Annotated in this window: 58 protein-coding genes (2 of these 58 cut by a window edge); 30 read left to right on the plus strand and 28 right to left on the minus strand. The window is 71.5% G+C overall.

What is annotated here, in order from left to right; translation table 11 throughout:
• The 3 genes in view from ACM26Y_RS00775 to ACM26Y_RS00785 are tightly spaced (at most 44 nt apart) and all read left to right on the plus strand, a layout consistent with a single transcriptional unit that may run on beyond the window.
• A protein-coding gene (locus ACM26Y_RS00775) for a TetR/AcrR family transcriptional regulator (RefSeq protein ID WP_416063754.1) crosses the window boundary here: on the plus strand, window positions 1-318 show its 3' portion. It extends 309 nt beyond the left edge of the window; 318 of the gene's 627 nt are visible here — the last part of the coding sequence; its start codon lies off the left edge, out of view; the stop codon is at window positions 316-318.
• Window positions 319-344: 26 nt separating this feature from the next.
• A complete protein-coding gene (locus tag ACM26Y_RS00780) occupies window positions 345-3,533 on the plus strand; it encodes a carboxyl transferase domain-containing protein (protein WP_416062399.1) in 3,189 nt (1,062 codons plus the stop codon).
• A 44-nt stretch (window positions 3,534-3,577) separates the two neighbouring features.
• Window positions 3,578-4,216, plus strand: a complete 639-nt coding sequence (locus ACM26Y_RS00785; RefSeq protein ID WP_003939375.1) for a UdgX family uracil-DNA binding protein — start codon at window positions 3,578-3,580, stop codon at window positions 4,214-4,216.
• Between the two features lie 55 nt (window positions 4,217-4,271).
• Here ACM26Y_RS00785 and ACM26Y_RS00790 read toward each other — a convergent pair whose 3' ends face one another.
• The 3 genes from ACM26Y_RS00790 to ACM26Y_RS00800 are packed head-to-tail and all read right to left on the minus strand — an operon-like array spanning window position 4,272 to window position 7,418.
• Entirely contained in the window at window positions 4,272-5,639 is a 1,368-nt protein-coding gene (locus ACM26Y_RS00790; RefSeq protein ID WP_416062400.1) for an MFS transporter, read from the minus strand.
• Complete coding sequence (locus ACM26Y_RS00795) at window positions 5,636-6,559, minus strand: NAD-dependent epimerase/dehydratase family protein (RefSeq protein WP_003939377.1); 924 nt, start codon at window positions 6,557-6,559, stop codon at window positions 5,636-5,638. Before ACM26Y_RS00795 ends, ACM26Y_RS00790 begins: the two co-directional genes overlap by 4 nt.
• 46 nt (window positions 6,560-6,605) lie before the next feature.
• The gene (locus tag ACM26Y_RS00800; protein WP_416062401.1) at window positions 6,606-7,418 is read right to left on the minus strand and encodes an SDR family NAD(P)-dependent oxidoreductase; all 813 of its coding nucleotides are present in this window, start codon (window positions 7,416-7,418) and stop codon (window positions 6,606-6,608) included.
• Between the two features lie 143 nt (window positions 7,419-7,561).
• Between ACM26Y_RS00800 and ACM26Y_RS00805 the strand changes: the two genes are divergently transcribed.
• Window positions 7,562-8,323 carry an IclR family transcriptional regulator gene (locus tag ACM26Y_RS00805; protein WP_416062402.1) on the plus strand — a complete coding sequence of 254 codons (762 nt, stop codon included), beginning with the start codon at window positions 7,562-7,564 and terminating at the stop codon, window positions 8,321-8,323.
• A 365-nt stretch (window positions 8,324-8,688) separates the two neighbouring features.
• Here the strand turns inward: ACM26Y_RS00805 and ACM26Y_RS00810 are convergent, their stop codons facing one another.
• Complete coding sequence (locus ACM26Y_RS00810) at window positions 8,689-10,386, minus strand: alpha/beta hydrolase (RefSeq protein ID WP_416062403.1); 1,698 nt, start codon at window positions 10,384-10,386, stop codon at window positions 8,689-8,691.
• Entirely contained in the window at window positions 10,380-10,520 is a 141-nt protein-coding gene (locus ACM26Y_RS00815; protein WP_416062404.1) for a hypothetical protein, read from the minus strand. Before ACM26Y_RS00815 ends, ACM26Y_RS00810 begins: the two co-directional genes overlap by 7 nt.
• Window positions 10,521-10,813: 293 nt before the next feature.
• On the opposite strand from ACM26Y_RS00815, the gene ACM26Y_RS00820 reads away from it, so the two are divergent.
• A complete protein-coding gene (locus ACM26Y_RS00820; protein WP_416062405.1) occupies window positions 10,814-11,551 on the plus strand; it encodes a DUF998 domain-containing protein in 738 nt (245 codons plus the stop codon).
• Here the strand turns inward: ACM26Y_RS00820 and ACM26Y_RS00825 are convergent.
• The 5 genes from ACM26Y_RS00825 to ACM26Y_RS00845 all read right to left on the minus strand — a co-directional run bounded on the left by ACM26Y_RS00825 (window position 11,504) and on the right by ACM26Y_RS00845 (window position 15,131).
• Window positions 11,504-12,232, minus strand: a complete 729-nt coding sequence (locus ACM26Y_RS00825; protein ID WP_416062406.1) for an ABC transporter substrate-binding protein — start codon at window positions 12,230-12,232, stop codon at window positions 11,504-11,506. The genes ACM26Y_RS00820 and ACM26Y_RS00825 overlap by 48 nt on opposite strands.
• Before the next feature lie 156 nt (window positions 12,233-12,388).
• Window positions 12,389-13,336, minus strand: a complete 948-nt coding sequence (locus ACM26Y_RS00830; RefSeq protein ID WP_289379172.1) for a CopD family protein — start codon at window positions 13,334-13,336, stop codon at window positions 12,389-12,391.
• A gap of 16 nt (window positions 13,337-13,352) precedes the next feature.
• A complete protein-coding gene (locus ACM26Y_RS00835; RefSeq protein WP_289379173.1) occupies window positions 13,353-13,928 on the minus strand; it encodes a copper resistance protein CopC in 576 nt (191 codons plus the stop codon).
• Window positions 13,929-13,959: 31 nt separating this feature from the next.
• Window positions 13,960-14,445, minus strand: coding sequence for a hypothetical protein (locus ACM26Y_RS00840; RefSeq protein ID WP_416062407.1), 486 nt, complete (start codon window positions 14,443-14,445; stop codon window positions 13,960-13,962).
• 11 nt (window positions 14,446-14,456) lie between these two features.
• Complete coding sequence (locus tag ACM26Y_RS00845) at window positions 14,457-15,131, minus strand: DUF6474 family protein (protein WP_289379175.1); 675 nt, start codon at window positions 15,129-15,131, stop codon at window positions 14,457-14,459.
• Window positions 15,132-15,237: 106 nt separating this feature from the next.
• Here ACM26Y_RS00845 and ACM26Y_RS00850 point away from each other — a divergent pair, with 106 nt between their 5' ends.
• Window positions 15,238-16,830, plus strand: a complete 1,593-nt coding sequence (locus tag ACM26Y_RS00850; RefSeq protein ID WP_416062408.1) for a TM0106 family RecB-like putative nuclease — start codon at window positions 15,238-15,240, stop codon at window positions 16,828-16,830.
• Window positions 16,831-16,855: 25 nt separating this feature from the next.
• Here ACM26Y_RS00850 and ACM26Y_RS00855 read toward each other — a convergent pair whose 3' ends face one another.
• The 7 genes from ACM26Y_RS00855 to ACM26Y_RS00885 form a co-directional block, all read right to left on the minus strand.
• Entirely contained in the window at window positions 16,856-17,671 is an 816-nt protein-coding gene (locus tag ACM26Y_RS00855) for an alpha/beta hydrolase (protein WP_416063755.1), read from the minus strand.
• Between the two features lie 65 nt (window positions 17,672-17,736).
• Window positions 17,737-18,504, minus strand: coding sequence for an SDR family NAD(P)-dependent oxidoreductase (locus ACM26Y_RS00860; RefSeq protein ID WP_003939392.1), 768 nt, complete (start codon window positions 18,502-18,504; stop codon window positions 17,737-17,739).
• A gap of 182 nt (window positions 18,505-18,686) precedes the next feature.
• A complete protein-coding gene (locus ACM26Y_RS00865) occupies window positions 18,687-19,907 on the minus strand; it encodes an MFS transporter (protein ID WP_416062409.1) in 1,221 nt (406 codons plus the stop codon).
• Complete coding sequence (locus ACM26Y_RS00870; protein ID WP_416063756.1) at window positions 19,904-20,323, minus strand: MarR family winged helix-turn-helix transcriptional regulator; 420 nt, start codon at window positions 20,321-20,323, stop codon at window positions 19,904-19,906. The genes ACM26Y_RS00865 and ACM26Y_RS00870 overlap by 4 nt, the downstream gene beginning before the upstream one ends.
• Window positions 20,324-20,447: 124 nt before the next feature.
• Window positions 20,448-21,152: a TMEM165/GDT1 family protein gene (locus ACM26Y_RS00875; protein ID WP_371384166.1), complete on the minus strand. Its 705-nt coding sequence runs from the start codon at window positions 21,150-21,152 to the stop codon at window positions 20,448-20,450.
• A 254-nt stretch (window positions 21,153-21,406) separates the two neighbouring features.
• Complete coding sequence (locus ACM26Y_RS00880; RefSeq protein ID WP_003939396.1) at window positions 21,407-21,934, minus strand: hypothetical protein; 528 nt, start codon at window positions 21,932-21,934, stop codon at window positions 21,407-21,409.
• A gap of 179 nt (window positions 21,935-22,113) precedes the next feature.
• Window positions 22,114-22,737 (minus strand): superoxide dismutase, encoded by a 624-nt coding sequence (locus tag ACM26Y_RS00885; RefSeq protein WP_003939397.1) that lies wholly within the window; start codon window positions 22,735-22,737, stop codon window positions 22,114-22,116.
• A gap of 275 nt (window positions 22,738-23,012) precedes the next feature.
• Between ACM26Y_RS00885 and ACM26Y_RS00890 the strand changes: the two genes are divergently transcribed.
• The 3 genes from ACM26Y_RS00890 (at window position 23,013) to ACM26Y_RS00900 (ending at window position 25,532) form a co-directional block, all read left to right on the plus strand.
• Window positions 23,013-24,116 carry an acyltransferase family protein gene (locus ACM26Y_RS00890; RefSeq protein ID WP_054372570.1) on the plus strand — a complete coding sequence of 368 codons (1,104 nt, stop codon included), beginning with the start codon at window positions 23,013-23,015 and terminating at the stop codon, window positions 24,114-24,116.
• Between the two features lie 9 nt (window positions 24,117-24,125).
• Entirely contained in the window at window positions 24,126-24,794 is a 669-nt protein-coding gene (msrA, locus tag ACM26Y_RS00895) for a peptide-methionine (S)-S-oxide reductase MsrA (RefSeq protein ID WP_003939399.1), read from the plus strand.
• 141 nt (window positions 24,795-24,935) lie between these two features.
• The gene (locus ACM26Y_RS00900) at window positions 24,936-25,532 is read left to right on the plus strand and encodes a hypothetical protein (RefSeq protein WP_416062410.1); all 597 of its coding nucleotides are present in this window, start codon (window positions 24,936-24,938) and stop codon (window positions 25,530-25,532) included.
• 13 nt (window positions 25,533-25,545) lie between these two features.
• On the opposite strand, the gene ACM26Y_RS00905 is transcribed toward ACM26Y_RS00900, so the two are convergent.
• Window positions 25,546-26,472, minus strand: coding sequence for an LLM class F420-dependent oxidoreductase (locus tag ACM26Y_RS00905; RefSeq protein WP_003939401.1), 927 nt, complete (start codon window positions 26,470-26,472; stop codon window positions 25,546-25,548).
• Between the two features lie 469 nt (window positions 26,473-26,941).
• On the opposite strand from ACM26Y_RS00905, the gene ACM26Y_RS00910 reads away from it, so the two are divergent.
• From ACM26Y_RS00910 to ACM26Y_RS00925, 4 genes are read left to right on the plus strand one after another with little or no spacing between them, the layout of a single operon-like run.
• Window positions 26,942-27,283 carry a rhodanese-like domain-containing protein gene (locus tag ACM26Y_RS00910; protein WP_081005179.1) on the plus strand — a complete coding sequence of 114 codons (342 nt, stop codon included), beginning with the start codon at window positions 26,942-26,944 and terminating at the stop codon, window positions 27,281-27,283.
• Window positions 27,283-28,269, plus strand: coding sequence for a DUF4328 domain-containing protein (locus ACM26Y_RS00915; protein ID WP_416062411.1), 987 nt, complete (start codon window positions 27,283-27,285; stop codon window positions 28,267-28,269). The genes ACM26Y_RS00910 and ACM26Y_RS00915 overlap by 1 nt, the downstream gene beginning before the upstream one ends.
• Window positions 28,266-29,039, plus strand: a complete 774-nt coding sequence (locus tag ACM26Y_RS00920; RefSeq protein WP_416062412.1) for a glycerophosphodiester phosphodiesterase — start codon at window positions 28,266-28,268, stop codon at window positions 29,037-29,039. Before ACM26Y_RS00915 ends, ACM26Y_RS00920 begins: the two co-directional genes overlap by 4 nt.
• A 9-nt stretch (window positions 29,040-29,048) precedes the next feature.
• Window positions 29,049-29,963: a DUF5926 family protein gene (locus ACM26Y_RS00925; protein WP_416062413.1), complete on the plus strand. Its 915-nt coding sequence runs from the start codon at window positions 29,049-29,051 to the stop codon at window positions 29,961-29,963.
• 115 nt (window positions 29,964-30,078) lie between these two features.
• Here the strand turns inward: ACM26Y_RS00925 and ACM26Y_RS00930 are convergent, their stop codons facing one another.
• Both ACM26Y_RS00930 and ACM26Y_RS00935 read right to left on the minus strand, forming a co-directional pair.
• Entirely contained in the window at window positions 30,079-31,371 is a 1,293-nt protein-coding gene (locus ACM26Y_RS00930) for an LCP family protein (RefSeq protein WP_235157835.1), read from the minus strand.
• A 79-nt stretch (window positions 31,372-31,450) separates the two neighbouring features.
• Window positions 31,451-32,254, minus strand: coding sequence for a CPBP family intramembrane glutamic endopeptidase (locus ACM26Y_RS00935; RefSeq protein WP_003939407.1), 804 nt, complete (start codon window positions 32,252-32,254; stop codon window positions 31,451-31,453).
• 249 nt (window positions 32,255-32,503) lie between these two features.
• On the opposite strand from ACM26Y_RS00935, the gene ACM26Y_RS00940 reads away from it, so the two are divergent.
• On the plus strand, window positions 32,504-32,773 hold the full coding sequence (locus tag ACM26Y_RS00940) for a GlsB/YeaQ/YmgE family stress response membrane protein (RefSeq protein ID WP_003939408.1): 270 nt from the start codon (window positions 32,504-32,506) through the stop codon (window positions 32,771-32,773).
• 91 nt (window positions 32,774-32,864) lie between these two features.
• Here ACM26Y_RS00940 and ACM26Y_RS00945 read toward each other — a convergent pair whose 3' ends face one another.
• Entirely contained in the window at window positions 32,865-35,906 is a 3,042-nt protein-coding gene (locus tag ACM26Y_RS00945; protein ID WP_416062414.1) for a kelch repeat-containing protein, read from the minus strand.
• Window positions 35,907-35,971: 65 nt separating this feature from the next.
• Window positions 35,972-36,736: a DUF2470 domain-containing protein gene (locus tag ACM26Y_RS00950; RefSeq protein WP_416062415.1), complete on the minus strand. Its 765-nt coding sequence runs from the start codon at window positions 36,734-36,736 to the stop codon at window positions 35,972-35,974.
• A gap of 82 nt (window positions 36,737-36,818) precedes the next feature.
• Here ACM26Y_RS00950 and ACM26Y_RS00955 point away from each other — a divergent pair, with 82 nt between their 5' ends.
• The 4 genes from ACM26Y_RS00955 to ACM26Y_RS00970 all read left to right on the plus strand — a co-directional run bounded on the left by ACM26Y_RS00955 (window position 36,819) and on the right by ACM26Y_RS00970 (window position 39,916).
• Window positions 36,819-37,520, plus strand: a complete 702-nt coding sequence (locus ACM26Y_RS00955) for a hypothetical protein (protein WP_416062416.1) — start codon at window positions 36,819-36,821, stop codon at window positions 37,518-37,520.
• A 55-nt stretch (window positions 37,521-37,575) separates the two neighbouring features.
• Complete coding sequence (gene pheA / locus ACM26Y_RS00960) at window positions 37,576-38,490, plus strand: prephenate dehydratase (protein ID WP_416062417.1); 915 nt, start codon at window positions 37,576-37,578, stop codon at window positions 38,488-38,490.
• The gene (locus ACM26Y_RS00965; RefSeq protein WP_416062418.1) at window positions 38,487-39,149 is read left to right on the plus strand and encodes a histidine phosphatase family protein; all 663 of its coding nucleotides are present in this window, start codon (window positions 38,487-38,489) and stop codon (window positions 39,147-39,149) included. The genes pheA and ACM26Y_RS00965 overlap by 4 nt, the downstream gene beginning before the upstream one ends.
• A 119-nt stretch (window positions 39,150-39,268) precedes the next feature.
• Window positions 39,269-39,916 carry a TetR/AcrR family transcriptional regulator gene (locus ACM26Y_RS00970; protein ID WP_054373410.1) on the plus strand — a complete coding sequence of 216 codons (648 nt, stop codon included), beginning with the start codon at window positions 39,269-39,271 and terminating at the stop codon, window positions 39,914-39,916.
• Between the two features lie 9 nt (window positions 39,917-39,925).
• On the opposite strand, the gene ACM26Y_RS00975 is transcribed toward ACM26Y_RS00970, so the two are convergent.
• Together ACM26Y_RS00975 and ACM26Y_RS00980 are read right to left on the minus strand one after the other, a co-directional pair.
• Entirely contained in the window at window positions 39,926-40,708 is a 783-nt protein-coding gene (locus ACM26Y_RS00975) for an enoyl-CoA hydratase (protein WP_289381935.1), read from the minus strand.
• A gap of 32 nt (window positions 40,709-40,740) precedes the next feature.
• Entirely contained in the window at window positions 40,741-41,709 is a 969-nt protein-coding gene (locus ACM26Y_RS00980) for an NADPH:quinone oxidoreductase family protein (RefSeq protein WP_416062419.1), read from the minus strand.
• A 188-nt stretch (window positions 41,710-41,897) separates the two neighbouring features.
• Here ACM26Y_RS00980 and ACM26Y_RS00985 point away from each other — a divergent pair, with 188 nt between their 5' ends.
• The 11 genes from ACM26Y_RS00985 to ACM26Y_RS01035 all read left to right on the plus strand — a co-directional run bounded on the left by ACM26Y_RS00985 (window position 41,898) and on the right by ACM26Y_RS01035 (window position 51,598).
• Window positions 41,898-42,698, plus strand: a complete 801-nt coding sequence (locus ACM26Y_RS00985) for a crotonase/enoyl-CoA hydratase family protein (RefSeq protein WP_003939417.1) — start codon at window positions 41,898-41,900, stop codon at window positions 42,696-42,698.
• Window positions 42,699-42,798: 100 nt separating this feature from the next.
• The gene (locus ACM26Y_RS00990; protein WP_416062420.1) at window positions 42,799-43,992 is read left to right on the plus strand and encodes a thiolase family protein; all 1,194 of its coding nucleotides are present in this window, start codon (window positions 42,799-42,801) and stop codon (window positions 43,990-43,992) included.
• Between the two features lie 32 nt (window positions 43,993-44,024).
• Window positions 44,025-44,786, plus strand: a complete 762-nt coding sequence (locus ACM26Y_RS00995) for a 3-hydroxyacyl-CoA dehydrogenase (RefSeq protein WP_003939419.1) — start codon at window positions 44,025-44,027, stop codon at window positions 44,784-44,786.
• Window positions 44,787-44,823: 37 nt separating this feature from the next.
• On the plus strand, window positions 44,824-45,462 hold the full coding sequence (locus tag ACM26Y_RS01000; RefSeq protein ID WP_416062421.1) for a TetR/AcrR family transcriptional regulator: 639 nt from the start codon (window positions 44,824-44,826) through the stop codon (window positions 45,460-45,462).
• A gap of 46 nt (window positions 45,463-45,508) precedes the next feature.
• On the plus strand, window positions 45,509-46,666 hold the full coding sequence (locus ACM26Y_RS01005; RefSeq protein WP_416062422.1) for an acyl-CoA dehydrogenase family protein: 1,158 nt from the start codon (window positions 45,509-45,511) through the stop codon (window positions 46,664-46,666).
• Window positions 46,667-46,694: 28 nt separating this feature from the next.
• Complete coding sequence (locus tag ACM26Y_RS01010) at window positions 46,695-47,453, plus strand: SDR family NAD(P)-dependent oxidoreductase (protein ID WP_416062423.1); 759 nt, start codon at window positions 46,695-46,697, stop codon at window positions 47,451-47,453.
• A 46-nt stretch (window positions 47,454-47,499) separates the two neighbouring features.
• Window positions 47,500-47,787 carry a putative quinol monooxygenase gene (locus tag ACM26Y_RS01015; RefSeq protein WP_371384152.1) on the plus strand — a complete coding sequence of 96 codons (288 nt, stop codon included), beginning with the start codon at window positions 47,500-47,502 and terminating at the stop codon, window positions 47,785-47,787.
• A gap of 147 nt (window positions 47,788-47,934) precedes the next feature.
• A complete protein-coding gene (locus ACM26Y_RS01020; protein WP_003939424.1) occupies window positions 47,935-48,093 on the plus strand; it encodes a hypothetical protein in 159 nt (52 codons plus the stop codon).
• Between the two features lie 77 nt (window positions 48,094-48,170).
• Window positions 48,171-49,229 carry an ATP-grasp domain-containing protein gene (locus ACM26Y_RS01025; RefSeq protein ID WP_416062424.1) on the plus strand — a complete coding sequence of 353 codons (1,059 nt, stop codon included), beginning with the start codon at window positions 48,171-48,173 and terminating at the stop codon, window positions 49,227-49,229.
• Entirely contained in the window at window positions 49,226-50,299 is a 1,074-nt protein-coding gene (locus tag ACM26Y_RS01030) for a SagB/ThcOx family dehydrogenase (RefSeq protein WP_416062425.1), read from the plus strand. Before ACM26Y_RS01025 ends, ACM26Y_RS01030 begins: the two co-directional genes overlap by 4 nt.
• A gap of 6 nt (window positions 50,300-50,305) precedes the next feature.
• Window positions 50,306-51,598, plus strand: coding sequence for an MFS transporter (locus ACM26Y_RS01035; protein WP_416062426.1), 1,293 nt, complete (start codon window positions 50,306-50,308; stop codon window positions 51,596-51,598).
• On the opposite strand, the gene ACM26Y_RS01040 is transcribed toward ACM26Y_RS01035, so the two are convergent.
• The 4 genes from ACM26Y_RS01040 to ACM26Y_RS01055 all read right to left on the minus strand — a co-directional run bounded on the left by ACM26Y_RS01040 (window position 51,491) and on the right by ACM26Y_RS01055 (window position 54,253).
• The gene (locus ACM26Y_RS01040; protein ID WP_010595997.1) at window positions 51,491-52,468 is read right to left on the minus strand and encodes an NAD(P)H-dependent flavin oxidoreductase; all 978 of its coding nucleotides are present in this window, start codon (window positions 52,466-52,468) and stop codon (window positions 51,491-51,493) included. The genes ACM26Y_RS01035 and ACM26Y_RS01040 overlap by 108 nt on opposite strands.
• A gap of 100 nt (window positions 52,469-52,568) precedes the next feature.
• On the minus strand, window positions 52,569-52,967 hold the full coding sequence (locus ACM26Y_RS01045; RefSeq protein ID WP_416062427.1) for a nuclear transport factor 2 family protein: 399 nt from the start codon (window positions 52,965-52,967) through the stop codon (window positions 52,569-52,571).
• Window positions 52,968-53,036: 69 nt separating this feature from the next.
• Window positions 53,037-53,894, minus strand: a complete 858-nt coding sequence (locus ACM26Y_RS01050; protein WP_416063757.1) for a crotonase/enoyl-CoA hydratase family protein — start codon at window positions 53,892-53,894, stop codon at window positions 53,037-53,039.
• A 110-nt stretch (window positions 53,895-54,004) separates the two neighbouring features.
• On the minus strand, window positions 54,005-54,253 hold the full coding sequence (locus tag ACM26Y_RS01055; RefSeq protein ID WP_003939431.1) for a WhiB family transcriptional regulator: 249 nt from the start codon (window positions 54,251-54,253) through the stop codon (window positions 54,005-54,007).
• Between the two features lie 521 nt (window positions 54,254-54,774).
• Between ACM26Y_RS01055 and ACM26Y_RS01060 the strand changes: the two genes are divergently transcribed.
• Window positions 54,775-55,246, plus strand: the 5' portion of a protein-coding gene (locus ACM26Y_RS01060; protein WP_010596001.1) for a crotonase/enoyl-CoA hydratase family protein. 290 nt of this gene lie beyond the right edge of the window; the window shows 472 of its 762 coding nt (coding positions 1-472); the start codon lies at window positions 54,775-54,777; its stop codon lies beyond the right edge, outside the window.

The following is a 55,246-nucleotide window of genomic DNA, read 5'->3' on the forward strand; positions in this document are numbered from 1 at the left end:
CGGGCTTCCATCGAATCCATGTACGCCAACGGCCGCATTCTCGAGCTGATCGAGCACCGTGCCCGCCTCGACGACGAGGTGGGCAAGGAATGGGAGAGCGTGCGCGAGCGGCTCGTCGGGCGCTACGTCCGCTTCGTCGAGCGCATCGACGCCACCGGCGACGTCACGCTCAGCGCGCACCCGGAACGGATCGCGCGCACCCTCGTCGACGCCCAGCGTGCCGGCGCCGTGCGCCTGCTCGATGCCCCGCGACAGGAACAGCTCTCCTACATCGACGACATGATCGCGATGTCCGAACGGCTCATCGGCTTCCGCTGACCGGCCCCCGACCGACAGGACCACCCATGCTGCTCGTAGCCAACCGCGGCGAGATCGCGCTGCGCGTCGTCCGCTCCGCCACCGAACTCGGCATCGACACCGTTGCCGTGTATGCCGAGGACGACGCCGACAGCCCCCACGTCGCCGCCGCCACCCGCGCCGTCGCGCTGACCGGTGCCGGGCCCGCCGCCTACCTCGACGGTCAGGCCCTGTTGCGCGCGGCCACCGAGACCGGCTGCACCCTCGTCCACCCCGGATACGGATTCCTCAGCGAGAACGCCGAATTCGCCGACGCCTGCGCCGCGGCCGGGGTGACGTTCGTCGGACCCGACCCGCAGGTGCTGCGGATCTTCGGCGACAAGGCCGCCGCCCGCCGCGCCGCCGTCGCCGCCCGGGTGCCCGTGCTGCCCGCCACCGACGGGGGCGTCACCGTCGACGCGGCCCGCGACTTCCTCGCCGCCCACCCCGGCGGCATCGTCCTCAAGGCGCTCGCCGGTGGCGGTGGCCGCGGCATGCGGGTGGTGCGCGACGCCGCGACCCTCGACGACGCCTTCCGGGCGTGTACCACGGAGGCGGAACACGGCTTCGGCAACGGCGCGCTGTTCGCCGAGGCGCTGTGTGACCGCGCCCGGCACATCGAGGTGCAGATCGTCGCCGCGGCCGACGACGCGGGCGGAGTGCGCGCCCTCGCGCTCGGCGACCGGGACTGCAGCGTGCAGCGGCGCCACCAGAAACTGGTGGAAGTCGCTCCCGCGCAACGGCTCGACGCGACCGTGCGACGCACGCTGCACGAGGCCGCGGCCCGGCTGTGCGCGTCGGTAGGGTACCGCGGCCTCGCCACCGTCGAGTTCCTCGTCGCCGGCGATCAGACGGTGTTCCTCGAGGTGAACCCGCGAATTCAGGTGGAGCACACGGTGACCGAGGAGGTCACCGGCATCGACCTCGTCGCGACGCAGGTGGCGATCGCCCGCGGCGCCCGGTTCGGCGAACTCGGCTTGCCCGGCGGCATCACCGCCGACGGCGCCGGGGTGCGTGGTGAGCCCGCCGCCGCACAGGGGATCGCCGTCCAGGCCCGCGTCAACACCGAGACCATGCGGCCGGACGGGCGGGCCGTACCCGCGTCCGGCACGCTCACCGCGTTCACCCCGCCGACCGGGCCGGGCGTCCGCGTCGACACCTACGGCCGTCCCGGGCTGACGACCAGCCCGCGCTACGACTCGTTGCTGGCCAAGGTGATCACCCACACCCGCATCGACGACTTCGCCGCGGCGCTGCGCAAGACGGACGCGGCCCTCGGGGACCTGCTCGTCGCCGGGGTCGCCACCAACACCGAGTTCCTGCAGAACATCCTGCGCGACAAAGACTTCGCCGCCTGCGACGTGCACACGTCGTGGCTGGACGAGCGGATCGCCGACCTCGCCGTCGCCGGCCCCGACGACGCACCGGCCGTCGCGCCGGAACTGCACGCCGGGGAGGAGGCGGTGCGTGCCGACATGGTCGGCACCGTCGTCGAGACCGCCGCCGACGGCGACGCGCTCACCGCGGGCGCTCCCGTCGTCGTGCTCGAGGCGATGAAGATGCAGCACGTGGTGTCCGCCTCCGGACCCGCCACCGTGGTGCGTCTGCTGGTGCGGCCCGGACAGACCGTGCAACCGGGGGAGGTGCTGGCCGTGGTGCGCGCCGAGTCCGGCGCAGCGGCCGTCGGTGACGACGGTGAGCGCGACCTCGACACCGTGCGCGACGACCTCGCCGAGATCCGCGACCGGCACGAACGCACCCTCGACGCCGCCCGCCCCGACGCGGTGGCCAAGCGGCACCGGACCGGGCGCCGCACGGCGCGGGAGAACATCGCCGAACTCGTCGACGACGGCACCTTCGTCGAATACGGGCCGCTCGTGCTCGCCGCGCAGCGCAGCCGCCGCAGCGAGGAGGACCTGATCGCCAACACCCCCGCCGACGGCCTCGTCGGCGGCCTCGCCCGCATCGACGGCGCCGAATCGGTGGTGCTCTCCTACGACTACACCGTCCTCGCCGGTACGCAGGGCATGCGCAACCACGCCAAGACCGACCGGCTGCTCGAACTCGCCGCCCGGCGCGAGGTACCGCTCGTGCTGTTCGCCGAGGGCGGCGGCGGGCGTCCCGGCGACGTCGACGCCGGACCCGGACAGGGTCTGGAACTGTCGACCTTCCGGGCGATGGCCGCCCTGCGCGGACACGTCCCGACGATCGCGGTGGTCTCCGGTCGGTGCTTCGCCGGCAACGCTGCCCTCGCCGGCGTGTGCGACGTGCTGATCGCCACCCCCGAGGCCAACATCGGCATGGGCGGTCCCGCGATGATCGAGGGCGGCGGTCTCGGCGTCTTCCGACCCGAGGACATCGGCCCGGTCGACGTGCAGCGCCGCAACGGCGTCGTACACCTCGCCGCGCGCGACGAGGCACACGCCGTCGAGCTGGCCCGGCAGTACCTCGGGTACTTCACCACCGCGACCGACGGCTGGCAGGCCCCGGATCCGCGGCTCGCGCGGCACGTGGTTCCGGAGAACCGGTTGCGCGCCTACGACGTGCGCGCCGCGATCGACGCGATCGCCGACGTCGGCTCCGTGCTCGAACTGCGCGGCGACTACGGCGTCGGCATCGTCACCGCCCTGGTCCGCGTCGAGGGCGCGGCGTACGGGGTGCTCGCCAACAGCAGCCACCACCTCGGCGGCGCGATCGACGCCGAGGCCGCAGACAAGGCCGCCGACTTCCTCGAACTGTGCCAGGCGCACCGCGTGCCCGTCGTGAGCCTGTGCGACACACCGGGATTCATGGTCGGACCCGAGTCGGAGAAGGAGGCCACGGTGCGCCGGTTCGGTCGGCTGTTCGTCGCCGGCGCGCGCCTGACCGTCCCGTTCGGCACGATCATCCTGCGCAAGGGCTACGGCCTCGGCGCCATGGCGATGGCCGGCGGGTCCTTCCACGCCCCCGAGTTCACCGTGGCGTGGCCCACCGGCGAGATCGGCGGCATGGGACTCGAGGGTGCGGTGCGGCTCGGCTTCCGCAAGGAACTCGAGGCCGCCCCCGACCCGGCCGCGCGTGACGAACTGTTCGCGCAGCTCGTCGCCGCCGCCTACCAGCACGGCAAGGCGCTGCAGGCCGCGACGATCTTCGAGCTCGACGACGTCATCGATCCGGCCGACACCCGGGCCTGGGTGTCGCGGCTGCGCATGTCCTGAGCGAGGGCGGGTACCCGTCCGGCACCGACGTGAAGGAGGTGGCGGTGAGCAGGCAACCGGGAGCCGGGGAGTTCGTGCCGGAAACGACCGACCTGGCCGAGCTGGCTGCCGCGGCGAGCGGCTGCCGCGGATGCGATCTGTACCGGAACGCCGAACGCACCGTGTTCGGCGCCGGCCCGGCCACGGCCCGGCTCGTGCTCGTCGGCGAACAGCCCGGCGATCAGGAGGACCGGGCGGGGGAGCCGTTCGTCGGCCCCGCCGGGCGGCTGCTCGACCGGGCCCTCGAGGAGGCGGGCATCGATCGCGGCGAGGTGTACGTGACCAACGCGGTCAAGCACTTCAAGTTCGAGCGGGCCGCCGCGGGCGGGCGTCGCATCCACAAGAAACCGGCACGCGGCGAGGTCGTCGCGTGCCGGCCTTGGCTGGTCGCCGAGCTGCAGGCGGTGCGACCCGAGGTGCTCGTGTGCCTCGGCGCCACCGCGGCCCAGTCGCTGCTCGGGCCGTCGTTCCGGGTGACCGCACATCGCGGGGAGATCCTGCACCCGGATGCGGAGATCCCGTCGGATCCGGCCGTCGTCGCCACGATCCACCCCTCGGCGATTCTGCGCGGACCGAGCGAGCAGCGGGAGGAGGCGCTCGCCGGGTTGGTCGCGGATCTGCGGGTGGCCGCCGGGGCGCTGTAACGGGCGTCCTCCAGGACCACTTCGTGATCTACCTCCTTCTCGAGCTGTCGATTCGTCAGACCGAGTTCTCGGACCCGGCGCCGACAGCGTCCTCTCTCGTAGAAGCGTCGACGTTTCCACGCTCACCTGCATCAGAGTCCGCTCCGAGCGCTACCCCGCGCGTTTCGGCGGTCAGAGCAATGGCGACGATCGAGATCCCGGCGGTCGCGGCAATGATCAGGCTCAACGGCCAACTGCCCCCACCGAGCGCTGCGAGCAGGGCGCTGGCGATCAGAGGTGTGAAGCCGGCACCGATCAGGCTTGCGCCCTGGTAGCCCAGCGATGCTCCCGTGTACCGCACGGTGGCGCCGAACATCTCCGACAGCAGCGGCACCAGCGGAGCGAACATGATGTTCTGGATGACCTGTCCGATGACCAGGCCGACGACCAGCAACACCACCGAGCCGGAGTCCACGAGCATGTACAACGGAAACGCGTAGAGCACTGCCGCGACGGCGCCGGTGAGCACGATCGGTCGGCGCCCGACTCGATCGGACAACGCTGACGACAGTGGGATGACAACCAGGGAGACCACCGACAACAGCACCAGCACCTGCATGACGGTGGATCGCTCGTAACCGATCCCGGTCGTGTAGGAGATGATGTGCGAGGTGATCAGCGCCGTCAGCGCGAACGGCGCGATACCGGCACCGCAGGCGAGCAGTACGGGGCGCGGCGTCCTCAGCACGCGCGCCAACGGTATGCGGTCGGCACTAGTGGCGGCAGCCTTCTTGACTGCCTGCTCGAAGATGGGACTCTCGGTGAGCTGCGAGCGAATGTAGAGACCGACCACCACCAGCAGTGCGCTGAACAGGAACGGCACGCGCCAGCCCCAAGTCTCCAGGCTTTCGTCGGGTAGCAGACTGACGGTCGCCACCGCGACGGTTGCCATGAGAAAGCCGATGGGCGAGCCCAGGTTCATCACGCCGGCCCACTTGCCGCGGTTGTCGGCATCAGCGTGCTCGACGACCATCAAGGCCGCGCCGCCCCATTCGCCGCCGATGGCAATCCCCTGCGCGAACCGCAGTACGACGAGCAGTATCGGGGCTGCCACACCGATGGTCGCGTAACCGGGCAGCAGCCCGATGAGGAAGCTCGCGCTACCCATCAGGGCCATAGTCACGAACAGGATGTATTTGCGGCCCACGCGGTCACCGAAGTGGCCGAAGATGAGCCCGCCCAGTGGCCGCGCAACGTAACCCACGGCCAGGGTCCCGAACGCGGCGATCGTCGACACTGCCGGGTTCTCTCCGGGAAAGAACACCTCCCCGAACACCAGGGCGGCCATTGTGCTGTACAGCAGGAAGTCGTAGTACTCCAGAACCGTTCCGAACAGGGCCGAGAGTGCGACCTTCCGAATGTGCTTGTCGGTGCCGGTGCTCATGCGACGCTCCGTTCGTACTCGCGGACCGTGTTCACCAGGGCGTGGATCGCGCGGGTGCAGTCGCCTCGGGGGTAACCGAGCACACGCAGCGTCTCGGCGCTGGGCTCATAGGAGAGGGTGTTCCCGCGTCCCTGCATGATCGCCGCATCCGGCAAGAGCGGGTGCGGCTCGTCACGTTCGACGATCGTGCGCCCACCCCCGGCCGCGTCGACGAGACGTTGGAAGAACTCGCGGTACCGAAGGTTCTCGTCACCGACCAGGTATGCAGCACCGGGCTCGGCGTTGCGCAACGCTCCAGCGATGGCATGCGCCAACGACTCGGCAGACATGTAGTTCGTGCCGCCCGGCGGGGCGAAGTCCGGGATCTGCGGCTCGTTGCCCGCCGCCCACGAGACGAAACGGCGGTACCGCTCCGATGAAGGCCCCGGCACGGCCCCGATGATCGACGGCGGGTTCAGCGTGCACGCGACAAACGAATCGTCCGCGAGTGCCCGGGTCTGTTCGTCAGCTTCCTTACGCGCGGCGACGTACGGATTGCCGTCGGCGAATCGCTCATCGAGTTGGTGGTAGTAACTGCCTACCTGCACGAAGTGGCGAACTCCCGCCTCTTTGGCGAGAGCAGCGAAGCGAGGCACGCCAGCACTTTGGGTGTCACGCCAGAAACGTTCGTCGTCGCTTTCCCGCGGCTTGTGCCGCACATCCTGTCCTGCGGCGAACACGATGCCGTCGAACACCGACAACTGCTCCGCGGTGAAAGTGGGGACCGTATAGTCGCCGGCCGAGACTGGAAGGCCGGCCACCGGCGAAGCGCTCGGTACCGGGCCGCGCGCTGCGACGGTGACGTCGTCTCCCAGCTGCTGGAGAAGAGTCGCGGTGGTGGCGCCGATCATGCCGGTGCCGCCGACAACAAGGATCTTCATTACTGGACGTCCTTCGGGAAGGTGGGCGGGTCAGGGTCGGGTGTGGTCAGGGGTTGCGGGGGCGATTGGTCCACCCGGATCCGCGCGGCACCCAGCCGCCGGCCGCGTGAGTGCCGCCGTCGACGTGAATGGTTCCGCCGGTGACGAATCGCGCCAGGTCACTGGCCAGGAACAAGACGGCTCCGGCGACGTCCTCGGGCTGTCCGGGGCCACCGAGTGGCGACCAGTTCGGCCACAACGGCACGTCGTCGAGCGGAACAAGAGTGGCGTACGGGACCTGCACCGTTTCGATGAGATCAGGCGCGACGGCGTTCACCCGGACCCCCGACGGGCCGACCTCTGCGGCCAACGACCGGGTGAACTGCGTGAGCGCAGCCTTGTACGCCGAGTACACGGACTGCCCGGGGATGGCCCGGTGCGATTCGACTGTCGTCAGGTTGATGATCGAGCCGCCGCCGCGCTCCACCAGTCCCGGCAGCAGCGTCTGGGTCAGGCGCAGGACGTGCGCGAAATTGATCTCGTGCAGCTCGTCCCACAGCGAGGCAGCGTTGTCTGTGAACGGTTGCTGCGCGTGGAGGAAGTGTCCGACGTTGTTGACGATGATGGACGGCCGGTGATCGACGACTTCCGCAGGGCACGGCGAGGTGCGCACGTCCCAGTCGAGGGTGGTGACGGCACCACCGGCGGCGGCGTCGAAGACAGGAGGAGGTGCCGGTGTGCTGTCCACCACGAGGACGTGGGCGCCGTGTGAGGCGAATGCTGCGGTGATCGCGGCGCCGATCCCCGCCGCCCCGCCGGTGACGACAGCGCGCCGGCCCGCCAGTAACGCTGTTGGTGTAAACCGCTGTGCTCCGGTCATGTCCCGATTACAGGCCCGCCGACCGCATTGTCCTAGCCGTTGTTCCAGTGAATGGAAGAACCGGTGAGGTGGGACATGCGGACTGTTACTACTTGACGGGCGGCACTACCGACCGACCCAGCGATGGTGTGTAAGGACACAGAATGAGCTCGAGAAACCCGGAGGAACAGGACCCAGGACAACCGCCGACCGGAGTCCTGCGGCGTGCGGCACGGATCCTCGATGTCTTCGCGGCCAAGGCCGGCACGTCCCCGGCGGGGCTGACCCTGACGCAGGTAGTTGTGGCCACCGGTCTGCCGCAGGCGTCGGTGCACCGGGCGCTGGAGCAGCTGGTAGCGCTGGATTGGCTCCGCCGCGAGGGCATGGAGTATCGGCTGGGGATGCGTATGGTCGAACTGGGTTCGGCGGCGGTCGACGCCGACGCTCTCCGCCTGGCGGCCCTGCCCAGCCTGCGATGGCTTCACCAGCAGACCGGTTGCATCGTCCAGCTCGGGGTTCTCGACGGCGACGACGTGGTCTACCTGGAACGAATCGGCGGTGAATCCCTTCCCGCGATCAAGACGCGGGCAGGCAGCAGGACGCCGGCACGACAATCCACGATCGGCACGGCTCTGCTTGCGCTCGAATCGGCACCCTCCGTCGTCGACCTCGCGATCGTGCGTGTGCGTGAATCCCGCATCGCCTACAAGCGCGACGGCTGTCTGGAAGGATTCGCCTGCCTCGCGGCTCCCATCGGCCCGCAGGGGTACAGTCGCCCCGCCGCCATCTCGGTGTTCGGGTCGGCGCGGCGGGTCGACAACGAGCAACAGGTCCGCATACCGCTGCAGAGCGCTGCCGCCGCCATCTGGCAACGACTCAACGCGCCGGCAACGCCCCACCCTATGGCGGAGAAAGTACGGGCCTGAACCACATTTCGTGCCACGAGAGGGTCGCGTCGGGACAACTCACGAAGGCCGACGATCGCCGAGGCGCCGGGTAACCCGCAACTGGAAGTTCCAGATCCTCTGCTTGAAAAATCTGGACGATCGAAGTCTCGTGTCACATTGCGATGCAGCACTTTTCATGGGATTTCGGATCGATCGACTGGGGCGGTCCCGGCCCTGAACGAGCCTGAACGTGTGTTCGCGCGCGACATGGGCACCGGCGTCAGGGCATCGCGTTCGCCCCGCCGCGAGTTCCACGAGCACACAGGGACTTTTCGGTGATTCTTGTCGAGCATGGCCGGGACCGTGCCCATTCCGTCGTAGGGAGTTCGACCGGGAAGGGATGTTCAGCTGGGTGAGGTATCGCCGCCGAGCGCGTCGACCACCCGCTGGGTGACCGCGTCGTTCCAGCCCTCGGGGGCCAGGATGTCTGCCCACAACTCGGCGGCCTCGGGACCGTAGGCGTGCCCGAACCCGGACGGCACGTCCGCGGAGAACACCATGTCCAGCGTGACCTGCCAGAACGTGACGAACGGCAGCCAGCGCATGCCGGGGTCCACATCCGGGCCGAGCGGTTCGCGCAGCCAGTCCGGCCGCTGCAGCAGCAGCCGGAACGACCACCAGGTGATCGGATCGCTCGCGTGCTGCCAGAACACCACGCGGGGGAACTCCCACGGCCCCGGCAGGTCCGCATCGTCGGGGCGGGACGCGAACCGGATGTTGCGGCCGTCGTCCACCACGGGCAGCCGCTCGAGGGAGCCGGGGTCGCGGTCGGCGGTGATCCGGCCCCACGGTTGCGCGAAGTTCGGGGTGCCCACCAGCAGCGCCCCGTCGGTGCGCGCCACGATGTCCTGACCCGACGCGAACGCGGCCTGCCCGCCGTACGAGCCGAGGCTCTCGCCGAACACCACCAGCTTCGGACGCTGCCCCTCGGGCCGGGCCGACCACTGCCGGTACACCGCCTCGAACAGGGCCCGCCCGGCCTGCTGCGGGGTCTCGCGGTCGGCGACGAACGACAGCGCGCTGGGCAGGAACGAGTACTGCATGGCGGCGATCGCCGAGTCCCCGCCGTTGACGTACTCGAAGGCCCCCGCGACGTTCGCGTTCACCCACCCGCGGCCGGTGGTGGTCACCACCGCCAGCACGCGGCGGTCGAAGGCGTTCGTGCGTTCGAGTTCGGCGACGACCCGCTCGGCGATGCCCTCGACGGAGTCCGCGGATTCGCGGCCGGCGTACACGCGGATCGGGGTGCGCGCGGGCGCGCCGGTGACGGCTTCGATCTGCTCGGCGGTCGGGCCGCCCGCGACGAAGGTGCGGCCCTCCCGGCCGAGGCTGTCCCACGGCTCGTTCGACGCCGGCGACCCGGACCGTTCCGTCAGCTGAGGCTGGGTGACACCCTCGGCGGTGCCGGTGTCGGCGACCGCCGCCGACCGCTCCGCGACGCCGAGCAGGACCCGGTCGACGGCGCCGTCGAGCACGAACACGGCCAGCACCACGACGACGAGCACCGCCGCCACGCGGGCGACGGGCCCGGGCACGAACCGGCCGGCGAAGCGGGTCAACCGGGCGGTGCCCCGGCGCACCGCCCGGGCCGCCGTGAGCAGCAACAGCGCGACGGCCAGCGCGATCAGCAGCACCAGCAGGTAGAAGGAACGCTGAACCCGCGGCACGCCCACCAGATCGCGGACGATCTGCTGCCACCACGACCCGAGCACCAGGAAGGTCGGCACCAGCACCAGCGCCGCGCCGGCGAGCACCCACCAGCCGATCCGCCGGGCCCGCTCGGACCAGTGCGGATCGACACCGCAGCGCCGGACCACCCAGGCGATCAGACAACCCACCCCGTAGCCGATGGCGACGCTGATCCCCGTCGCCACCCCCTGCAGGTACCACACGCGCGGCAGCAGCGACGGCGTCATCGACCCCACGAAGAACACCAGCGCCAGACCCAGCCCGACCGGGTGGAACCGGCGCCCGTAGCCCCGCAGCCGAGCGCGCGGCGTGCCCGTCTGCTCGTGCTCGAGTTCGGCCGCGGCGGTCAGCACAGGGCCTCGGCTACGTCGGACGTGGAGCGATCACGGAACGGGTCCGTCGGCATCTGGAACAGGATCAGCAGGTACGCGAGGAACGCGAAGACGATGGGGTTGTGCAACAACGGGTCCCACAACGAATCCAGCATCACACACGCCCCTCAGGTTCGGAGGTGTCCGGATGCGGCCGGAACGGACACCCGGACGCAAACAGGTACACCATCTTCGCCGGGCACCGGGACACGGCGACGCACAATGTACGGCGCTGACGCCGAGTTCACCACCCGGACGGTCGCGCTCGGCGTGATCGAGCCCAGGCAGACCCACGTCGCCGATCTCCGGAATCGGGGACGAAGGTCTCTGGCGCCGCCTCCCCGGCCGGATCATGCTGGACCCATCGGGCGCCCGCACCGCCGAGTCGGCGTCCGGGGGGAGGTCGACGGTGTCCACTCCTGGTCCGTACACATCCCAGCTTCGGCGCGACGGTCCGCGGCGTCCGGACACGACGTCGACGGTGCTGCTCGCCTGCGGGATCGTGTCGTCGCTGCTGTATGTGGGAGCGCACGAGGTAGTCGCGGCCGCCCTCTACGACGGCTACGACCGCTTCGATCAGGCGATCAGCGAGCTGACGTCGGTCGGCGCACCGACGCGGGCACCCCTGACCGTCGTGGGATTCGTGTACGACGCACTGATCGTCGCCTTCGGAATCGGCGTGTGGCGCACGGGCCGTGGAGTCCGCACCCTGCGCATCGCGGGAGTTCTCCTGGTGGCCTACGCATTCGTGGGACCACTGTGGCTACCGTTCCCGATGACCGGACGCGAGAACATCGAGGCCGGGGCCGCGATGCCGCTCGCCGACACGATGCACCTGGTGCTCAGCGCGGTGACGGTGTCGCTGTGGTGCGCGCTCATCGGGTTCGCGGCCGCTGCCTTCGGCACCTGGTTCCGGGTCTACTCCGCCGTCACGGTCGCGACGATCCTGGTATTCGGCGCATGGACGGGCCGGTACGTCCCGGCCGTCGCCGCCGCCGAACCCACCCCCGGCATGGGCGCGGTCGAACGGGTGATGTTCGGTGCGTTCGTGCTGTGGATCGCGGTGCTGGCGATCGTCCTGCTCGTCGGCCGCCCGGCGTCATTTCGTGCCGAGCGACGTGCCGTCGTCCGGGGCGAGCCAGCGTGAGATCAGCGCATCGAGGGTGCCGTCCTGTGCGAGTGCACGTTGCGCATCCTCGAGTTCGCCACGCAGCACGTCGTCGCCGAGGCGCACCGCAAGCGCGATCTCCTCGCGGGTGATGCCGTACTCGACGACGTCGACGTGGGGGCGGTCGCGCGTGAGCCACCTCAGCACGGGACCGAGTTTCATGAAGGCGTCGCAGCCGCCGGTCGACAACTCGTCCAGGGCACGGTCGATCTCGTGGTACGCATACACCCGGATTCCGCCGATACGGCCTTCGGCGAGAAGGCGTTTCACCACCGGCTCACTGGTGTTGCCCTGCTGCACCCCGACGGTCAGGCCTGTCAGGTCTGCCACCCCTCGTACCGCGGGATGGCGGGCGGTGTCCACCGCCAGGGACTGCCCGGACCCGAAGTGCGGCGCGCAGAACGCGGCCCGCTCCCGGCGCGACCCGGTGACAGTGGTGCCGGAGGCCACGACGTCGAAGCGCCCCGAGGCCAGCTCGTCGAAGATCGTCTCGAAGTCGTCGCCCTCGTGCGGGACGAACTCCCAGCGCCGGCCGAGACGGCGGGCAAGCGCCCGGGTGAGATCGATGTCGAATCCGACGGGCCGGTCCCGCTCGTAGAACTCGAACGGTGGGTCGGGCATCGCCGATCCCACCCGAAGCGGGGAGGCCGGGGTGGTCATTGCGGACGGCCCGGGTGAGGCCGGACCCGTGTCGTCACATCGGTTTCGGACATCGGCAACGGTCCCGTCGGTTGTGTCTGTCCGTTCCGTCGCACACTTGTCGGCACCCACTCATTGTGCGCGGCCGCCCGCCCGCAATCCAGATTCGCGAGCGGTTCAGGCGCTGGTGGCCAGCGCCGCTGCGAGCCCGAACGCGACGGACGTCGCGGCGACCTCGAGCACCGCGTTGCGCAGCGACACCTCTGCGGTGACCCGGTGCGCGGCCGCGGCCGGCACCCACGTCCGTCGCCACCACCACGCCAGCGTCAGCAGCGCCAGCAGGGTCAGGGCCTTGGCCAGCACGATGCGGCCGTAACCGGTGTCGATCAGGGCCGTGACCGAGCCGAGCCGAACGGCAGCGTCGACGACGCCCGTCGCGGCGAGCACGACGACGCATCGCGCCGCGAGCACCGAGTAGCGGGGGAGCAGCCGGGCCCACGCGCCGCGGGACCGGACCGTCAGCGCCAGCGCGACGAGGGTGCCGAACCACAGCGCCGCAGCGAGCGCGTGCGCGGCGTCGAGCGGCGATCCGAGGATCTGCTGCGACATGTGCCCGGTGACCGGCCGGGCGATGAGCGCCAGCGCCGCGGCGACGAGGACCGGCACCGTCGACCACGTCGCCGACCGGCGATACGCGAGTGCCGCGACGACGGTGCACGTCAGCACGCACACCAGCGCGGCCACCCCGATCCGGCCGGTGCCCGCGCTGCCGAGATACTCCGCGAAACGCGACAGCCCGAGCCGGGACACCGGGACGTTCGTCGTGTCCGCGGCCTGTTGCACGAGTTGCACGAGCTCCGTCAGGACCCAGATCCCGCCGAGCCCGGCGATCGCGCGCCAGAGGTCGGCCGGGGCGACTGGGGGCCGCCGCTCGTCGCGCACCATGACGCCGAGCGTGGCCAGGCCGAGCACCGTCGCGCCCAGGCACAGCGACAGCGCCCGGACCCAGCTCGACGCGGCCGGGTCCGCCAGCAGCCAGCCGGCGACGACGCCCGCGGTGGCGCCGACGCCGGCGGTGAGCAGCCACGCGCGGTGCGCGGCGGTGCCGGTGCCGCTCGTCGTCAACGCTCGGCCACCGGCGTCAGGCCTTCTTCGGCTTGCGCAGCACGAACCACAGCACGCCGGCGAGGACGACGACGCCCACGACGACAAAGATCCACACGGCCGGGCCGCTGTCCTCGTCGCTGTCGGACGCGGGCGCCGCGGCACCGGCGGCGGCCGCCGCACCGGGGGCGCCCGGGCCGTCCTGCGTGAGGGTGAAGACCTGGGTGCCGGTGACGGGATGCCCGTCCGCGGAGGTCACACGGTAGGCGATGGTGTACTCGCCGGCCGGTCCGAGATCACCGACCGCCACGGACACCGTCGCGTCCTCGACGAGGGGATCGCCCTTGGACCACAGGTTGCCGTCCGGGCCGACGACGGTCAGGGCGGCGAAGGATTCCTGCAGGGCTTCGTTGAAGGTCAGGCTCACGCGCTCGGGGCCCTCGGCGATCTGCTCGCCCGGTGCGGGCGTGCTGGCGATGACGACCGAGTGTGCGGCGGCCGGCCCGGCAGCGAACAGCAACGCTGCCGCGATCGCGCCGAGGAGCCCGGCGAGCCGGGCGAGAACGAGTGGGGTCTGTCGCCGGCGTGCGGCGACCGTGTTCGGGATGTTCATGGACTTCTCTCTCCGGTGGGGTGGGTCGCGGTCATGCCGCGACCGGTGGCCCCCGCCGTGAGATGCCCGGTGCCGCCCGGGCCGCCGCGATCGGCCGCACCGTAGCGGGCGGCAGCAACGTCCGAACCACCTCGACGCGAGGGGGCACGGTGAGCCACGCGGCCCGCACTGCCCGGGTCAGCGGCCCGCACAGGCGTTGCGCCGCCTCGAGCAGGGCCGCACACGCGACGGCTGCGACGGTGTGCGCGGCGAGCATCGGCACCGACGTGTGCAGATGACCCGTCGTCACCGCGGCCAGTACGAGGTGGGTCGCCACCTGCCCGCCCGCGAGCAGCACGATGGTGGGCACCGCGCGCAGGTGGGCCGCGACGAGCCCGATCCCGGCTGCGACGGCGACGAGCAGCGTCACCTCGGCATCGCCGGGCACGCCGCCGCCCGCACTGCCGTGGGCGGCGACCGCCAGGGCGGCGGTCAGCGCTCCCGCGGCGGTGCCGCGCAGGGTCGAGCCGGGTACCACGGTGGTCGTCGCTAGCGCACGCCGAGCCGGGCCAGCAGGTCGGCTTCGATGCCGTCCAGTTCCCGCGAGATGCCGGTGTGTGCGGCCTTGCGGCGCGGCGCCGGCATCTGTTCGGCCGCGTGCACCGCCGCCGTCAGGTCGCTGAGCCGGCCACGGATGGCGTCGGCGAACTTCTGGGTTTCGGCGTCCTTGGGGTGGCGCTCGAGGATCTCGGCGAGCGACTTCTCGGCCCCGGCGATGCGGGCGCTCAGGTGCGCGCCGTGTCCGGTGTACTCGCCGAGCTGGTCGACTGCGACGCCCATGCGCTGGGCGCGCGCGGCGTCGAGCTGGCCGCGCAGCGCGGTCACCCCCTGGTACACCAGCGGCACGAGGACCGGTGCGAGCAGTCGCACGACGGCGAGGTAGCGCCGGACCTTCGCCGCGGTGAAGCCCTTCTGCGCGGCGGCCTTCTCCTGAGCCTTGAGCGTGGCGATCTGCTGCTTCTCGACCCGGGACTGCGAGGCGATCAGCGCCTTGTCGGCCTTGACCTGCGCCTTGGCCGCCTTGATCTCGGCCTTCGCCAGGCGGCTGTCGCGCCTGCGCTGGTTCTTCGCGTTGAGTTTGGCCTCGAGCTTCGCCTTGTGCTTGAGAGCCTTCGCCTCCGCCTTGCGGGTGGCGCGGCGCTTCCGCCTGCTGAACAACGCCATCGAACAGGACCCTCCATTCGGTGTACGGCACCCACGGCGCCACGATCAGCCTATCCGTGACGGTCGTTTCCGGTTGACCCTAGGTGGGCGAATACTGTTCTTCAGTGTGAACGTATCCAGCGAGAGGCGGACCTCGCCGGTCCTGATCGAGGCGAGCGCGCTGACCCGGTGCCGGCACCGTGTCCATCTGGACGCGGCTTTTCCGGACGAGTTGAGCGCGGCCCCGGAACACCCGGGAGCCAAGCAGCGGCAGGAGGCGGCGGCCACTCACCGCGAGGCCGTGCGGCAGCGGCTGTTCGACGCCCACCCCGGTGAGTGGGTGTCGATCGACCCCGAGGGACCGGCGTCGCGGCGCGCCGAAGCCACCCTCGATGCGTGCCGTCGCGGCGCGAACCGGATCTGGGGCGCGGTCCTGCCGGCGGAACCCGACACCGGTCGGCGCGGCCGGGCCGAAATCCTGCTGCGCGACGTCGAACGCGGCGGCTACATCCCGGTGATTGTGGTCAATCACAAGGTGACGGACCCGGGTCGCGGTGCGACGACCTCCGGGCTGTTCGTGTGGGAGCCGATGGTCGACGAGACCCGCAAGGTGCGCGGGCAGGTGCGCGACCAGATGCGGGTCGCCCACCTGTACCGGATGCTCGAGCGTCACGGGCTGGCCAGCCCCGCGCAGGTCGGGGGCGCCATCGGCTACGGCGGCGACTGCATCCTCGTGCACGACCTCGGCGCGATTCTCGAGGACTACGACACGCGGCTGGCCGACCGGCTCGCGATCGCCCGGGGCGAGACCCCGACGGAACCGTCGCAGATCGGGGAGTGCAAGACCTGCCCGTGGTGGCCACGGTGCCGCGAGCAACTGAGCGCGACGCACGACGTGTCCCTGGTGGCGCCGGGGCAACGCGCGACGGTGCTGCGCGAGCTGGGTGTGCACACGATCGACGAGCTGGCCCGCTGGGAGGGGGACCCGCCCGAGGTCTGGCCGCAGGGCTCGTTCGAGGACACCGTCGTGGTGGCCAAGGCGTGGCTGGTGGGTGCGCCGCTGGTGCGACGGCACGACCACGTGCACGTGCGACGGGCGGACATCGAGATCGACATCGACATGGAGAGCTACCATGAGCACGGCGCGTACCTGTGGGGCACGCTGCTCAACGTCGACGGGATCTCCGCGTACCGGGCGTTCGTCAGTTGGGATCCGGTGCCGACCGACGACGAGGCCCGCTCGTTCGCGGAGTTCTGGACGTGGCTGTCCGCGGAGCGGGCCGCCGCCGCGGCGAGCGGGAAAACCTTTGCAGCCTATTGCTATTCCCGTACCGCGGAGGACAAGTGGCTGCTCGGCTCGGCCCGTCGGTTCGCCGGCTTCCCGGGGGTGCCGACCGAGGCCGAGGTGCGCGAGTTCATCGACTCGCCGCAGTGGGTGGACATCTACCAGGTCGTCACCGATCAGTTCGTGTGCCCGAACGGCAAGGGGCTCAAGAAGATCGCGCCGATCGCGGGTCACCGCTGGCGCGACGAGGAGGCCGGCGGCGAGGCGTCGATGAGCTGGTACCGCGAGGCCGTCGGCTACGACGGGGATCCGGACCCGCAGCAGCGACGCCGGCTGCTCGAGTACAACGAGGACGACGTGATCGCCACGAAGGTGCTCCGCGAGTGGATGAGCGAGCGTGCGGTGCACGAGATCCCGCACATCTCGGACCTGTAGGTCACTGCCGCGGTGCGGCGCCAGGTCACTGCTGCGGGGGAGGCACCGCCTCGGCGAGCCGGATCAGGGCGTCGACCACCGGCGGGCCGAACATCACGGGATCGTTGTGCTCGGCGCCCGGCAGGGCCACCTTCTCGACGAGCCGACGGGCGGCGGCGGCCACGGTTTCGCTCTGCCCGGGCGGGACGATCGTGTCCGCGGTCCCGTACACGACGGTGATGGGCACGTCGAGTCGCGCGACGGTCTCGGCGACCGGGAAGCGGTCCCACATGAGCGCGGTGGGCAGCAGCGGGTAGTGGTGCCGGCCGACGGTGGGCAGATCGACGAACGGTGAACGCAGCAGCATGCCGGCGGGTGGATGCTCGGCGGCGAGGCCGGTCACCACCCCGGTGCCCAGGCTCTCCCCGAGGTAGAGCAGCCGGTCCGGAGGGACGTTCTCGCGCTCGAGGAGGTACTGCCGGGCGGCGCGCACGTCGCGGGCGAGGCCGTTCTCGCTCGGGCGGCCGGGGTTGCCGCCGTAGCCGCGGTAGTCGAAGAGCAGAGTGTCGAAACCCGCCTGGGCGAGTGCCGTCGCCAGCGGAGCGCGGTCGAGGCGGTTGCCGCCGTTGCCCGAGGCGAGCAGCACCGTGAAGCCGCGCTCGGCGTTGCCGGCCGGGACGAACCAGGCGCCGAGTTCGAGCCCGTCGGAGGTCGTCAGCCGCACGTCGCGGGCTCCGGGGATCAGCGACTGCGCCGGCGGGGGCGGGGACCGGTCGGGCAGGTAGATCAGCCTGCGCTGCCCGAACCACAGCACCGAGGCGAGCACCGCGACGACCGCGACCACGAGCCATACCAGGCGCATGAGTTGCATGGTGTGTCCTTCGGGCGGCCCTGGCAACCCGAAGGACACACCGGCGGCGGAGCCGCCTACCGCGGCGCCATGCGCAGCGCGCCGTCCATGCGGATGGTCTCGCCGTTGAGGTAGTCGTGCTCGGCGATCATCTGCACCAGCTGGGCGTACTCGGCCGGCTGGGCGAGGCGGGACGGGAAGGGCACGCCCGCCTCGAGGCCCTTGCGGTACTCCTCGGTGACGCCGGCGAGCATCGGGGTGTCGACGATGCCGGGGGCGATGGTGTTGACCCGGATGCCGTACTGGGCCAGGTCGCGGGCCGCGGGGACGGTCATGCCGTGGACGCCGCCCTTGGAGGCCGAGTACGCGATCTGGCCGATCTGGCCCTCGAACGCGGCGACGGAGGCGGTGTTGACGATGACGCCGCGCTGGCCGTACTCGTCGACGGGCTCGGTCTTGGACATCGCGTCGGCCGCCAGGCGCAGCACGTTGAACGTGCCGAGCAGGTTGACGGTGATGACGGTGCGGAACAGCTCGAGGTCGTGCGGGCCGTTCTTCGACAGCACCCGGCCGGCCCAGCCGACGCCGGCGCAGTTGACGACGATGCGCAGCGGCACGCCCGAGGCGACGATCTGGTCGACGGCGGCCTGCACGTCCTCGGCGCTGGTGACGTCGGTGGCGATGAGGGTGACGCCGGCGGGCGCCTTGTCGCCGACGCGTTCGATGGACTGTGCGAGGTCGAGACCGAAGACGGTCGCGCCGGCGTCGGCGAGACGCTGGGCGGTGGCTGCGCCGAGACCGGACGCCGCGCCGGTGACCAGTGCGGCGGTTCCCTGAATTTCCACTGCCGTGCTCCTTTCGTGGCGCCACCGTTCGGCGTGCGCCTTGTCGACGGTGGCACCTTAGCGCGCGCTAGCTCCGCTCGGTGCGCGGCGGCGGGCCGCATGCCGTCCTCTGGGGAGGGCGCGGACGTGGTTGCCGGTGCCGGTGGAGCCGCTCGACACTCGCCGGCGCGCAGAGCCGGAACCTACCGCCGGTCGCCACGTCCGAGGCGCGTCGCGCCGATTCCGGCGGCGACGAGGCACGCCGCGGCGCCGAGCAGCAGCCCGGCCCGCCCGCCCCACTGCTCGCTGACCCACCCCGCGATCGGGCCGCCGACGGCGGTGGAGCCGAGGAAGGCCACGGCGAACAGCGCCATCACCCGCCCGCGCATGCCGGGGGCCGCGGCGAGCTGCAGGGAACTGTTGGTGGTGGCGGTGAACGCGACGCTGAGGACGCCGGCCAGCACCATCGCGGCGAGCATGAGCTCGAGGGTGGGCGCCGCCGCCGCCGCGAGCAGCACCACGCCGAACACTGCGGAGGTGACCACGACAGCGGTCGTGCCGGTGCGACCCCAGGTGGCGACGGCGAGACCGCCGACGACGGCACCCGCACCCATCGCGGCGGTGAGGAAGCCGTAGGTCTCGGCGCCGGCGTCGAAGGTCTGTCGGGCGAGGACGGGCAGCACCACCTGGAACTCGTACGCCAGGCAGCCCACCAGTGCCATCATCAGCAACGGAACCGCGAGGGCCGGGGTCTGCCGCACGTGGGCGAAGCCTTCGCGGAGCTGCCCGCGGGCACGGGCGGCCGGTGGCGACGGGCGCAGTAGGGACAGGTCCAGGCCGGCGAGCGAGGCGACGACGGCGACGAAGCTGAGCGCGTTGAGCAGGAAGCACACCCCGAGGCCGCCGACGGCGATGATCAGTCCCGCGACGGCCGGGCCGATCAGGCGCGCGACGGACGCCAGCACCGATTGCAGGCTCACGGCGTTGCGCAGGTCCTCCGGCCCGACGAGCTCGAGCATGAACGACTGGCGGGCGGGGTTCTCGAAGCACTGCTCGAGGCCGAGGACGACGGCGAGAACGTAGACGTGCCACAGTTGGACGGCGCCGGTGACGGTGAGCAGGCCCAGGACGAGGGCCTGCACGCCCATCGCGGACTGCAGGCCGATCATGAGCCGGCGCTTGTCGACGCGGTCGGCGACCACACCGCCGTAGGGGCCGAGCAGCAGCATCGGCACGGTCTGCAGGGCCAGGACGAGGCCGATGGCCGTGCCGGAACCGGTGAGTTCGAGCACCAGCCAGGACTGGGCGACCGTCTGCATCCACGTGCCGATCAGGGAGATCGCCTGTCCGCTGATGTAGCGACGGAAGTTGGCGCCGCGGAAGGCGGCGAAGGTCTGTCCGCGCAGGTCGGCGAGGACGGTCATCGGCGTTCCTCTGCGGAGCGACGGCACATCTGCTCGGCGAGCGCTTCCAGCGCCGGCAGGGCGTCGTGCAGGGCGTGGAGCCGATCGGGGGACAGTTCCACGAGGTGCTCGGTGAACACCGCGGTACGCATGCGACGCAGGTCGGCGAAGGTGCGGGCACCGGTGTCGGTGATGTGGGCGCGGACGACGCGCTTGTCGTCGGGATCGGGGGAGCGGGTGAGCAGCCCGGCGTCCTCGAGCTTGCCGAGCATCCGCGAGAGCATGGTGGGGTTGAGGCCCTCGATCTCGGCGAGTTCGCGCACGCCGACTGTCTCGCGGCGGGCGACGGTGGCGAGGATCGAGAACTGGGAGCGGGTGAGTCCACCCGCCCCGGTGGTGCGGCGGTCGACGCGGCGCGCGATGCGGCCGAGCGCCACGCGCAGGCGGTTGACGTCTTCTTCGTCGAAGCGATCGTGTGCGGTCGTGATGCCACCTCCATTTAGTTGCCTATCGGCAAGCATACTCCTGGGGGCGGCCGCGCAGGCGTCCGGAGCGCGCCCTCTACCGTTCGGCGGAGTCCGAGGGAACGGGGACCGGTCGAGCTTCGGCGCGGCGGCGCAGCAGGGCACGACCGGCCACGGCGGCGAGCGCGAGGGAGAACGTCGCACCGCCTGCGACGGGGCCGACGGGCGAGCCGGGGACCAGGCCCTCGCCGAGCATCCAGGCGCCGAACCCGAAGAACAGCGCCGCCGCCGCCAGCCGGATCGCGTTCTCCGGCAGGTGCCTGCCGAGGACGGCACCGAGGACGATGGCCAGGGCGTCGGCGGCCACCATGCCGACCGTCGAGCCGACCCACACGCCGGCCCAGTCGTTGTCCGCGGCCAGGGTGATGGTGGCGAGCATGGTCTTGTCGCCGAGTTCGGCGAGGAAGAAGGCCGACAGGACGGCCAGGAAGGCCGAGCGGGTGACGCGGGCGGCCTTACCCTGCTCGTCCTCGTCGAGGGAGTCGCCGCGCAGTGTCCACAGGCCGAAGAACAGGAAGGCCAGGCCGCCGACTACCGCCATGGCCGAGGTGGGGATCGCAAGACCCAGGTAGTGACCCACGGCGACGGAGACGAGGTGCACCGCGGTCGTGGCCGCGAGAATGCCGGACAGCACCACCCACCACCGGTAGCGAAGCGCGAACGTCATCGCCATGAGCTGCGACTTGTCGCCGAGCTCGGCCACGAACACCACGGCGAAACTCAGAACCAGGGCGGACCACATTCCGGGTTGCTCCTCCTCGTGTCGATGTGGAGGAGGTGGGGACCTTCCTCCGGCCGGGCGACGCGGATGCGTCACGGCCGAAGGTCTCGCCCACCGGTGCGGATTCCGGTTCGCCGGGCCGGGCTGAACGCCAGTATGTCGACCGGGCGATTGCGGGCTACTCCCCTTCGCTTAGGCAACCATAATTGGCACGGCGCGAAATCGCAAAGGCGCCAACAAGTTTGGTAACCCGAACTTTCGGCTGCGGGTACCGGTCAGGAGGCGAGCAGCATGGCCAGAACCGCGGTGTCGGGATCGCTGTTGGGGTCCACGCCAACCCGGCTGACCAGCGACGTCACCGTCCCGTCGGCCTCCGCCTCCACCCACGCGGCCCGGTGTTCGAGACCCAGGTGCGGCAGCCCCGGCAGCAGCACGCAGCCCGAGGCCGCCCCCGTGCACTCCGGCAGCGACGGCCGGGTCTCGGACGGCGGGTGGAGCACGATCAGGGCGGGCGGCTGATGCGCCGCGAACCGGCCCGGCTCCACCGCCTCGTCGCCGATCACCGGTCCCTCCGCGAGGACCAGGCCCACCGTGCCCGGCTCGGGGTCGTCCGGCAGCTCCTCGCGCACCCCGAACACCGTCGAGGTGGTCAGCAGGCCGGGCAGCGACGCCACCCGCACCGTCACCGCGAGCAACTGCGCCCACTCGCGCGTGCTCTCCGGCCACCGCCCCGACACCACGAATCCGCGCAGGGATCCTGCGGTGTGGAAGGCGGCGAGGCCGATCTGTTCGTTCCCGTTCATCCCGCTACCTCCTCGGTGTGACCACAGTCGATGACCGATACACGCCGTTGGGTAGGTGAAGAATGACCGTTTCGTCCGCTGGCACACAAGAGCCCCCGAGTGCCAGCTACGTCCGAAGCCCCTCGAACACGTGGAGGGGACGCCGGAATCCGGCGTCCCCTCCACGACGTGCGACGCGACTAGACCAGCAGACCGGAGGTCTGGGTGCGGGCGCGCTCGAAACGGGCCTGCACGTCGGCCCAGTTGACGATGTTCCAGAATGCCTTGACGTAGTCGGCCTTGACGTTCTGGTACTGCAGGTAGAAGGCGTGCTCCCACATGTCGAGCATGAGCAGCGGGGTCAGGCCGATCGGGATGTTGCCCTGCTGGTCGTACAGCTGGACGATGATCAGGCGCTGGCCGATGGAGTCCCAGGCCAGGATGGACCAGCCGGAGCCCTGGATCGAGTTGGCGTTCGCCGAGAAGTGGTCGCGGAAGGCGTCGAAGGAACCGAACGCGTCGTCGATCGCGGCACCGAGCTCACCGTCCGGCTTGTCGCCACCCTCCGGCGACAGGTTCTTCCAGAAGACGGAGTGGTTGGTGTGGCCGCCGAGGTGGAAGGCCAGGTCCTTCTCCAGCTTGGTGGCCTGCGCCGCCATCGTGCCGTTCTCCCGCGCCTCCGCCATCTTCTCGAGGGCGGTGTTGGCGCCGGCAACGTAGGTCGCGTGATGCTTGCTGTGGTGCAGCTCCATGATCTTCGCCGAGATGTGCGGCTCGAGCGCGGCGTAGTCGTAGGGCAGGTCCGGAAGTGTGTACTCAGCCACGAAGGGTCCCTTCTGTTCGGGCCCGGTGGGGCCCGTGCGTGATTTTCAAGTACTCCTGGGTTTCCACCCAAACCCATAAGTACACCCTCTGCAAGATCGCCCCCGCAGCCGGTCGGCGCCGGGACATCGGGCGCCGCCACGTCGACCTGGAGCAGACGGGTCGTCTACCTGCGGAAACGCCGCGCAATTCGGCCGGCACGTGAACGCCCGCTTAACATCGGCGGGTGTTTCGGCCCTTCGCGAGCGACGGGACGCGCGATGCCCCGGCGCCGCGCGTGGACCTGCCGGGTGTGAACCTGCTCCGCACCATTGCGGTCCTGGCGGTGCTGTACTCGCACATCTCCTTCTATCTGATCGACGACCTCGGCACCGGCTGGTGGGTCATCGACGTCGTGTACCGGGTGTTCGTCGAGGGCGCGGGTCTCAACCAGCACCTGTCCTTCCTCGGCGTCGCGATGTTCATGACCCTGACCGGGCTGCTCATCACCCGCTCCGCCATCCGCGACGAACCGCGCCGCTTCCTCGTCGCCCGCAGCGCGCGGCTGATCCCGGCGTTCTGGGTTGCGATCCTGGTCGCGATCCTGCTGGTGCGGCTCGGGGTCAACGGCATGTTCAGCGGCCAGACCGGCGTCTCCGACGTCGAAGCCGTACTCAGCTTCTTCCTGGGCGGGTTCTTCCTGAAGCCCGAGGTGGCGGTGCTCGGGGTCACCTGGACCCTCGCCGTGCAGATCACCTTCTATCTGTACTGCGTGGCCGCCCGGCCGCTCCTGCGCACCCGGCCCATCGTCGTCCCCGTCCTCGGGGCAGTGGTGTGCATGCTGGTGCTGCTGTACAACCTGTACCTGCCCGAGCCGTACACCGTGCCGTTCCTGTCCAAGGTCGCGGCCACGATGCCGACCGTGTTTCTGGGTCAGATCGTGTACCTGGGCTGGGCGCGGGCGACGTCCCGTCGCTGGCTGATCGTCGCGTTGCTCGCCCAGGTCCAGGTGATCCACCTGGCCACCGACTACCACGTGTACTGGGCCGGCAGCCGCTACCTGTGGACCATCGTCGTGGTCACCGCGTGTGTGGTGCTGGTCTCCCGCATCGACGGCCGCTTCGCCCGCTCGCGGGTGCTGCACTGGACCGCCACCCGCAGCTACGCGATCTACCTGGTGCACACGCTGGTGCTGTACCGGGTGTACGAGAACACGGTCGCCCATCTCGGGCGCACCGGGGCCGTGCTCGCGTTCCTGGTGGTGTGCGCGGCCGTCTCCGAACTGCTCTACCGCGGCGTCGAGGTGCCGGCCGCCCGCTGGATCAGCGCCCGGTGGCTCCCACCCCGCCCGTCGCCCCAGGTCACGGCCGAGGCAGAACCCATGGAGAAGCCGCGCGCGTAACATCGAGGCATGTCCTGGTTCGACGACATCCTCGCCCGTGCGGGTTCGAAATCGGTGATGGTCGCGCAGGAGCAGGCGCTGCCCGGTCGCGCCGAGCCGCTGCCCGTCCCCGACACCCACTACGTGAACGGACACCGCCTCACCCCGCCGTTCCCCGACGGAATGCAGACCGCCGTCCTCGGGATGGGGTGCTTCTGGGGAGCCGAGAAGGAGTTCTGGCAGCTCGAGGGCGTGTACTCCACGGCCGCGGGATATGCCGGCGGATACACCCCGAACCCCACCTACGAGGAGGTCTGTTCGGGCCGGACCGGGCACACCGAGGTGGTGCTGGTGGTGTTCGATCCGAAGGTGATCTCCTACGAGGGCATCCTCAAGCAGTTCTGGGAGAACCACGATCCCACCCAGGGCATGCGGCAGGGCAACGACCACGGCACCCAGTACCGCTCGGCGATCTACACGTTCGACGAGGGACAGATCGAGATCGCCGAGGCCACCGCCGAGAGTTTCGGCGCCCGCCTCGCCGCCGCCGGCTACGGCGCCGTGACGACCGAGATCGCGCCGCTCACGCAGTTCTACTACGCGGAGGACTACCACCAGCAGTACCTGGCGAAGAATCCGAACGGGTACTGCCCCGTCCACGCCACCGGGGTAAGCTGCCCGGTCGGACTCGGCGCCTGACGGCAGCGTCCCGTCCCGGGCGGATCGGCCGCGGCGACGTCCGGAGCTTCTGTGACGTTGGCCGCGACACCTTGCAGTCCTTAGCTGTGCGTATCACTCTGGAGTGAGGGAGCTGTCGCGGGGGAGAGGATCGAGGCCGAGATGACGGGGAACACGAGCGAGTATCTGCGGGTTCTGCGGCGAGGGCTGCGGGGTCGCGACCCGCTGGTCCGGCGCACCGATCGCGTCGAGGCGCGACTCGCGGTCGCGGTGCTGGTCCTTCTCCTGGTGGCGATCCCCCTCGCCGGCTGGGTCGGCGCCCGTACCTGGGACACCCAGTCCGCCCTCGCCGTGCAGCAGACGGCCGAGCGCACCCTCGTGACGGCGACGACGCAGGCCCCGGCCGAGACCACGGACGTCACTGCCGGCGAACTCGCGATGACGGCCTCCGCGTCCGCACCCGCCACCTGGACGTGGCGCGACGAGAAGCGCCGGGGCGACGTGACCGTGGACTACGGCACACCGGCCGGCGCCGACGTGCAGGTCTGGGTCGACCCGAACGGCGAACAGGCTCTCGCGCCGCTGAGCGCGACGAGCGCGAAGATCTCCGCGATCCTGGTCGGGGTCGCCCTCTGGTGCGCCGCGGCCCTGCTCGCCGCCGCGGTGTTCGGCTACGGCCGGTGGCGGCTGGATCGCACCCGCCGCCGGGAGTGGAGCCGCGAGATCGCGGCCTTCCTCGGTTCCACCAGCAGCCACTGACCGAGCCGGTTCGTCACACCTCCGGCATGACCTCCCGCGCCACCAGTTCGAGGTGGTCGAGGTCGGCCAGGTCCAGCACCTGCAGGTAGATGCGCTGCGACCCGGCCTCGGCGTAGCGGCCGATCTTGTCGATCACCTCGGCGGGTGTGCCGGCGAGGCCGTTCTCCCGCAGCTCGTCCACCTCGCGTCCGATCCGGGCGGCGCGGCGGGCGATCTCTGCCTCGTCGCGACCGCAGCACAGCACGAGCGCGTTGGAGTACGTCAGTTCGGCGGGATCGCGGTCGGCCGCGCGGCACGCCTCCTGCACGCGCGCGAACTGGGCCGCGGTCGCCTCCGACGACTGGAACGGGATGTTGAATTCGTCCGCGTACCGCGCGGCGAGGGCCGGGGTGCGGCGCTTACCGCCACCACCGATCACGATCGGCGGACCGGAACGCTGGTGCGGCTTGGGCAGCGCCGGCGAATCGACGATGCGGTGGTGCGCTCCCTCGTACGAGAAGGTCTCACCCACGGGCGTCTGCCACAGGCCGGTGATCACGGCCAGGGACTCCTCCAGCTTGTCGAAGCGCTCCCCGAGCGAAGGGAACGGGATCCCGTAGGCGAGGTGCTCCTCCTCGTACCAGCCTGCGCCCAGTCCGAAGTCGACCCGGCCGCCGCTCATGGCGTCGACCTGCGCGACGGAGATCGCGAGGGGGCCAGGATGGCGGAAGGTCGCGGAGGTCACCAGCGTGCCCAACCGGATCGTGGAGGTCTCCCGCGCCAGGCCGGCCAGCGTGATCCAGGCATCGGTCGGACCGGGCAGGCCGGCGGAGTTCATCGCGAGGTAGTGGTCGGAACGGAAGAAGGCGCCGTAGCCGAGCCGCTCGGCCGTCTGCGCGACGGCGAGCAGGTCCTCGTAGGTGGCACCCTGCTGAGGTTCGGTGAAGATCCGTAGTTCCATGCCGTCGATCATTTCAGTTCGACCAAGACGATGTGGGTCTGCGTCGCACCGGCGTTCTCGGCGGAACGGACCCGTACGGGAGTCGGCCGCACTCCTCGGGCGCAACCGATCCCGACGTTTCGTCGCCGAGGCCCTTTCGCCGCACGGGCGGATCCGCCGGGGAAGCGGACGACGCGGTCGATCTTCGCGCTGCTGTGCGTGGTGGTGCAGAAGATGTCTGTGGGGCAATGGATGACGTGGGTATGCCAACGTCTCACCGCTGAAATGTTCCCGGAGTGAGGCGATGTGCCGCTGTGGAAACTGTGCCTTCTGTGGATGAAGCTGTGGAAACTGTGGATAACTCCCGCGCGGAGGCGATTTCACGCGACGCCCGGGACCCGGCGAATCGGACGGGTTCCAGTTTCTACGGGGCCGCGCGGGATGCCTGTGCTCGCTGCATACGCCCCAGCGGCGTGCCAGTATTGACGATGTGAGCTTCTCCGACGTGCCCACCGTCAACGTCTCGGACGTGCCGCCGATCGGCCCCGAGGTCGTACTGCTCGACGTACGCGAAACCGACGAATGGGATCTCGGGCATGCGCCCGGGGCCCTGCACATCCCCATGAGCGACGTTCCCGCCCGCCTCGACGAGATCGACATCGACGCCGAGGTGTACGTCGTGTGCCGGCAGGGCGGACGCTCCCTCGCCGTCGTCGAATACCTGGCCCACGTCGGCTACGAAGCGATTCAGGTCCACGGCGGAATGGTGTCCTGGCAGCAGAACGGACTACCCCTCACCGCCGACGGCGGCACCCCGGCGAAGATCTATTGATGGCTGCCTACCAGATCTGCGTCCGCTGCGGGCACCGCTGGCCCGTGTCCTGGCAGCCCCGGCAGTGGTGCCCGGGCTGCCGCGGCCTGTTGCTGTCGCCCGACGACACCGCCGCCCCCGTGCCGCCGGGGCGCCGCAACTTCCGCTGGGTCGCACGGCCGCCGCAGACCCGGTCCGCCGCGGACGGCCACCGGCCCCGGCGCCGGTCCGCGGGACCGACCCCGCACTACCGCGAGGTGCCGCGCTGGGGCCTTGCCGACCCGCGTCCGGTCGACGAACCGGCGGAGCCGTCGCGGGAGGAGACCCTCGCCGACCTCGCCCCGACGCTCCTCGCGGGCGCGGCCGTCGTGTTCGGCCTCGCCGCCGTCGCCGAGGCCGTCCGGTACGGGCTGCTGCTGTACAACCGCACGCGCCTCGTCGACCCCCTCGCTCTCGCCGCCTCCGACGCCCTGGTGTGGGCCACCCAGCTGTGCGGACCCGCCGTCGCCCTCGCCGCGGGTGTCGCGGCGACGCTGCGCCTGATCCGGGTGCGGCGACGACTGTTCGCCGCCCGCGGGCTCGCCGACCCGCGCAGCCGGCTGTCGCTGCTGCTCGGCTGCCTCGTGCCCGGAGTGAACCTCGCGCTGCCCGGCGTCTTTCTCACCGAGGTCACCGGGCCCGACGACCCGCGGCTGCGACGAGCCGTGCGTACGTGGTGGGTGCTGTGGGTGCTCGGCGGCGTGCTGTTCGTCGTCAACGTGTTGTGGCGGCAGCGGGACGCCCTGCAGGCGCAGGCCGACGGCGTGCTGCTCGCCGCCGTGACCGCGGCCCTCGCCGCGGTCGTCGCCGTCGCGGCCCTGCACGTCGTGCGGCTGTTCGACGACCACGATCTGCGCGGCCGTCCTCGTCGCCTGCCCCGGCGCACCGTGGCGACCGGCCCGAAGTACGAGCCCATCGCTCCGATCGAACCGGTCGGCGCTCGCACCGACGAGGTGCCGGCCTCGTGAGCGCGGGCCGGGAACCGCGCGTCGTCGCACACCGGGGCGCGTCTGCCGCCAAGGCCGAGCACACCCTCGCCGCCTACGAACTGGCGCTGCAGGAAGGCGCCGACGGCCTCGAGTGCGACGTACGGCTGACCCGCGACGGGCATCTGGTGTGCATCCACGACCGCACCGTCGACCGGACCTCCACCGGCAGCGGCATGGTGAGCGAGATGACCCTCGCCCAGCTCGAGGAACTCGACTACGGCACCCCCGGCGAGCCGGCGCGGCTGCTGACGCTGCGGCAGCTGATCGAGCTGACGCTCGATTGGACCAGCCGGCCCGTCAAGCTGTTCGTCGAGACCAAACATCCCGTGCGCTACGGCGGTCTCGTGGAGGCGAAACTCCTCGCCGAGCTGGCCCGCTTCCGGCTCGCGACCCCCGCCTCCGCGGACTTCTCCCGCGTGGTCGTGATGTCGTTCTCCGCGGCCGCGGTGTGGCGGGTGCGCAGGTCCGCACCGCTGCTGCCGACGGTGCTGCTCGGCGAGACGTCGCGCTATCTCGGCGGCAGTGCCGCCACCACCGTCGGTGCCACCGCGATCGGCCCGTCGATCTTCACGCTGCGTCAGCATCCCGAACTCGTCGACAAGGCGGCTGCCGCGGGCCGCGCCACCTACTGCTGGACCGTCGACGATCCCGCCGACGTCGACCTGTGCCGCGACCTGGGCGTCGGCTGGGTGGCCACCAACCATCCGGGGCGCACCAAGCTTCTGCTCGGCGCTTCCCGCGGCGTGTAGTTTTGCGCCGTGGCCAAGAAGAGTAAGAGAAACAGCGGACCCAAGCCCGGCGGCAACCGCGCCGCGAAGCTCGAGCAGCGGCGGCTCGCCCGCGAGGCGGAGGCCGCCACGGTCACCCGGCCGTTCGAGGGTCTCGCCCTCGAATGCGACCTGGTGGCCCTGCGCGAATTCGTGCCGTCGGCGGTGTTCCCGTTGCCGACGACAACCCCGGGCCGGGTCGTCCGGGCGGCCACGGTGCTGCCCGGCGCCGTCGCCGCTCTCGTCCGCGAGGAAGGGGACGAGACCGCCGCGTACATCGGGCTGCAGCTCGCTGCCGCCGGCCCCGATCCGGCCGCCGAACTCGGCGCCGCGCTCGCATGGGCCCAGGAGGCGGACGCCGGGTCGTCCCTCGCCGTTGCCGAACCCGGACCGGATCGGCCGCGCCTGCACGACCTGATCGACGTCGACGTCGTCCCGGAGATCACCGTGTACCGGGATTTCGACTGGTGGATCCCCGAGGGCGTCGAGGTCTCGCCCGACGTCGCGAACACCGTCCGGCACGCCAACGATGCGATCATGCCGTCCGCGCGGCTCGAGGGCGAAGGACTCGTCGCCGCGTGGTGGGTCGACGCCGGGGAGAAGGCGCACCTGCGCTGGGTGCGACCGGAGGACGAGGACGCGCTGATGGCCGCGCTCTCGCGGGTTCACGCCGCGGGCGGGCTGCACCTGGGGGACGGTTCCCGGTTCGCCGGGTCGTTCCGCACCCACGGGCTGCTCGTGCCGGTGTTCGATCTCGATCCGGAGCGGCACCCGGACGAGTGGGTCGCACCCACCGCCGAGTTCGGCGCCCGGCTCGACGAGGCGCTGGCCGTGGACGCGCCGCTCACCGGCGCCGAACGGCGCTCGCGCGACGGCCTGCGCAGCCGTCAGGTCACTCTGCGCTGAGCGAGTTCCGGCGCCCGCCCACCGCCGAGCGAACGTGCCGTTCCGTCGGTCTACGGAGATGAGCGATACCTTCGCTCGGCGAGGGGCGCCGCGGCAGCGACCCGGCCGGCGCGGGTCACGACGGCGGCGTCAGCAACTCCGGTGAGATCTGCTCGTCCCGGGCCAGGGCGTCGAAGAACGGGACGGCTCGCGACCGATCCCACACGAGCACGTTGCCGATCCCGGAGACGTCCTCGAAGCCGCCGACCGGGACGGTGGCGGTCACCGTCTCGCCCCGCATCGCCCACCCGAGCCGGGCCAGGTGCCACATGTGGTCGCCCTCGTCGACCCGCAGGGAACCGGCGACCCCGGAGGCCAGCGACCACATCCGGACCGGGTTCAGCAGCGTGCTGAGACCGGTGGCCTTGCTGAGCAGGGCGGACATGAACAACCGCTGGTTGTTCATCCGGTCGAGATCGGCCAGCGCCGTCGCGCGGGTACGCACGAAGCCGAGGGCTTGCGGACCGGTGAGTTCCTGGCATCCCGCCGGCAGGGAGATTCCCGCCAGCGGATCGTCGATGGCCTGCGGCAGGCACACGTCCACACCGCCGAGGTCGTCGACGATCGAGGCGAAGCCCCCGAACCCGATCTCGGCGTAGTGGTCGATGTGCACCCCGGTGGCGCCCTCGACGGTCTGCACCAGCAGCGACGGGCCACCCAGCGCGAACGACGCGTTCAGCTTGTCCTGGCCGTGACCGGGGACCGGGACGTACGAATCGCGGGGGAGGGACACCATCGTGGTGGGCCCGCCACCGCTGGGCACATGGATCAGGATGACGGTGTCGGTGCGGTCCGGGCCGGTCTCCCCGCCCGTCGCGAGTTCCTGCTCCTGCTCCGCGCTGAGGCCGGTGCGACTGTCCGAGCCCACCAGCAGCCAGTTGGTCCCCGGGGTGTCGCCGATGCGGTCCGGGTAGTCGGCGAGCGCCTCGACGCGGGTGAGCTTGCCGTCGAGGTAGACGGCACCGGCGCCGACGAGGGCGATCAGCACGAGCACGACGATCGCGGCACGGCGCACGACGCGACGGGCGACGCCGGGCCGGCGGCGCGGGGCCGGTTCGGGCGCGGGCGGGGCGGGCCGGCGCCGCGGTGGGGGCGCCGACGGTGGGGGCGGCGCTGCGCGGCGCGGCTCGTCGTACCGCTCGGGAGTCTGGGTGGGCGCCCAGTCGCGCTGTTGCCTCGGCGGTGGCGGCGGTGGTGGTGGCGTCGGCCGCTGCTGCCGCGGCGGGGGCGCCGGCGGCCGGTACTGCGGGGTGGGCGCCTGCGACCAGGCCTGCTGCGGGCCGGGGGGACGTCCGTCGCGGCGGATGATCTGCGGTCCCTCCGGCGGTGGGGGCCGGTCCATCGGTGCCGGTCGGCGCGGCGGCGGCATCTGCGGAGGCTGCCGCGGCGGCCGGGGTCGAGGGTCGGGATGGTCGCCGTTCACGACCTCCCAATGTACGCAGGCCGGGTCAGGGCAGCCAGGACACGTGCCCGCGAAGTGCCTGGTAACCGACAAATGCGACGCTGTCGATCAGGGCGTGCGCCACCACCAGCGGCCACAACTGCGACGTGCGCTGCCAGTACCGGCCGAACACCAGGCCCATCACGACGTTGCCGATCCCGCCTCCGACCCCTTGGTACAGGTGGTAGCTGCCGCGCAGCAGCGCCGACGCGAGCAGGGACGAGTTCTCCGACCAGCCGAGCTGCCGCAGCCGGGTGATCAGATACGCGACGACGAGGACCTCCTCGGCGGCGGAGTTGGCGATCGCCCACAGCACCAGCGCCGGCAGCCGCCACCAGTAGTCCTCGAGGGTGCTGGGTGCGACGGTGAGGTTGAGCCCCACCGCGCGCGCCGCCAGGTACAGGCCGAGGCCGGGGATCCCGATGAGCGCGGCGAGTCCCACTCCCGGCAGCAGGCCACGCCGGAACTGGTCGCGGGCGAAACCGATCGCCCTGGGGCCGATGCCGCTGCGCCAGAGCAGGTACACGCCCAGCGCCGCCCACGCCAGCAGCCGCACGATGCCGAGCAACTGCCGGGCCAGGTCGATGAACTGCTGCGACGAGCGGGGAACGTTCAGCGCGACGGTCTGGTCGGACAGCGGCGCCGGCGCCAGCGCCGACTCGAGCAGCGACAGCATCGACGACAGGCCGCTCAGGCCGAACGTGACGAGCAGGACGATGGTGATCTCGATCCACAACGCGCGCCGGTCCGACGGGTCGAGGGGTTCGGCCGGTCGGCGCGGGGGCGGGGTCAACCAGGTGCGGATCGTCACGGTCGCGATTGTGCCGGGTCGCCGCGGACCGCTCACCTCCTGATCGCGTCCCGGCGGGAGTCGAGGCCCGGCTTGCGGGAGATCGAGCGGGGCGATCTCCTCCGCTGTCCTCGCTGTGCGGAGGTAGGCGAGTATCTCCCGCTCCCGGGCGGACAGCCCGACGGCCGGGACCCCCGCAGCCGCGAGAATGACGAAAGACGTTCGCTCCGATAATCATTCGAATTCGGAGTCGGCGTCTATGCTGTCGCCATGTTGCTCATCGGAATCCTCGTGTTCGGGATGGTCGTCGGCGCCGCGGCCCAGTTGCTGCTGGGCAGGTCGACGGGAGGGATCAATTGGCCCCTCGCCTTCGCTGCCGGGCTCGCCGGGTCGTTCGTCGGCGGGCTGCTCGTCAGTCTTCTGGCCGGCGACGGACTGTCGCTACGGCCGAGCGGGATCATCGGCTCGCTCGTGGGGGCGCTGCTCGTCACGGGTGCGGTGGGCTGGTGGCGGGCGCGTTCCGCCACGCCGAAGCCTTGATCCGCGGAGCGCGGGCACGCAGCCGTGGAGGCGGTGTGTCGTTCGGGCTGCCACCGCAGCCCGAAGGACACACGGGCCGCGGAGCGGCCTGTCACCAGAAGTCGAGGGCTTCCGCGAGCGCGGTGGACTGGGCGTGGGTGGGCCGCTGCGCACCGTCGACGGCGTAGACGGTGGTGCCGACGGTCGCGACGACGAGTCCGTGCCGGGCGACGCCCATCGGCGGCAGCTCGGACCAGGTGCCGGTGGTCAGGTCGAACGCTTCGACGTCGGCGAGGACGCGGGTGGGTTCCTCGCCCCCGGCGGCGACGATGCGGCCGTCGAGATGGGTGACGCCGAGCCCGCCGCGCGGGGTAGGCATGTCGGGCAGGGCGGTCCAGGTGTCGGTGCCGGGGTCGTACCGCTCGACGGTGGCGACGTTCTTGTCGGCGGACAGGTCCCGGCCGCCCACCGCGTAGGCGTACGTGCCGTCGGTGGTGGCGGCGAGATGCTCGCGTGGGGTGGGCAGGTCCGCGACGGTGCTCCAGCTGGTGCCGTCGAACACGTCGGTGGTGGTGAGGAGGGTGTCGTCGGCCTGTCCGCCGAACACGTAGATCCTGTCCCCGATGGTGACGGCGGCCCCGGCGGCCCGCGCCTGCGGCATGGCGGGCAGTTCGGTCCACTCGCCGCCGCGCAGCGCGAACACCCGATCGGACGGCTGGGCGGTGAGATCGGCGCCCTCGGGCACCCATCCGCCGAGCACCACCAGTTCGTCCGCGTATTCGACGGCCATCGCGTGGTTGAGCGGAAGGGGGAGGTCGGGTCCCACCTTCCAGGTGTCGATGGCCGGGTCGTAGCCCTCCACCCGGGCCGTGGATCCGTTGTTGTCGAGACCGCCGAGGACCCACACGGTGCCGTCGGCGACGGCGGACGCGGTCTGCTGGCGGGCGGTGGGGGCGTCGCGCAGCTGCCGCCACGCCGGGCCGGGCTGGACGCGGCGCGGCGGGATCTGCAGCGCCTCGGTGACGGAGGTCGACTCGGCGTGGGTGGGTTCGGTGGCGCCGTCGATGGCGTAGACGGTGTCGCCGACCGCACCGAGTGCCAGCCCGTGCCGCGGCGTCCGCAGATCCGGTAGCTCGGACCACGTCCCGGTGGTCAGGTCGAACGCCTCGACGTCGGCGAGGACGCGGGTGGGTTCCTCGCCGCCGGCGGCGACGATGCGGCCGTCGATGTAGGTGGCGCCGAGCCCGCCGCGCGGGGTGGGCATGTCGGGCAGGGCGGTCCACGATCCGGTTGTCGGGTCGAAGCGTTCGACGGTGGCGACGTTCTTGTCCGCGGACAGGTCCCGGCCGCCGAGCGCGTAGGCGTAGGTGCCGTCGGTCGCGGCCGCGAGGTGCTCGCGTGGGGTGGGGATGTCGGCGACCGTGCTCCAGGCGGTGCCGTCGAACACGTCGGTGGGCCGGATCAGGGTGTCGTCGGCCTGACCGCCGAAGACGTAGATCTTGTCCCCGATGGTGACGGCGGCCCCGGCGGCACGGGCGCGGGGCATCGGCGGCATCTCCACCCATTCGCCGTTGCGGACGGCGAAGACCCGGTTCGACGGGGTGGCGGTGAGGTCCGGTCCGTCCGGGATCCAGCCGCCGAGGACGACGGGCACGCCGTCCCATGTGACGGCCATCGCGTGGTTGAGCGGGATCGGCAGGTCCGGTCCGGCCTTCCAGGTGTCGATGGCCGGGTCGTAGCCCTCGTGGGCGGGCGACGCCCCGGAGTCGTCCAGGCCGCCGAACACCCACACGGTGCCGTCGGCGACGGTGGCGGCGGTCTGCTGGCGGGCGGTGGGCGCGTCGCGCAGCGGTCGCCACTCGGCGGTCGGGGCGACCTCGGTGGTCTCACCGGCCGCGGCGGTCCCGGCGTCGCCGGCCTGCCGGGTCGCCACGTAGACCGCCGTGGCCGCGACGGCGAGCAGCGCGACGGCGAGCACGGCGAGGAGAGCCGGTAGACGCACGGTCCGTCGCACGGGGGACTCGCCCGGACGGGGTGGACCGGACGGCGGCCGCGACCCGGATGTGGGCGGGGGACCGGAGGAGGGCGGGGGGCCGGAGGACGGTGGTGGACCGTTCGGGCGCGGTGGGGTGGACCCGGCGGAGACCGCGGTGACCGTGGCAGGCGCGGCTGTGCCGGGCCCGGTACTGCCAGGCCCGGCTGGGTGGGGTCCGGCGAGGGGGTGCCGGCCCGTCGGCTGGTCGTGGAACCGCGACTCGCCCGGCAGGGCCATGTCGTCGACGTGGCGGCCGTGCCGGGCCTGGATCTGCTGCAGCTCCCGGCCGAAGTCGGCGGCCGTGGCGGGCCGCCGGGCCGGATCCACCGACATGGCGTGCTCGATGGCGGTGCACACGTCGTCGGGGATGCCGTGGGGGCGCAGATCCGGGATGGGCTGGCTGGTGATGCGCAGGAACTGGGCGATGATCTCCTCACCCGTGCGTCGCTCGAACGCGGCGCGGCCGGTGATGAGGGCGAACAGGGCGGCGCCGAGGCCGTAGATGTCCGAGGCGGGGGTGGGCGGCTTGCCCTCGAGCACCTCGGGGGCGGTGAACGCGAGCGATCCGGTGAACGCGCCGGTGGCGGTTTCGAAACCGCCGGCGATGCGGGCGATGCCGAAGTCGGTGAGCTGTGGCTCGCCGTACTCGGTGACGAGGATGTTGGCGGGCTTGACGTCGCGGTGCAGGGTGCCGGCGCGGTGAGCGGTCTCGAGGGCGCCGGCGAGTTTGACCCCGACGCGGACGACGTCCCACCACGGCATCGGCCCGTCGCGGCGGACCCGCACCGCCAGCGAGTCGTTGGGGTGATACGGCATCACGATGTAGGGCCTGCCGGTGGAGGTGACGCCCACCTGGAGGATGTTGACGATGTTCGGGTGGCCGGACAGTCCACCCATCGCGAACCCCTCGCGCAGGAACCGTTCGCGGTTCTCGGCGTCGAGGTCGGAGGAGAGCACCTTGATCGCGACGGTGCGTCCGAGGGAGCGTTGCCGGCATCGATAGACCACTCCGAAGCCGCCGCGGCCGACGACGAGGGCGTCGTCGAATCCCGCCGCGGCGAGTTCGGCCGCGATCCCCTGTCCCGCGGGGCGGGTGGCTTCCGGATCGAAATCGGCCATGGTTTGCGGCTTTCGACATGCGACGCACTGCTGACTCGAGGATACCGCCGAAGCGGGCGGGAAGATCAGTGCCGGGCGCGCAGTCCGTTGGCGAAGGGGCAGCCCACGAGGCGGCGCAGGGCGCGACCGAGGGAGTCGGCGTCGGCGACGGGTTCGGGGAACGGAATTCGCACGTCGTGGTCGCCGTGACCGGACTCGAGACGCAGGCGCAGGCCGTAGCGGTCCAGGCCGAGGGGCCGGATGCGGCCACGCCGGTCGGCGGCGGGGATGTGCCGGGCGATGCGGTGGACGAGGTCGCTGTGGTCCTGCTCGAGGTGCTCGAGCCAGGCGGACTCGACGGCGGCGAACGGGTCCGGGGTGGCGGCGAGGACATCGGCGACCTCCACGGCCTCGGCGCCGGTGGTGTCGGCGGCGACGACGGAGGTGAGCCGCAGGCGCAGCAGTTCGGCGCGGTGCCCGACGTCGAGCAGCGCGGGGTGCGGGAGGATCGCGGCGATGTCGGCGGCGAGCTGCCGGGGCTCGGGGACGGTGTGAGCGGTGCCGCGGAGCCAGATGAGCGAGCGGACGGGGTTGCGCAGGCGCAGCGGCGAATGGTCGGTCAGTTCCAGCACGGCGTGCAGACCCGCGGCACCCCGCTGCCAGGTCAGCGCGACGGCAGCGCAGTCGTCGGGGACGACGACGAACAGGTCGCCGTCGCTGTGCAGGTGGTGCAGCACCGTGGTCACGGGCGCGGCTCCGTCGGTGGCGAGCACGGCCGAGTCGGCACGGACCACGGCGGTGCGGACGGTCTCGGCAGTGGAAGGCGCGGGGAGTGCGGTGGTGGCCGGCATCGGAACCTCCTCGAATAGTAGGTGAGGCAAACCTAAGTCATGGTGACCGGGGTCGCAACACCCCGGCGACTAACCTGGTGAGGTGCCCATCCCGCTCACGCTCGGAATGCCGCCGTCCCGCGAGGAGCCCCGCGGCCTGCTCACCGCCCTGCTCACTCGTCGGCACCCGACCCTCGCCGATGCCCTCGACGCCCCCGACCACGCCGCGATCGGCGACCCCGTGGTGCCGGTGTCCGCGCTGACCGAGGCTCCCGGGGAGGCCGCCGCGCTGCGGATCGTCGGTGAACTCGACGTCGCGCCCGACGCCGAGCACCTGTCCGGCCTGCACCCCGCCCCGGTCCGCTACCAGCTCGAATGCCCCGCGGCGGAGCTCGCCGAGGCGCTCGCGATCGCCGTCCCCGCTCCCCTGACCGTCTACGTCGACACCGGTGACCTGCCCGAGACGGCCCGCGCTCTCGTCGGCGCCGGGCACAGCCCCGGTCTGCCCGCCGGACGCGACGCCGGCGAGATCGCCGACTTCCTGTCCGTCCTCGCCCATGCCGGCACCGGCTTCGCCGCGCGTGCTCGCGACGCCGGCGAGGTGCTCGCCCTGCTCGCCGCCACCGTCGCCGCCCTGCGCGGCGACGACGTGCGCGCCGCGCTCGCCGCACCCGACCCCGCCCGGCTGACCGGCCTGATTCCCGAGGCCGCGGCCGCGGTGCGCGAGATCCTGCTCGCCGTCGAGGTCGACGACCCGGCGGCCGTCGCGCGGGACCTTGCCGGCCTCGGCCTGCCGCCGCGATGATTCCGTTTGCCGCGACGACAGGGTCCGGACGAATTCGGTGCGTACCCTTCTAGGCGTGCCACGCATCGCCTACTTCGGTCCCACCGGAACCTTCACGGAGATGGCCCTCGCCCGGTTCGAGGACGCCGGAACCTTCGACGGTCCGGTCGAGCGGGTGTCGGCCGCCAGCCCGCCCGCGGCGCTGCAACTCGTGCGCGACGGCGCGGTCGACGCCGCCGTGGTGCCGATCGAGAGCTCGGTGGAGGGTTCCGTGCCCCCCACGATGGACGCCCTCGCGGTGGGCCCGCGCCTGCAGATCGTGGCCGAGACCGAGCTGGACGTGGCCTTCACGATCGTGGGCCGGCCCGGCGTCACGCTCGGCGACGCCCGCACCGTGCACGCCTACCCGGTGGCCGCCGCGCAGGTGCGCCAGTGGATCGCCGAGCACATGCCGCACGCCGAGGTGGTGGCCGCCTCGTCCAATGCCGGGGCCGCCGAGGACGTCGCGGCCGGCAAGGCCGACGCGGGCGTGTCCACCGCGCTGGCCGGGCAGCGACTCGGCCTGCCGGTCCTCGCCGACGGCGTCGCCGATCACGCCGGCGCCCGCACCCGCTTCGTGCTGGCCACCCGGCCCGCCGCCACCCCGGCCCGTACCGGCGTCGACCGCACCTCGGTGATCCTGCAGCTGCCGAACGAACCGGGCTCCCTCGTGCGGGCCATGACCGAGTTCGCCACCCGCGGCATCGACCTCACTCGCATCGAGTCCCGCCCCACCCGTCAGGAATACGGGACCTACTTTTTCCACTTGGATTGTGTCGGCCACATCGACGACGCACTCGTCGCCGAGGCGCTCAAGGCGCTGCACCGCTTCGCGCAGGTGCGGTTCCTCGGTTCCTGGGCGGCGGTGTCCCAGCACGGTGTGGCCCCGGTGTCGGACGAAGAGGATGCGCAGTGGCTGCAACGGCTGCGGCGCGGGGAGGAAGAGCGTTGAGCGGCCGATTGATCCTGGTCCGGCACGGACAGACGGTGGCGAACGTCGCGCGTCGCCTCGACACCAAGCTGCCGGGCGCCGAACTGACCGAACTCGGCGTCGCGCAGGCCCGCACCCTCGGGCGGGGGTTCGCGGAGCAGCCGCCGACAGCCCTGTTCGCCTCGCAGGCCCTGCGCGCCCGGCAGACCGCCGAGCACGTCGAACTCGCCGCGGGGGTGCCCACCGTCGTCCGCGAAGGTCTGCATGAGGTGCAGGCCGGGGAGCTCGAGGACCGCAGCGACGAGGAATCCCACACGCTGTTCATGAAGGTGTACGAGGCCTGGCACACCGGCGACCTGCGCGACCGGGTGCCGGGCGGCGAATCGGGCATGGACGTCCTGGATCGCTACCTGCCGGTGGTCGAGTCGGTGCGGGCCGACTATCTCGACAACGGTTCGGGGAGCGTCGTGGTGGTCAGCCACGGTGCCGCCATCCGCCTCGTCGCCGCCCACCTCGGCCGGGTGCCGGGCAGCTTCGCGACCGGCAACCACCTCGCCAACACCGAGAGCGTCGAGCTGGTCCCGCGGCCGGGTGGCGGCTGGGAGTGCGTGCGCTGGGGCACCTTCCATGGGCCGTTCCACGACACCGGACGCGCCGGCGCCGACGATCCGATGGGCTGAGTTCGCGCCCGGCCGTCCGCACCCGGGAGCGTCCGGGCGCGGAGGCGTCCCGCGTGCTGCCGGCGCACGGGTATCCTCGAGCCGTCCGAATGTAGCGATCGATAGGTTGGGTACGGCACATGGGAACTTCCACCGACGGCACCGTCGCGGACGGTGTCGCTGGGCCGGACTGGCGACGTCTCGAGCCGATGGAGCTGACCCCCATCCTCTCCGCGGCGCTCGATGCGTTCTACGAGACCGGGTTCCACGGCACCTCGGTACGGGAGATCGCCCGCCGGGTGGGCGTCACCGTGCCTGCCCTGTACTACCACCACGAGAACAAGGAAGGCCTGCTCATCGCGCTGCTCGAGCTCTCGACCAGTGACGTGATGGCGCGCGCCTACGCCGCGGACGCCGACGGCGGCGACGACCCGGTGCAGCGGCTCGCCAACGCCGTCGAGGCCATCGTGCTGCGCATGACGAACCGTCCCCGGCTGGCCGCACTCGAGGGCGAGGTGCGCTACCTCAGTCCCGAGAACCGGCAGCGTTACCGCGCGGTGCGCAAGGAGATCGAGAAGCTCGTCCTCGAGATCGTCGAGGACGGGACCCGGCGCGGGGTGTTCGACGTCGACGACCCGGCCGAGACCACCCGCGCGTTGCTGGGCATGTGCCAGTCCATCCCGCGGTGGTATCACCGCGAGGGCTCCCTGACTCCGGAGGAGGTGGCGCGCAAGTACGTCGCGATCGCCCTCAAGACGGTCGGCGCCACCCCTGCCTCGACGTCCTGACAGGCGGGCTCAGCTCCGCCCGAACACCGCCGTCCGCTTCTCCTGGAACGCGCGCACGCCCTCGTGGAAGTCCGCGGACGCCAGCAGCTCGAGCTGGCCGGCCCGTTCGCGGCCGAACGCGTTGTCGAGCTCGCCGAGGGTCGCGTCGTTGATCGCGTCCTTGGTGGAACGGAAGGCCTCGACGGGGCCGGCGGCGAGCCGGACAGCGAGCGCGTCGACGGCGGCCGCGAAGCCGTCGTCGGGGTACACCTCGGCGATCAGCCCGGCCGCCAGAGCCTCGCTCGCGGGCAGCCGTTCGGCGAGCAGCGCCATCTTCAGCGCCCGGGCCCGGCCGATCGACGCGGCGACGAGTGCCGTCGCACCGCCGTCGGGCATGAGGCCGATCCGGGTGAAGGCGAGCAGCAGGTAGGACGACTCCGCCGCGACGGTGAGATCGCAGCCCAGGGCGAGGGACACACCGACGCCGGCAGCGGGACCGTTGACGGCGCCGACGACCGGCCGGGGGAAGGCGCGGATCGCGGCGACGGTGCGGTTGGCCGCGTCGATGGTCTCGGCCGACGGCGGCGCGGACAGGTCCTTGCCGGCGAGGTCGGCGCCGGTGCAGAACGCGCGGCCGGCGCCGGTGAGGACCGCGACGCGCACGGCGTCGTCGCCGGCGTACTTCTCGAAGGCGTCGGCGACGGCCTCGAGGGTGGCGGTGGTGACGGCGTTCATCCGGGCGGGCCGGTCGAGGGTGATGCGCAGGATGCCGTCGCCGACGGTCACGTCGACACCGATCGGGTCGATGGTCATAGGGTCCTCCGGGGGTCGGGTGCTCGGGACGATCAGGGGCGCAGGCTCAGGGCGACTTTGCCGGTCGCGGTCCGGTCGGCGAGCGACCGCAGTGCCTCGGCGGCGTGCGCCATGGGGTGGACGGTGGGTTCGGGGACCTGCAGGGCCCCGGAGCGCAGCAGCGGTTCGAGCTGCGCCCATTGGCGGGCGGTGTAGTCGGGGAAGGTGCGCACGTACTCGCCCCAGCCGGCGCCGAGGACCGAGATGTTGTTGAGCAGCAGGCGGTTGACCTTGACGGTGGGGATCTCACCACCCGTGAAGCCGAGGACCACCAGGCGTCCGTTCGGTGCCAGGCTGCGCAGGCTGTCGGTGAACCGGTCCCCGCCGACGGGGTCGAGGACGATGTCGACCCCGCGGCCGCCCGTGAGTTCGAGGACCCGGCCCTTGAAGCCGTCCGCGAGGACGGTGTGGGTGGCGCGGTTGGCCTTCGCGACCGCCGCCTTCTCCGCGGTACTGACCACCGCGACGGTCTCGAGGCCGAGGGCGGCCGCGACGTGCAGGGCGGCGACGCCGACACCGCCCGCGGCGCCGTGCACGAGCACCGTCTCGCCGGCGCGGTATCGGGCCCGTTCGTCCAGCGCGAAGTGGACGGTGAGGTAGTTCATGAGGAACCCGGCGCCGGCGGTCAGGGACACCGAATCGGGAAGTGGGAACACCGATTCCGGGGCCACCGCGACGGTCTGCTGCCACGCGCCCGCGGCGGCGAGCACGGCGACGCGCTGCCCCGGTGTCAGGCCGCTGCCTTCCGGGGCGGAGCGCACGACGCCGGCCCCTTCGACGCCGAGTACACACGGCAGGGGGCGGACGACCTGGTAGCCGGCGGTGGTCTGCAACAGGTCCGGAAACGAGACGCCGGCGGCGTGGAGATCGACGAGGACACTGCCCTGTGGGTCGGTTTCGGGGAGGTCCACGAGCCGCACGCCGTCGGGCCCGGTTCTGTCGGTCAGCTGCACGGCCTGCATGGGCTCTCCTGCCGTCCTTGTGGCCGAGCGGGTTTCGGTGCTCCGCGGCCCGGTGATCGCGTACCGCTCATCCATACCAGAACGTCCTGATCGGACGCTAGCTCGAGGAAATCGTTGACCGATCGATCGATCCGTGATAGTGATTTAGCGATCGATAAGTAGACCTGACTGTTTCCGGGAGGAGCCCCATGGCCGACGAGTCCACCGTCACCGAAGCCGCCGCGCTGTACGAGCGGCGCGGCAACGTCGCCGTCATTACGCTCAACCGTCCGAAGGCGCTCAACGCCGTGAACGCGGCGCTCTCGACAGCGGTCGGCACGCTGCTCGAGCAGGCCGAAGCGGACGAGCAGGTGCGCGTGGTGGTCCTCACCGGTGCCGGCCGGGCGTTCTGCGCGGGCGCCGACCTCAAGGTCCTCGCCACCGGCGGGAGCATCGCCGCCGACGGGCATCCCGAATGGGGCTTCGCCGGCTACGTCCAGCACTGGATCAGCAAGCCGACCATCGCCGCGGTCAACGGCTTCGCCCTCGGCGGCGGCACCGAGCTGGTGCTCGCGTCCGACCTCGCGGTCGTCGACGAGGACGCCGAGCTCGGCCTGCCCGAGGTCAAGCGGGGCCTGTTCGCCGCGGCGGGCGGGGTCATCCGCCTGCAGCAGCAGATCCCGCGCAAGATCGCCCTCGAGATCGCGCTGACCGGCGAGCCGATCTCCGCCGCCCAGGGCAGGGAACTGGGCCTGGTCAACCGGGTCGCCCCCGCGGGGACCGCGCTCGAGGTGGCGCTCGAGCTCGCCGAGACGATCGCCGCGAACGCGCCGCTGTCGGTGCGCGAATCGAAGGCGATGATCCACCGCACCGCGCACGGCGACGACTGGGAGCAGGGCGTCTGGGACGCCAACGCCGCCGCGCTGAAGGTGGTGTTCACCAGCGAGGACGCCAAGGAAGGCCCGACCGCGTTCGCGCAGAAACGGGCCCCCGTCTGGACGGGTCGCTGATCCCCTGATCTCGGCCCGGGGTCTCGCCGATCCCCTTCGGGGCAGTCACCTCGACCCCTCCGGGGCCCCGGGCCGCTCCAACTCTCGAAAGGAACTCCTCATGACCAACGCTGTCATCGTCGACGTGGTCCGCACCGCGGTCGGCAAGGGCAAGCCCGGCGGCGCCCTGTCCGGCACGCATCCCGTCGAACTGCTCGCCCACGTCCTGCGGGAGATCACCGCCCGCAACGACCTCGACCCCGCGCTGGTCGACGACGTCATCGGCGGCTGCGTCAACCAGGCCGGCGAACAGTCCCTGAACATCTCCCGCACCGCGCTGCTGTCGGCCGGGTTCCCCGAGTCGGTGCCGGCCACCACCATCGACCGCCAGTGCGGCTCGAGCCAGCAGGCCGCGCACTTCGCCGCGCAGGGCGTCATCGCCGGCGCCTACGACATCGTCATCGCGTGCGGTGTCGAGTCGATGAGCCGCGTGCCGATGGGCACCTCGTCGATGGGCCAGGACGCCTCCGGCCCGGGCATCGCCGCCCGCTACCCGGAGGGCTTGGTCAACCAGGGCATCTCCGCCGAACTGATCGCCGCGAAGTGGAAGTTCGACCGCGAGGCGCTCGACGCGTTCTCGGCGCAGTCGCACCAGCGCGCCGCCGAGGCGATCGCCGCCGGGTTCTTCGACCGCGAGATCGTCCCGATCACGGTCACCGACGCCGCCGGCGAGCAGGTCCGGCACACCGTCGACGAGACGGTGCGCGCCGCGACCACCGTCGAAGGCCTGGCCGGACTGAAGCCGTCGTTCTACACCGAGGCGTACGCCCAGCGCTTCCCCGAGGCGCAGTGGCTCATCACCCCGGGTAACTCGTCGCCGCTGACCGACGGTGCCTCCGCGGCACTGATCATGAGCGAGGAGATGGCGAACAAGCTGGGCCTGACCCCGCGGGCCCGGTTCCACTCGTTCGCCGTCGCCGGCGACGACCCGCTGTTCATGCTCACCGCGCCGATCCCGGCCACCCGCAAGATCCTCGCCAAGTCCGGGCTGAGCATCGACGACATCGACGCCTACGAGGTCAACGAGGCGTTCGCCCCGGTGCCGCTGATGTGGGCACACGAGTTCGGCGCCGACCCGGCCAAGCTCAACCCGCGCGGCGGCGCCATCGCCCTCGGCCACGCCCTCGGCTCGTCCGGCACCCGCCTGCTGACCACGCTGGTGAACCACCTCGAGGCCACCGGCGGCCGCTACGGCCTGCAGACCATGTGCGAGGGCGCCGGCATGGCCAACGCCACCGTCATCGAACGCCTCTGACCGACAACCACACTCGAAAGGATCCCCACCACATGATCGTCAACGACAGCGTCGCCGTCGTCACCGGTGGCGCCTCCGGCCTCGGCCTCGCGACCGTCAAGGCCCTGCTCGCCGACGGCGCCCAGGTCGTCATCATCGACCTGCCCTCCTCCAACGGTGAGACCGTCGCCAAGGAACTCGGCGACCGCGTCCGCTTCGCCGCCGCCGACGTCACCGACGAGGCCGCCGTCACCGAGGCCCTCGACCTGGCCGAATCGCTCGGCCCGCTGCGGGTGGCGGTCAACTGCGCCGGCATCGGCAACGCCGTCAAGACCGTGAGCAAGAAGGGCGCCTTCCCGCTCGACGCGTTCAAGAAGGTCGTGGACGTCAACCTCTTCGGCACGTTCAACGTCATCCGCCTGGCCGCCGAGCGCATCGCGAAGACCGAGCCCGTCGACGGCGAGCGCGGCGTCATCATCAATACCGCGTCCGTCGCCGCGTTCGACGGTCAAATCGGGCAGGCCGCCTACTCGGCATCCAAGGGCGGTGTCGTCGGCATGACCCTGCCGATCGCCCGCGACCTCGCGTCGCTGCTCATCCGCGTCGTCACCATCGCGCCGGGCCTGTTCAAGACCCCGCTGCTCGGGTCGCTGCCGGAGGAGGCCCAGAAGTCCCTCGGCCAGCAGGTCCCGCACCCGGCCCGCCTCGGCGACCCGTCCGAGTACGGTGCCCTGGCCGCGCACATCGTCTCCAACCCGATGCTCAACGGCGAGGTCATCCGCCTCGACGGCGCGATCCGCATGGCCCCCCGCTGATCGTCGCGGACGATCGACATGTGAGAGGACGGGGTCGATGACTGCCCAGCCCACACCCCGCCGGTTGGCGAACTGGCGGGAGTTCGAGGCGCTGCAGCTCGACCCCATCCTCGAGCATGCCCTGGACGCATTCGGCGAGAACGGTTTCCGCGGCACCAGCGTCCGGGATCTGGCCCGCCGGATCGGAGTGACGGTACCCGCGCTGTACTACCACTACGAGAACAAGGAAGCCGTCCTCGTCGCGCTCCTCCACACCGCCGTACGTGATCTCACCGAGCGCGCCCTCGCGGCCGTCGCCACGGGCGGCGACGACCCCGTGCGACGCTTCACCCACTTCGTCGAGGCGATCGTGCTGAACTCGACCTACCGATCCCGGCAGTCCGCCCTCGACTCCGAGCTGCGCCACGTGTCGCCGCAGAATCGCCGCCACTACGCCGAGACCCGCAAACATATCGAGTTGATCGCCCTCGACCTGGTCGACGACGGCGTCGAACGCGGCGTGTTCGTCGTGGACGACATCGCCGAGGCGGTGCGGGCCCTGCTCGGCATGTGCCAGTCCATCGCCCGCTGGTACCGGATCGGTGGGCCACTGACCCCCCACCAGGTCGCCGCGCGCTACACCGTCATCGCGCTGCGCATCGTGGGGTGCCCGTCCGCGGCGGCGCGCGCACGGTGACTGTCGTGCCGCACCGCCCGCCCTGCACACCGAGGTAAGGACTTCCATGAAGCGCCACTTCTTCGACGCCGACCACGACGCGTACCGGGAGACGGTACGCGAGTTCCTCGCCCGCGAGGTCGAACCGAACTACGAACGCTGGGAGGACGAGCGGCTGATCGACCGCTCCGCCTGGATCGCCGCGGGCAAGGCGGGCGTCGTGGGCCTCGGCGTTCCCGAGGAGTACGGCGGCTCCGGCGTGAGCGACTACCGGTTCCGCTGCGTCGTCGCCGAGGAGATCGCCCGCACCGGCACCACCTCTTTCGGCTCCGGCATGAGCCTTCAGGACGACATCGCCGTCCCCTACATCGCCGACCTCGGCACCGAGGAGCAGAAGCGCCGCTGGCTGCCCGGCATGGCCGTCGGCGAACTCATCGGGGCCATCGCCATGACCGAGCCCGGCACCGGGTCCGACCTGCAGGGGATCAAGACCACCGCCGTGCGCGACGGTGACGACTGGATCCTGACCGGGCAGAAGACGTTCATCACCAACGGAATCCACTCCGACCTGGTGATCGTCGTGGCCCGCACCGACCCGAAGGCCGGCGCCCGCGGCTTCTCCCTGCTCGTCGTCGAACGCGACATGCCGGGCTTCACCCGCGGCCGCAAGCTGCGCAAGGTGGGCCTGGCCGGCCAGGACACCGCCGAGCTGTCCTTCGACGCCGTGCGGGTGCCGGCGGGCAACCTGCTCGGGACCGAGGGTCAGGGATTCGTTCACCTCATGGAACACCTTCCCCTCGAACGTATCTCCATCGCCGTCGGTGCCGTCGCCGCGGCCCGGGCGGCGTACGAGTGGACCAAGGACTACGTGTTCGAACGCACGGCATTCGGCAAGCCGATCGGCGCCCTGCAGAACACCCGCTTCGCTCTCGCCGAGATGCTCACCGAGATCGAGGTGACCGGTTCGCACGTCGACCGGTGCGTGCTCGCGCTGAACGCCGGGGAGCTGACCGCCGTCGACGCCGCCAAGGCCAAGTGGTGGGCCACCGAGCTGCAGAAGCGCGTCGTGGACCGGTGCGTGCAGTTGCACGGCGGCTACGGGTACATGATGGAGTACCCCATCGGGCGCGCCTACGTCGACACCCGCATCCAGACCATCTACGGTGGCACCACCGAGATCATGAAGGAGATCATCGGCCGCGACATCGCTGCCGAATTCGCCTGATCCACTCCACCTTCGAAGGAGCGACACGATGTTCGATCTGTCCGGTAAGCGGGCACTTGTCACCGGCGGCTCGGCCGGCATCGGCCTGGGCATGGCGCGGGGGCTCGCCTCCGCGGGCGCCGACGTCGCGCTGTGGGGCCGCGGCACCGAACGTCTCGCGAAGGCGGCGGCCGACCTCGAATCGACCGGGGTCCGCGTGCTCACCCGATCGGTGGACGTGTCCGACGAAGCGGCCGTCCGTGACGGTGTCGCCGCGACGGTCGAGGAACTCGGCGGGCTGGACGTCGTCGTGGTCAACGCCGGAATCGGGGGGCGGCCCGCGCGGTTCGTCGACTCGAGCACCGAGGACTACCGGAAGGTGATGGCGGCCAACCTCGACGGCGCGTACTTCACCCTGCGCGAGACGGCCGGGGTCCTCGTCGGCCAGGGCACCGGCGGATCGATGATCGTCACGTCGAGCCTGGGTGCGATCCAGGGCGCCGGACGCAACCAGGCATACGCCGCCACCAAGGCCGGGGTCCTGGCTCTGGCCAACGGCTGCGCGGTGGAACTCGCCCGGCACCGCATCCGCGTCAACAGCGTGCTGCCCGGCTGGATCGCCACCGGCATGACCGGGCCGCTGCAGGACTCGGAGACGTTCGAGTCCCACGTGATCTCGCGGGTACCGTTGGGCCGGTGGGGAACTCCCGAGGACTTCGCCGGCATCGCCGTGTACCTTGCGAGTGACGCCTCCGCGTTCCAGACCGGATCGTCCACCCTGATCGACGGCGGATACTCGATCTTCTGAACCGCCGGAAGTGTTGTCCAGCAAGATTCGACCACGAGGAGGAGCTATGGCACTGACCGCATTCCTGGAGCTCGAGTTCAAGCCCGAGACGCTCGGGGAGGCCCGCGCACTGATGGACCGGGTTCTGAAGGAGACCCGTGCGTTCGACGGCTGCCTCGGCATCGAGGTGCTCGCCGACCGGTCGAACGAGGCGCACTGGGTCGTCGTGGAGAAGTGGGAGTCGGAGCAGCACGACGCCGCCTACCGCGAGTTCCGGGCCGGGCCCGGCGCCATCACCGATCTCGGTCCGCTGCTCGCCGGCGCGCCGAAGCTGACCTACTACGACGAGGTCTGAACAGTAGGGGTGAGCAGTAGGGGGTGAGCAGATTCCGCCCTGGGGTGCCTGGGCGGGGGCGGCATCGTCGCCGACGATCGGTATGTCGGATCGACGCCCGCCCACCCGGTCCCGGGACGGCGGAACCTCCCAGGAAAGGCGGACGCCATGAACGTCGAAGAGATGGCCCGGACCCTGCTCACCCTCGACGACGAAGCGGCGCTGCGCAGCGCCGCAGCGATCGAGGACGCCACCTTCGCCGCCTACGCGAGCGACTACGTCGAGGCCATGACCCGGCCCGGCTGCAAGGGGTGTCACGGCGGCTGATCGACGGACGTGCAGCGGCCGGAGTACCACGGTGCTCCGGCCGTCCCGTCCCCACGACCGCCACCGAAGGAACCCTCATGACCGCTGCGCTGCCGCTGTTGCTGCGCTCGCACCCCCATCTCACCGCCGCCTCCGCCGAATCCCTGGACTTCCAGGCCCGCGTCGGGCATCCCACGGGGCCGGATCCCGCGCCGTGCGTTCTCGTCCTCACCCGTGCCGCCGACCGCGAGGTCGACGATCTGTCGCTGTGGCTGGCCGCGCGCGGCACCGCGCTGGTGCGGCTGGACAGCGACCGGTGCGCCGGCACGGACGTGCAGTGGGATCCGCTCACCGGTCTGCTCGCCCGTGACGGCCGGACGTTCCGGCCGCGGGTGTGCTGGCTGCGGTACTTCGACGTGGACGCCCTGCGCAGCGGGCACCCCGCGCCCGACGCGACGCTGCACGTGCGTGACCAGTGGCAGGCGTTCGTCACCGCCCTCACAGCGCACGAGGGGGTGCGCACGCTCAATCCCGCCGCGCGGCCCGGAACCCCCGATCGCCTCACCCAGCTCGCCGCCGCGCGGGCGGCCGGGCTGCGCGTCCCCGCGACCCTCGTGACGACACGGCTCGACGTCGCGGCCCGGGCTCTGCCGGGCACCGGCGATCTGCTGGTCAAGAGCCTCGGCCGGCACTGCGTCGAACCGCGGCCCGGCCGTCTGCTCGGTGTCTACCCTCAGCGCATCCCCCGCACGGCGCTCGACGGTACACAGCACACGGGCGCCCCGGTGCTCGTCCAGGAATATGTGGCCGCCGACCGGGAGCTGCGCATCCACGCCGTCGGCGGAACGCTGATCGGGTACGCCGTCACGCGACCCACCCCGGAGTCGCTGTGGACCCGGCCGGAGTCGATCACCGTGCGGCGCTGCGATATTCCGGCCGACATCGGAAGAGCGGTGCGGGGGCTCCTCGACCGGTTCCGGCTCGACCTCGGCGCCGTCGACCTGCTCGACACCCCCACCGGCCCCGTCTTCCTCGAGGTCAATCCCGAATTCGACTGGCGCTGGGCAGAACACGGCGCCGGTGACTCCGACACCACGAACGCGGTGCGTGCTCTGATCGCCGCCGCCGTCCCCGCACACCGAGGGGAGAACAGATGACCCGTGTCGCCGTCGCCGAGTACGCGGTGCTGTTCTGGCGCAACGGCACGCTGGTGTGGGACGACTACCTGCACCACCGGCAGTTCGCCCTCACCCCTGACAGCGAGCGGGTCCTGCGCTGGTTCGCGTCGTGGCGCGAACTCGACAGCATCGCCGAACTGGGGGAGTTGCCCCTCGGAATCGCCCACCGGCTGCTCGAGGCGCAGGTGCTCGTCGCCGAGGGTTCGGCCGAGCACGCCGAGCAGGAGCAGATGCTCGTCGAATGGGGCACGTGGGGCCCGTCGGCCCGTTACCTGCACTTCGCGGCCCGCACCGGCTCGGACGTCCGGTTCGCGGACGTGGTCGACGACGAACTGCGGTCGGCTGCCAAGGCGAGCGAGCAGCCGGCGCCCGCAGCCGCCAAGTCCTATCCGCAGCACCCGATGATTCCCGTGCCCGGCGACCGGCCGGACTCGTCGGGATGGCAGCGTCCGGGCCTCGTCGAGGCCCTGTTCGAGCGCCGTTCGGTCCGGCAGTTCACCGCCGATTCCGTGTCTCTCGACGCCGTGGGCACCGTCGCCCGCGTCGCGGCGGGGCCTGTCACAGTGATCGACCATCCGCAGGTCGGGCAGGTGCTGCTGAAGACCAGTCCGTCCGCCGGTGCCCGCACCCCCCTCGAGCTGTATCTCTACGCGAACCGCGTCGACGGACTCGAGCCGGGGTTCTTCCACTACGCGCCGATGCGCGGTGGGCTGGAACGGATCGGGCAGAGCGTGCCCCGGTCCGTGCTGGACGCGGCGCTCGGCGAGCAGCCGTGGCTGTCGGACTGCCCGGCGCTGCTCATCTACACGGCGGTACCGGCCCGGACCCGGTGGCGGTACGAACATTCCCGCGCCTACCGCGACATCCTCGTCGAGCTCGGCCACGTCAGTCAGACCGTCCTGCTCACCGCCACCGCGCTCGGGCTCGGTGCGGTGACGGCGACGGCGATGCGCGACCGCGAGCTCGAAGACCTGCTCGGCTGCGACCCCACCGCCGAACCGGTCCTGGCGGTCACGGCGCTCGGGCACCCCGCCGCCGGACTGGGGTGACGTCCGGTGTCCGGTGCGCTCGGTAATCCCGACTTCGCGCGGCTGTGCGCCGGGCAGGCGGTCGCGCAGCTCGGCAGCCGCGGCTACGGCGTCGCGATCATGCTGTGGGTGCTCGCGGTCAGCGGGTCGGCCGCGACGGTCGGCCTGGTCTCCACCGTGACGATGGGTGCCTTCACGGCCGCCACGGTGCCCGCCGGCTGGATCGTCGACCGCTTCGATCGCCGCCGCGTCATGCTCACCGTCGACGCCTGCTCGGCCACCGCCGCCGCGGTGCTGGCGTTCTGCGCGTGGCGCGGCGCGTTCGACCCGGTGCCCGTCCTCGCCGCCGTGTCGGTGCTCGGGGCGGGGTGGGCGGTGCGCGGCCTCGCCGAGGACGCGGCGGTGCCGCAGGTGGTCGAGCGCGAACAGCTCGGCGCGGCGTACGGGCTGTTCGAGGCACGGGGATATGCGACGGGCGTGGCCGGGCCGCCGCTCGCGGCCACCCTCTACGGCCTCGGTGCCGCGCTGCCCTTCGCGGGACATGCCGTGTCGTTCGTGGTGGCAGGGGCAGCGGCGTCCCGGGTCCGCACCCCGCTGCAGGCACCTCGCGTCCACGGCCCGGTCGTGGAGCGGCCGTGGGTCGCGATCCGGGAAGGGTTGCGCTGGTTCGCATCCCACCCGTTCGTTCGTACCACCGCGGCGCTGACGGCCGTCGCCGAGTTCGTGGTCAACGGCTGTGGCCTGGTGGTGGTCGTGCTCCTGGTCGGTAGCGGCGCGCCGTCCTCGACGGTCGGCATCGTGCTCGCCGGTGCGTACGGCGGGGGCATGCTCGGAGCCCTGGCGGTGCCGTGGCTCCGGCGTCGGGTTCCGGCACACCGTCTGCTCGTGCTCTCGGCGGCCCTCGGGGCTCTGGCGGTCCTCGCGGCGGCCACGGGATCGCCGGTCGCGGCGGCCGCCGGTTACGCGGCCCTGCTGGCGGTGACCCCGTCGTGGTCGGTGGTGGTGACCGCTCGCTGTGCCGAACTGGTACCCGACGAGGTACGGGGACGGGTCGGCGCGGCGACCGGTCTGGTCACGTCGCTGCCGGCGATGTTCGCTCCACTGACGGTGGGCGTGCTGACGACGACCGTCGGCGCGGCGAGCACCGCGGGGGTGCTCGCCGCGCTCCTCGGCGGGGTGCTCGTGGCGACCGCCGTCAGCCGGACGGTGCGCCTACAGGCCGGCGAGCCGCTCGCGCGCCGCGCGGTACTCGGTGGTGAGCCGGTCGACGAGTTCGGCAGCGGGTACGACGGCGTCGACCGCGCCGACGCCCTGTCCTGAACCCCAGATGTCGCGCCACGCCTTGGCCGCCGGTGCCGATCCCGAACTCTCGCCGGTGCCGAAGTCCATGGCCGACGGGTCCGACACGGCGAGGTTGTTCGGGTCGAGGCCGGCGGCTTCGATACTGCCGCGCAGGTAGTTGCCGTGCACGCCGGTGAACAGGTTCGAGTAGACGATGTCCGCGGCGGTCGAGTCGACGATCATGTCCTTGTAGCGGTCGTCGGCGTTGGCCTCTTCGGTGGCAATGAATGCCGACCCGACGTAGGCGAGATCGGCGCCGGCGGCCTGCGCGGCGAGGATCGAGCGGCCGTGCGCGATCGAGCCCGACAGCAGCAGCGGGCCGTCGAACCACTCGCGGATCTCCTGGACCAGCGCGAACGGGGACTGGGCGCCGGCGTGCCCGCCGGCGCCGGCGGCGACGGCGATGAGCCCGTCGGCGCCCTTGTCGATCGCCTTGCGCGCGAAGGTGTTGTTGATGACGTCGTGCAGGACGATGCCGCCGTAGGAGTGGATGGCGTCGTTGACGTCGGTGCGGGCGCCGAGGGAGGTGATGACGACCGGGACTTCGAATTCGACGATGGTGGCGAGGTCTTCTTCGAGACGGTCGTTGGAGCGGTGCACGATGAGGTTGACCGCGTAGGGAGCGGACGGCGCCTCGGGGTGGTTGGCGTCGTGCTTGGCCAGGGCCTCGGTGATGCGGGTGAGCCACTCGCGCAGCATCGCCTGGGGACGGGCGTTGAGCGAGGGGAACGAGCCGACGACGCCGGAGGTGCACTGGGCGATCACCAGGTCCGGGCCGGAGACGATGAACATCGGCGACGCCACCACGGGCAGGCGCAGCCGGTCTTGCAGGATCGGGGGCAGGGCCATGCGGAACTCCTTGTGCTGTGCGGTCTTACGGTGCTTTTTCGGAGGCGGTGCTTTTTGAGACGGTGCGGTCTTGCAGGCGGTGCGGTCGTACGGTGCGGCCTTACGATTGCCCGAGCTGGGCGGCCATGAGCGGCATCAGGGCGTGCAGGCCCTTGACCGGCCGGATCATCACCTTGAACGAGGTGATCTGCCCGGCGTCGTTCCAGTGCATCATGTCGATGCCGTCGACGTGTATGCCGTCGAGGTCGGCGGTGAACTCGAGCACCGCCGACCCGTCGGAGTACCACTCGCCGACGTACCGGAAGTCCCGCCCGGTGAACACGGCGAGCGCGGCCCGCAGGTAGGCGAGGGTCAGGGCTTTGCCCTCCTGTGGCGTGAACACCGCGGGGGAGTAGAAGACGGCGTCGTCGGCGATCAGATCGTCCAGGGCTGCCTCGTCACCGTGCTCGACGATGTGGTGCCAGCGTTCGACGACGTCGGGTCGGACGTGGGTCGGCATGCGGATCCCCTCTCGGTTCGTCGCCCCCGAGCGTAGGGGCCTCCGACCTAAACAGTCAATGGTGACCGTTCAGGGATGGAACGGCGGCATCGGCAGGTCGTCGCCGAACAGGTCGGGCAGATCGCTCGACACCCGGTCCGGGAACGACGCGGGGCGCTTCTCGAGGAAGGACGAGATGCCTTCCCGGGCGTCGGGGCCCGTGCCGCGGATGTTGATGCCGCGAGTCTCGATGCGGTGCGCGATCATCGGGTGCTCCGCGCCGAGCGTGCGCCACATCATCTGCCGTGACAACGCCACCGAGACCGGCGCCGAGTGTTCGGTGAGGCTGCGGGCCAGCGCACGGGCCCGATCGAGCAGATCGGCTGCGGGATGGAGCGCGTAGACGAGCCCGGCCGCGTGGGCCTCGGTCGCGTCGAAGATCCGTCCCGAGTACACCCAGTCCAGGGCGGTCTGCAACGGAACCAGGCGGGGCAGGAACCAGGTGGAGCACGACTCGGGGACCAGGCCGCGGCGGTTGAAGACGAAGCCGATGCGGGCGTCGTCGGCGGCGAGGCGGAAGTCCGCCGCGAGCGTCATGGTGATGCCGACGCCGACGGCCGGGCCGTTGATCGCCGCGATGATCGGCTTGCGGCACTCGAACATGCGCAGGACGACGCGACCGCCGCCGTCGCGCCGGACGTCGTCGGCACCCGGTTCGTCGAGCCGCTGCGCGAACGTGTCGGCACCCGCGGAGAGATCTGCACCGGCGCAGAAGGCGCGTCCGGCGCCGGTGATCACGACGGCGCGTACGGAATCGTCGGCGTCGCAGCGGTCGTAGGCCTCGATCAGCTCGTGCTCCATCGTGGTGGTGAAGGCGTTGAGCTGGTCGGGGCGGTCGAGGGTGATGGTGGCGATGCCGTCGGCGACGGACAGGGCGATGTGTTCCACGTCGGTCAGCATGCCAGGTTTACTGAGCGATCGGTAGGTGTGGGGTCGCGCACAGCGTGGCGCCCCCGTCGGAAGCCGATGACGGGGGCGCAGGCGCGACGTGCAGGGGGCTATCCGCGGGTCACGCGGCCGCGGCGGAACTCCTTGCCGCCCCAGATGCCGGACTGCCGGGTTTCGCCGGCGTAGGTGGCGCATGCGGCGACGAGGGGGCAACGGTCGCACACCCGGCGGGCGTAGTCGAACGACTCAGACGGGTCCGGGAACCAGGCGTCCGGTGTCGCGTCGCCGCGGCACGCGGCCAGGTCCCAGTCCGGTGTGGTGTCCGACGGGGCGAGCAGGTCGGTGAGCATCGTAGTCACGGGCAGGTCCTCCTTCCGAGGATGGAATGCGGGTTCGGTCGGGGCGACGCAGTGCCCCGGGACGAAGTCGTGGCAGAACGAAACGCGTCGAGGCGCAGAACGGTGTCGAGGAACGGACGGACGCGGAGGCGTCGGTCAGCAGATGTCGGGTCGCGTCGTCGGCGACCCCGCCTGCCGGGGTCCCGCTGGGGGAAGGACGCACGCGACGGGATGTCGCATCGGCTGCGGCGCCGGTCGTTCCGGCGGGGCAGCCGGTGGCGCTGTGCGCATCGCGTGTCTCCTTCCATGTCGTGGTCGTCGTCGATCGGTCGAGTCCAACGCCCCCCGCCGCCCGGGTTCTTCCCCTCGGTGCGAGAACAGTGACGGGTACCTCACGGCCCGGGTTCCGCTACATAGGTTTCGGCTATGGGTCGATCTCCCGTTCGGACTTTGTCCCGGGCGCCGGTCCGGTGATCGACTCGACGGGACGCTCCGGCGGCGCCGCGGGTGCGGCCGGAACCCCCGCGACGAGGAGACGCCACGTGAGCGCTGTACTGACCGAGTTCGGCGACGGCATCGCCGTCATGACCATCAACCGGCCCGAGGCGCGCAATGCCGTCGATCTCGAGGTCGCCAAGGCGCTCGCTGCCGCCGTCGACGAGTTCGAGGCGCGGCCGGACCTGGTCGTCGGGATCGTCACCGGCGCCGGCGGCACCTTCTGCGCCGGCATGGACCTCAAGGCGTTCACCCGGGGCGAGCGGCCGTCGCTGCCCGGCCGGGGATTCGCCGGGCTCACCGAGCGTCCGCCGACGAAGCCGCTGATCGCCGCGGTCGAGGGCTGGGCTCTCGCCGGCGGATGCGAACTCGCGCTCTCGGCGGACCTCGTCGTCGCTGCCCGGGGCGCCAAGTTCGGGCTGCCCGAGGTCAAGCGCGGACTCGTCGCGGCAGCCGGCGGCCTGCTGCGCCTGCCCAAGGTGCTGCCCTACCAGCTCGCCATGGAGATCGTGCTGACCG

The sequence above is a fragment of the Rhodococcus indonesiensis genome (assembly GCF_047782815.1).
GTDB lineage: Bacteria > Actinomycetota > Actinomycetes > Mycobacteriales > Mycobacteriaceae > Rhodococcus > Rhodococcus indonesiensis.

Coding starts and splice junctions, on each gene's coding strand:
- ACM26Y_RS00780 (WP_416062399.1), top strand. CDS start 345: ATGCTGCTCGTAGCCAACCGCGGCGAGATCGCGCTGCGCGTCGTCCGC.
- ACM26Y_RS00790 (WP_416062400.1), bottom strand. CDS start 5,639: ATGAGCACCGGCACCGACAAGCACATTCGGAAGGTCGCACTCTCGGCC.
- ACM26Y_RS00795 (WP_003939377.1), bottom strand. CDS start 6,559: ATGAAGATCCTTGTTGTCGGCGGCACCGGCATGATCGGCGCCACCACC.
- ACM26Y_RS00800 (WP_416062401.1), bottom strand. CDS start 7,418: ATGACCGGAGCACAGCGGTTTACACCAACAGCGTTACTGGCGGGCCGG.
- ACM26Y_RS00805 (WP_416062402.1), top strand. CDS start 7,562: ATGAGCTCGAGAAACCCGGAGGAACAGGACCCAGGACAACCGCCGACC.
- ACM26Y_RS00815 (WP_416062404.1), bottom strand. CDS start 10,520: ATGCTGGATTCGTTGTGGGACCCGTTGTTGCACAACCCCATCGTCTTC.
- ACM26Y_RS00825 (WP_416062406.1), bottom strand. CDS start 12,232: ATGACCACCCCGGCCTCCCCGCTTCGGGTGGGATCGGCGATGCCCGAC.
- ACM26Y_RS00835 (WP_289379173.1), bottom strand. CDS start 13,928: ATGAACATCCCGAACACGGTCGCCGCACGCCGGCGACAGACCCCACTC.
- ACM26Y_RS00845 (WP_289379175.1), bottom strand. CDS start 15,131: ATGGCGTTGTTCAGCAGGCGGAAGCGCCGCGCCACCCGCAAGGCGGAG.
- ACM26Y_RS00855 (WP_416063755.1), bottom strand. CDS start 17,671: ATGCGCCTGGTATGGCTCGTGGTCGCGGTCGTCGCGGTGCTCGCCTCG.
- ACM26Y_RS00865 (WP_416062409.1), bottom strand. CDS start 19,907: ATGACCGTCCTCGCCGACCTGCGCGGACAGACCTTCGCCGCCTTCCGC.
- ACM26Y_RS00875 (WP_371384166.1), bottom strand. CDS start 21,152: ATGTGGTCCGCCCTGGTTCTGAGTTTCGCCGTGGTGTTCGTGGCCGAG.
- ACM26Y_RS00880 (WP_003939396.1), bottom strand. CDS start 21,934: ATGAACGGGAACGAACAGATCGGCCTCGCCGCCTTCCACACCGCAGGA.
- msrA (WP_003939399.1), top strand. CDS start 24,126: ATGTCCTGGTTCGACGACATCCTCGCCCGTGCGGGTTCGAAATCGGTG.
- ACM26Y_RS00900 (WP_416062410.1), top strand. CDS start 24,936: ATGACGGGGAACACGAGCGAGTATCTGCGGGTTCTGCGGCGAGGGCTG.
- ACM26Y_RS00905 (WP_003939401.1), bottom strand. CDS start 26,472: ATGGAACTACGGATCTTCACCGAACCTCAGCAGGGTGCCACCTACGAG.
- ACM26Y_RS00915 (WP_416062411.1), top strand. CDS start 27,283: ATGGCTGCCTACCAGATCTGCGTCCGCTGCGGGCACCGCTGGCCCGTG.
- ACM26Y_RS00930 (WP_235157835.1), bottom strand. CDS start 31,371: ATGCCGCCGCCGCGCCGACCGGCACCGATGGACCGGCCCCCACCGCCG.
- ACM26Y_RS00940 (WP_003939408.1), top strand. CDS start 32,504: ATGTTGCTCATCGGAATCCTCGTGTTCGGGATGGTCGTCGGCGCCGCG.
- ACM26Y_RS00945 (WP_416062414.1), bottom strand. CDS start 35,906: ATGGCCGATTTCGATCCGGAAGCCACCCGCCCCGCGGGACAGGGGATC.
- ACM26Y_RS00950 (WP_416062415.1), bottom strand. CDS start 36,736: ATGCCGGCCACCACCGCACTCCCCGCGCCTTCCACTGCCGAGACCGTC.
- ACM26Y_RS00970 (WP_054373410.1), top strand. CDS start 39,269: ATGGGAACTTCCACCGACGGCACCGTCGCGGACGGTGTCGCTGGGCCG.
- ACM26Y_RS00975 (WP_289381935.1), bottom strand. CDS start 40,708: ATGACCATCGACCCGATCGGTGTCGACGTGACCGTCGGCGACGGCATC.
- ACM26Y_RS00980 (WP_416062419.1), bottom strand. CDS start 41,709: ATGCAGGCCGTGCAGCTGACCGACAGAACCGGGCCCGACGGCGTGCGG.
- ACM26Y_RS00985 (WP_003939417.1), top strand. CDS start 41,898: ATGGCCGACGAGTCCACCGTCACCGAAGCCGCCGCGCTGTACGAGCGG.
- ACM26Y_RS00990 (WP_416062420.1), top strand. CDS start 42,799: ATGACCAACGCTGTCATCGTCGACGTGGTCCGCACCGCGGTCGGCAAG.
- ACM26Y_RS00995 (WP_003939419.1), top strand. CDS start 44,025: ATGATCGTCAACGACAGCGTCGCCGTCGTCACCGGTGGCGCCTCCGGC.
- ACM26Y_RS01000 (WP_416062421.1), top strand. CDS start 44,824: ATGACTGCCCAGCCCACACCCCGCCGGTTGGCGAACTGGCGGGAGTTC.
- ACM26Y_RS01005 (WP_416062422.1), top strand. CDS start 45,509: ATGAAGCGCCACTTCTTCGACGCCGACCACGACGCGTACCGGGAGACG.
- ACM26Y_RS01010 (WP_416062423.1), top strand. CDS start 46,695: ATGTTCGATCTGTCCGGTAAGCGGGCACTTGTCACCGGCGGCTCGGCC.
- ACM26Y_RS01015 (WP_371384152.1), top strand. CDS start 47,500: ATGGCACTGACCGCATTCCTGGAGCTCGAGTTCAAGCCCGAGACGCTC.
- ACM26Y_RS01020 (WP_003939424.1), top strand. CDS start 47,935: ATGAACGTCGAAGAGATGGCCCGGACCCTGCTCACCCTCGACGACGAA.
- ACM26Y_RS01025 (WP_416062424.1), top strand. CDS start 48,171: ATGACCGCTGCGCTGCCGCTGTTGCTGCGCTCGCACCCCCATCTCACC.
- ACM26Y_RS01030 (WP_416062425.1), top strand. CDS start 49,226: ATGACCCGTGTCGCCGTCGCCGAGTACGCGGTGCTGTTCTGGCGCAAC.
- ACM26Y_RS01040 (WP_010595997.1), bottom strand. CDS start 52,468: ATGGCCCTGCCCCCGATCCTGCAAGACCGGCTGCGCCTGCCCGTGGTG.
- ACM26Y_RS01045 (WP_416062427.1), bottom strand. CDS start 52,967: ATGCCGACCCACGTCCGACCCGACGTCGTCGAACGCTGGCACCACATC.